Genomic DNA, 57,671 nt, shown 5'->3' on the forward strand with positions numbered 1-57,671 from the left:
GGGCCCTACCACTTTTTTGAAACCAGATCCTTCATCGCAGCCAGATCCAACATCTGCTCGGCCAGCAGCTTTTTGAGCCTGGCGTTCTCATCCTCGAGCGCCTTCAGCCGCTTCGCCTCCGACACCGTCATTCCGCCGAACTTGGCTTTCCAGTTGTAGAAGGTGCCTTCCGACATGCCATGCTTGCGACACAGGTCCGCGCACTTCGCGCCCGCCTCATGCTCGGCCAGGATGCCGATGATCTGCTCGTCCGTGAATCTCGTTCGCTTCATTGTCCGTCCTCAAGTTGGGTCGGGCTCTAATCGATGGTGGAGGAAAAATCCCGTGGCAGGTCATGCCCACACCAGCGTCAAAGTTGTGCCAATTTCTTAGTGATAGATCAGTTCAATAGCGTTGACCGAGCCACCTCTCTGGATCACCATGCTATGTGTTGATCGGAGGTTGAGAATTGCGCCGTATTTTAGTTGCTCTGCTTTTTGGTCTCATGTTTTCCAGTGCCGCCCAGGCTTGGACCCGTGCTGAACTTGCCGATCCCTTTGACGCGAGTGATCTGACCCCGAACGAGATACGGTTCCTGCAGGCCGCACTCGCGCTCAAGGGCGACTATATCGGTATGATTGATGGCAAGTGGGGGGCCGGTAGCACGAGGGGACTAAAGGCTTACATTCGCGAGAGTGGCATCGACCTTGGGTCAGGCGAGTTACCCAACCTCGCACCGGTGGCGCTGGTTTCCGACACAATCGTGACGATCTCGAAACAAGGGTGGTCGCGCTACTATTTCGACTTTGCCGATCTTTCGTTTCTGTCGCCGCAGAAAACGATGACCTCGAAGGTCAGCGACAACGGTCTCAGCCTTGATTTCAACGACAGCGTCTCTTCGCTCGCCATTTCGCTGACATCGGGCAACGCAAGCCAAACCTCAGCCTTTCATCAATATGCGCTCTCTAATGCCGTATCCAAACCCTACACTGTGCGCAAAGACCGCCTTGTTATTACCTCTGCGAAAGTGTTCGGGGGAAAGACGCTTTATATCCGTTCCGATCTGATGAGTGACGGCAACTGGTCCACGATACTGATCTCTTCGCTGGGCCGGGATGCTGGGCGGCTGGCGCTTGTGACTGGCTCGATCCTTCCCCACCGCGGATCGGATTTGGAACTGCCCGAAAACGGAGAACTGGCCACCGGCGTTCTCGCCTTCCTCGCTGCGGCCAATGATGATGAAGGGGTGACAGCCAACGCGCCAAATCCGGGAGAAAGTGAGGGCATGGTTGCAGCCAAGCCACCTTCGGCTCAAGAGGGCGATGAAAGTAGTTCGGGAACAGGCTTTGCGGTTGCCCCTGAAGGCCTGATCCTAACAAACAACCATGTTGCAGGAAGCTGTCACAAGATTTTGGTGGATGGCACCCCCGCCACATTGATCGGCGCTGACGAGGCTTTCGACTTGGCGCTTGTGCGCGTGACAGGCGTGACCAATCTCGTGACCGCCACATTCGCCGATGCACCTGCGCCGCTCAATTCTGACGTTACAGTCGCCGGCTATCCGTTGGCTGGGCTGTTGAGCGGTCTCAACGTGACACGCGGATCAGTCACCAGCATTAAGGGGCTTGGCGGCGATGGTAGCCGTATGCAGATCTCGGCACCGGTCCAACCCGGAAACTCTGGCGGTCCGGTGGTCGATGCATATGGTCATGTGGTGGGAGTTGTGGTCTCCAAGCTCGACGCGAAACTGGTGCAGGATGAGATCGGTGATATCCCGCAAAACGTCAATTTTGCCATCCGAGGCGAGATCGCCAAACTCTTCCTTTACCAGAACGGCGTGACGCCCCGGACTTCGGATGAAAAAGGCCGACTAGCACCTGAAATGCTAGCGAAGCAGCTTCAGGCGGCGACACATTTCATAACCTGCGACTGAATCGTGGGCACCGGATGTGTTTCATCGCTTCGCTGTTCAAGGACTTTCAGAAGGTCAACTGCGAAAACTGTATTGCTGCAGTTGACCTTGGACAGAATAAGGCACTTCCGGGCCATATGGCCTAGGCTCCAAACCCATTAAATTGGTTGAGGACTGGTGGCACGCGTAATTCAATTCCCCTGAACTTGGGGGAATTTATGAGCAATCTTTTCTGGCTGCCAGAATGCGGCGTCGGGTGTCTGGCGATCAAGTGCGCAATGGACCATTTGAAGCCGCGCTTTGTGTTCAGACGACACATGCCGGCCCCATCAGGGCCAGCATGCCTTCACTGGTATAGAGGCGCGATTGGGCCATGCAACGCATCCACGAGTTTCCCGATCTGGCGCAAGCTGATCCCTTCGGGGCGCCTGGACATGCGCTCGATGAAGATGCGGCAGCGGTCGCGCTCGGTCTCCCATCCGCACCCCACCGTCAGCCGGTCAAAATGCGCAATCGCATCTGTCGCCGAAAGGTTGGGCAGGATGAACAGCCGCGCGCGATCACGCAGCGGCGCGGGGATGCCCGCCAGATTATTCGCCGTCATGATCCAGATCACCCGCGACATGTCGACAGGAATGCGCAGATAGGGGCATTCAAAATGGCGTGCCGTGCCGGGCTCCAGCATCTGCAGCAGCGAGGTCGTGAGGCTGGTCGAGGTGCCTCGCGTGCTATGGGCCGTTCCCGCCTTATCGACCTCATCCACGATCATCAGCGGATTGGCGACCCGCGTCGCAAGCATGGTCTCCACAGGCAGACCAGACTGCGCGGTTGCCCACCCCTTTTCCGTGCCAGAGATCCGGAAGCCTGCGCTGCCAGCACCGACATCAATCATGCGCACCGGCAGGCCGGCAAGCTCGGCCAGCTTGCGCGCATAATGCGATTTCCCGATGCCGGGCGGCCCCACAAGAATGACCGGAGGCAATGTAAGGCCGCGCCCACCGGACGCCACATGCTGCAGCATCTGGTGCATGATCCAGGTCGAGACCTCGCGCATCCAGCCGCTCTCGGCATGCAGCGCGGCGACCAAGTGATGAACGTCATCCGGCGTTGTCGGGCCCGACAGCTTGCCCCCCTCCCGCGCAAGCACGATCACGCCCGGGCGCGCTTCGGTTTTGACCGTTGCCAACCCGGACTGGCTCAGGCGGCGCTGAAGGGCCACCTCGGCCAGGTCCTTTGCTTTGCGCTCCATTGCGTAATCAAGCTGCGCCTTGCGGCCGCGCCCGTGCATGGTGCGCCGCATTGCGCGCCAAAATGCCAGAAAGCGGGCTTCCATGTCTTCGACACGCGGCACATCCAGCGTGGGCGACAGCACGGCCATGCGGTCATTTGAGAGGCTAGCCATGACGATACCGCTCCTGATCGAATTGCGCAAAACAGCGTGCGATGGTGCGGCAGGGGGCGAGCGTTTGGGGGGATGTGATGATAGACATGGAGGTCTCCTATGGTTGGAAAACCCTAGGGGACCGCGGGCAAAGGCCCGGCATGATTGCGTCAAAGCTGCTGGATTTAGACAGTCGTGACCGGCCCCCAAGATGGGGTTCAGATGGCGCGTATTGCGCGCTGAATATGCCGGATACTGAGTGTCATAGTGGTCGCTGAATAGTTCGGGCGCGGATTGGAGTCAATTCAGGATTTGCACGGGCAGCCGTCAAGTTGTTGTTCCGCTGCGATAAAAAGCGAATTTTTATGCGGGTGTAATGGCTGGTTGCATAGGAGGTGCCCACCTGAGCAGTAGCGGAATTTCAGATCACAGAATCTTGGCTGAGATGGCTCACGGGGCACCGGAAGACTATGATCTTAGCCATAGATGCTCACTTTTGGCCCAGCGGATTGCTCTGGCTCAATGTTCGCGCTATGTTCTCATCCATGCCAGTCTCACACCCGTCCGCCAATCGCTTTCGCACACAGCGTCTCAGGCAGGCCGCCATGATGGGCATGCTGATCACGGTGCGCTGCCCCGGATGCAACAGGAAGGTCCACTATTGGGCTGCGGATCTCTTGCAGGTTTTGGGCGACCGCAGGCTTGATGAGCCACCCTTTCCCTGCTCACGCTGCTATAGCCGCGAACTGGATGTTCGATGGCGTATCCCCGCCCCATCCGAGCTGAGCGACTTGACCGTCCGTCGTCCAGTCCGGCAGGTTGTGCGCTGGATCTGGCGCAATGAGAAGGCCTGAAGCCATGTGCAACCTCTACAGCAACACCACGACACAGGAAGCGATGCGCGGGCTCTTCAAGGGGCTCTCGGATCGTGTGGGCAACCTCGGGCCGGGCAAGTTTTACCCCGATCAATTGGCCCCCATCATCCGACACGCAGATGACGGATTAGAGTTGGTGACGGCGCGCTGGGGGATGCCTTCGCCGCCCTCAGTGCTCAAGACCCAGCGTGATCCGGGCGTGACAAACGTGCGCAACCTGAAATCGCCGCATTGGCGGCGCTGGCTCGGGCCTGAGCATCGTTGCCTTGTCCCCGTTACGGCTTTTGCCGAGCCAGTCAAAGGCGGCAACCAGTGGTTCGGCCTGGATGATCCGGGTATCACGATGTTCTTTGCCGGGATCGAAATCCGCGCCTGGCGATCCGTGCGCAAGGTGAAACATGGTGAGACCGAAGACGACCTCTTTGCCTTCTTAACCTGCCCACCCAATGCCGAGGTGGCCGCCGTGCATCCCAAAGCGATGCCGGTGATCCTGACAAAGCCCGACGAGTGGCACGCTTGGCTAAGTGCGCCAATCGAGACTGCGCATAGGCTGCAGAGACCTTTGCCCGATGGCGATCTGGTGCTAATCGAGGATCAGTAGTGCATCGGCTTTGTCTGCAAACGGCCGAGGCTGTGTGTAAACGCTCCGCCACGGGTAGTCGGCTGCTGGTTGGCCGCGCTGCTCGCTTTCATCGGGCTCCGACCCTCTTTGCGCGCGTGGCGGCGTGGTGATCCCTTTCAGGCAAGGCGTGGCGTCTGCGCTTGGGCCCGCATCAGGCCCCGAATGCCGATCAACGCGACCACCCGCTTGATGTTGTAGCCGCGCCCTGCGGAACGATCTTTCCGAACTCCCCCAGATGCCCGCGTCACGCCGAATGCGTGCTTTCAGCACGACGCATTGATGGCCTGGGTTCGCTGCCGGATCAGCAACTCGCGGATGCGAAAGACCATCGCAGCACCCTGGGTCTCCTCGCTCTTCACCGGCACGAAGCGCGTTCTGCGCCTTTGAACGATCCCCCGGATCGTTCAATCCGCTGGCGCGGACCAGCTTGAACTCGGGCGCGTCGCCGCCTCGCAGATCGCCTCGGCATCAGCCATATCATTCTTCTGGCGCTTCACGAATGGCTTCACATAGGCGGGCGGGATCAACCGCACGTCATGCCCGATCTTCCCGATCTCGCGCCCCCAGAAATGGGCGCCACCGCAGGCTTCCATCGCGACAACGCAGGCCGGCAGCTGTCCGAAGAATGCCAGGACCTGGTCTCTTCTCAGCTTCTTGCGCAGCACCGCCCGGCCCGTAGCGTCGGCCCCGTGGACCTGAGACACATTCTTCGCCAGATCGAGCCCGACCGTGATAATCTCCGACATGACCGCTCTCCTTTGTGGATCGTTGCAGACCCACCTTGGCACACAGATGCCGTCGGGGGGCGGTCACAGCATCAAAGCCCTATGTGGGACATTCGCTTCGTATCCTGCTCCACTGAGGCCTACCAGCTGGCGCACTCTGCCATCGGTAGCTTGCCTTACGATCTCAACTTCGCTATGGTCTTGGTATTAAAGAAAAACATAGAATGAGCACGTATCATGAACGCGTCGAAGCCGTCCGCTTTCGTAGCCTACACTGGCCGAGACAAAGAACTATCCAAGCTTATTTTTAACGGAATTAGCAAGGCGAATGCGGTTGACGCTTGCCCCACGCGATATGAGCCCTGGGAATACAATGACATTGCGGGAAATAACCTATTGTCGCCCATTCTTGAAGGAATTGATGCATCCCCTTTCGTCGTTGCCGACATTACCTATTTGAACCCGAATGTGGTTTACGAAATTGGCTTTGCGATCGGTCGGAAGAAGAAGGTTCTTCTGATCAGAAATAGCGACTACGAAGGAGACCGAAATCTCTCAAAGACCGTGGGTATCTTCGATACAATAGGGTATTCGAGCTACCGGACGGAGGATGATCTTCGCAATAAATTGACCAGCCATATTTCCATCGATGCTTTGCCATTTGAAATTACAGTTAACAGCAAGGCTCCTGTTTATGTAATGCCGAGCAATGAAAAATCGGTGGCTTCCACACATTTGATTAGCCGCGTAAAGAAAGCGCGGTATCGTTACAGATCATTCTCGTCGACAGAGGACGTGCGACTCTCTGCAACTGACGCTATTGCGCAAGTAGCTCAATCGGCCGGCATAATTTCGATGCTGGATGGCGATAATCGCGAGCAGACAGTGCGCGCATTATTCATAGCCGGTCTAGCCGATGGTATGAACAAACCATCCCTTCTTCTTTCGCCGTATATGGCAGAGACACCTCTGGACGTTAGGGATAGGGCGAGACCATATAAAGATCAGAACGAAATCGCAGATATTGTTGCCGACTTTTGTCCCGAAATTAATGCCAAGCTCCAAGAGTCATCGCCCCCGCCAATCATCGCCCCGAACTTGCTAGGGCGGATTTCCGTCGGCGATCCCACAGCCGAGAATGAGATGACAACTCTGGAGAACTATTATCTGCAAACAGATCAATACCTTAGGGCCTCCAGAGGTGAGGTGAATCTCGTGGTTGGACGAAAAGGTGCTGGAAAAACTGCACTTTTTATTCGTTTGCGTGATACGACCCGGGCAGACAAGAGGAATATTGTCGTTGACTTGAAACCCGAAAGCTACCAGCTCCTCAAGCTTAAAGATGAGATCTTAGAGCATTTAGCCGAAGGGTCAAAACAGCATCTAATAACTGCATTTTGGGAATACCTAATCCTCTTGGAAGTCACCCATAAACTTCTGGAAAAGGATCGAAATACTCATAGATTTAACCACAACATCCATGATCTATACGAGAAGCTAGAGGACATTTATGCGGGTGGCGAGGGGATTGCAGAAGGGGATTTTTCCGAGCGTATTATGCAGCTTTCCCAACGTTTGTCTGAAAATTACTCCACTAAGGTTAACGAGAACGCGACCAAGATTACCGGCCAAAACCTGACCGAGTTGCTATACTCCCATGATCTGAAATCACTCAAGGAAGTCTTGTCGCAGTATTTGGAACACAAACACAACGTTCTGGTTCTATTCGATAACTTGGACAAGAGCTGGTCCACAATCGGGGTAGATAGGACTGATGCGACTACGCTTAGGTGTTTGATTGACGCCAGCCGGAAGGTTGAGCGAGACATGCAAAAGCGGGGCCACACGTTCCGATGCATCGTGTTTGTTAGAAACGATGTTTATCAGCATTTGATGGCAAATTCGCCAGACTATGGGAAGGAAATGCGGGCGACTCTTGATTGGAGTGACGCCGATCTACTAAGAGAGTTGTTGCGACTAAGATTGATTTCAAGCTTGGGCGAAAAATTTGAAGAGGCTAACTTCCAAGATATTTGGGCTGGAATATCGGAATCTCACGTCTTTGGCGAAGAATCCTCTAGTTTTGTCATTGATCGTTCACTTATGCGGCCTCGCAACGTCCTGAAATTGTTTAGTCACGCTCGGGCATTTGCTGTGAATTTACGAAAAGAAAAGATCGATCAAGAAGACTTTTATAAGGGGCTGAAGGCCTATTCGCAGGATTTGCTCGTTGAATTGGATAGAGAGTTGAGTGACGTTTTCCCAGATGCACAGGATCTGCTCTACTACTTTATAGACAGCCCATCCGTCGTCACTTTGGATCAACTTTATAGGGTCATGTCGGAGGCCGCCATTCCAGAAAGCAGACAGGAAACTTTACGGGACTTCTTACTTTACCACGGGGTTATTGGCCTACACATGGACGATAAGGATCAGTATATTTTTGATGTCGGGTATGACTTGAAGCAAATACTTATTAGGGTAAAACGTCTTGGAGCGGAGGCGAATTTCGTATTGAATCCCGCCTTCGCACCTGCCCTTGAAACAAAAGATCAACTGATCGAAAAGCAGTCATCTTTTACTCTAAAATAGCGAACACTGTTACATATTGGCCTCCAAGGGTTATTCGTTGAATTTAGACTCAACTTTTGAGCCGAAACAAACCTACCTTAGAGAGGACACCTTAATTTTTTGTTGTAGCTGTGCTCGCTGATTTGGAACGTCCGGCTCCATCTTTGTTGCTGGTCTTTTCGCGCATGGAGCGAAGGTCGGCTCTCCGCCCTTTTATCTTCGGATCCGAGGCGAACGCTGGGCTGCGAATGACGCACAGCGCACTAGCCCCAGTTTTATGTAGGGGCGTCGGAAAATCATAAGACAAGGAGGAGAGGATTTCGAAGCTTCTCTAGGATACACGCGGTAATTGCCAACAAAAGTTGGGGGCGCCCGCATGTTGCAGACGCCCACTATCATAAACGGCAGTTTTTTCAGCTTTCGTGTCTACGCGTGGGGAGGTTTTTGGTCGTCGGAACGACGGTCACTGTCACAGTGTCAGTCGGCTTTAGATTTGCCCGATGCAGATCCTTGGGGGAATAAACCGTGCTCGCTGGAGCGCTCGCCGTGTCAGTGGCGGTAACGCCATTCGGGAAAGGGGCGTGACGTTCGTGCATCTGAGAGTTGGCGGCGGAAGCGGAACTTGCGAGAAGCGCGAGGACGGCAGATGCAGCGATGATGTGTGTCATGGTAGTCTCACTCTTTAATTTAGGGGCGAGGGTTCTTCCCTCTCGTTACCTCATATGGCGCGCCCTATTGCAGATTAAATGGCATATTGAGGCCCATTATGTGCATTGGCGAACGCTTTATTGGTCCGACATTGATGGTTGAAAATTGCAGCAACCTCCCCATTCACCGATCTCGTGATCCAGATCTGCCTGATGATGAAAGTGCTGTTCGGCCGGCCAATCCGGTAAGCGACAGGCTTAGTGTCTAGCATTTTGCACATGGCCGGACTGAATTGGCCGGTTCACGGCTTTTTCACCCTGAGCCGCAGGAAAAAGAACTTCACCGTCGGGATCCCGAGCTGCCGGTCGCCGGGGGCACGCAACCTGTTGGTGGACAGCACGGAGATCAAGCCCCTAGTGCATAGCTCAATTGACCGATGCACCTTGTCTTGAGTTAAAACCGATAGGTCTGCAGCCCCGACCAAAACCAAGCTAGGCACAAAAGCAAAGACGACAGAACCAAAAGTTCTGCCGTCTTCACAACTCGAGCAAGAAATCTCAGAACTTCTAAGGGCGCTCAGAGTCGAAGAAGTATCTTGACACCCTTTGCGCAGGCTTATGCTTTCTTTTGCGCACTCATCTGCTTTTTCTGACTTCTACTTCGCCCCAGCAACTCACCCGCATTTCGAATGGCCGCAATCGGCGCAGGTCATGCAGCCCTCGACCATGCGAAGGGCATAGGCGCCGCAGGATGGGCAGGCTTTGCCGCGCGGGGCCTCGCCCACGAGCATTTTCTCAGCTTCCGGATCGGCCTTCAGCCCCATGCCCTCGCCTGCGATGAAACCGGTGGCGATCAGGTGGCGCTCGATCACGCCGCCGATGGCCGCCAAGATCGAGGGGACGTATTTGCCCGACATCCACGCGCCGCCGCGCGGGTCAAACACCGCCTTGAGTTCTTCGACCACGAAACTCACATCCCCACCGCGCCGGAACACCGCCGAGATCATCCGCGTCAGTGCCACGGTCCAGGCGAAATGCTCCATGTTCTTGGAGTTTATGAAGACCTCGAAGGGGCGCCGGTGCCCCCCTTGAACGATGTCGTTGATAGTAATGTAGATCGCATGCTCCGAGCCCGGCCACTTGATCTTATAGGTCGAGCCTTCCAGCTCGGCAGGCCGGTCGAGCGGCGTCGTCAGATAGACCACATCGGCGCCTTCATCGACTTCCGGGGCCGCCTCAGAGGTTTCGGAGACCGACAGAACCGAGCCCGTCACGTCATTGGGGCGATAGGTGGTGCAGCCTTTGCAGCCGGAATCCCACGCCTCCATATAGACGGATTTGAAGCTTTCGAAATCAATATCCTCAGGGCAGTTGATGGTTTTTGAGATGCTGGAATCGATCCATTTCTGCGCCGCCGCCTGCATGCGCACGTGATCGAGCGGTGCGAGCGTCTGGGCGTTGACGAAATAGTCGGGCAGAGGCGCGTCGCCCTTGAGATCGCGCCACATTTGAACGGCGTAATCGACCACCTCTTCTTCGGTGCGTGAGCCATCGGGCTGAAGCACCTTGCGCTTATAGGCATAGGCAAAGACCGGCTCGATCCCTGAACTCACATTGCCCGCGTAAAGCGAGATCGTCCCCGTCGGCGCAATCGAGGTCAATAGCGCGTTGCGGATACCATGGGTGCGGATGGCCTCGCGCACATCGTCATCCATCTGCATCATATTGCCCGAGGCGAGGTAGTTCTCGGCCTCAAATAGCGGGAAGGGGCCCTTCTCCTTGGCAAGCTCCACAGAGGCCAGATAGGAGGCCCGCGCGATCTGCTTCATCCACGCTTCGGTCTGCGCGGCAGCTTCGGGCGAGCCATAGCGCAGGCCCAGCATCAGAAGCGCGTCGGCCAGACCGGTCACACCCAGACCGATACGGCGCTTGTTGCGGGCCTCTTCGGCCTGTTGCGGCAGCGGGAAGCGCGAGGCATCGACCACATTATCCATCATACGGACCGCAAGCGCCACGATCTCATCGAGCTTGGCCGGATCGAGCGCCGCACCCGCCTCGAATGGGTCGGTGACCATGCGCGCCAGATTGACCGAGCCCAGAAGACAAGCGCCATAGGGCGGGAGGGGCTGCTCGCCACAGGGGTTCGTGGCCGCGATCTGCTCAACGTAGTTGAGGTTGTTCATCTGATTGATGCGGTCGATGAAGATCACGCCCGGCTCGGCATAATCATAGGTCGCGCGCATGATCGCATTCCACAGATCGCGGGCATTGAGCGTGCGGTAGACCTTGCCGTCAAAGCGCAGATCCCACGGGCCATCGGCCTTCACGGCCTCCATGAACGGGTCGGTGACCAGAACGGAAAGGTTGAACATCCGCAGGCGCGCGGCGTCTTGCTTGGCGGTGATGAACTGCTCGATATCGGGGTGATCGCAGCGCATCGTTGCCATCATCGCGCCGCGCCGCGAGCCCGCCGACATGATCGTGCGGCACATCGCATCCCAGACATCCATGAAGGAGAGCGGCCCCGACGCATCGGCGGCCACCCCTTTCACCACAGCGCCCTTGGGCCGGATGGTCGAGAAATCATAGCCGATTCCCCCGCCCTGTTGCATCGTGAGCGCAGCTTCCTTGAGCATATCGAAAATGCCCGACATCGTATCGGGGATCGTGCCCATGACGAAGCAGTTGAACAGGGTCACCTCGCGCCCGGTCCCTGCCCCTGCGGCGATCCGGCCTGCGGGCAGATATTTGAAATCTTCCAGCGCGTTGTAGAATTTCTCTTCCCACTCGGCCGGGGTGGTCTCGACGCTTGCCAGAGACCGCGCGATCCGGCGCCAGCTCTCTTCGACCGTTGCATCTATCGGGGTGCCGTCCTGCTCTTTGAGACGGTATTTCATGTCCCAGATCTGTTCGGCGATCGGCGCTGCAAAACGGCTCATCGGGGCGTCCTTTTGGGTGGTCTTGATGTATCAGGAAGGGCAATTAAGATACGTCACAGCCCGCCCAGCGTCAACGTTGCGCCCGGCGCTTTGCGCATTATATTGAGGGCACACAGGGGGTGACATGGCCGATATGGTACATCTGATCAAGCTATGCGTGGGCGCCGAGAAGGTCGAGGATCTGATCGACCGGCAAGCCCTGCACGCCAATACCGGACCTGCCGCGCATGTCACGCGCATGTGGCCCAAGCGCGAAGCTGAGCTTTTGAACGGCGGCTCGCTCTATTGGGTGTTCAAGGGGGCCGTGCTGGCGCGTCAGAAGGTGATCGGGCTCGAAGAACGGATCGGGGCGGACGGAATTTCGCGCTGTGCGATCTTGCTGGATCGCGAGGTGATCCGCACCGAGGCGATGATGCGCCGCCCGTTTCAGGGCTGGCGCTATCTTGCCGCGCAGGATGCGCCGCGCGATCTGCCCAAAGGCCGCAGCCGCGAAGAGGCCCTGCCCCGCGCGCTGTCGGTCGCCTTGTCAGAGATCGGCCTGCGCTAAGCGCGCAAGCCCTGCACTTTTGCGACAAGCTGGCGGGTCGAGCCATCTTTGTCGGCCCCATCCTTCTCACCCGAAAGAACCGGCGAGAGCGCAAGCGCCAATTCCTTGCCCAGCTCCACGCCCCATTGATCAAAGCTGTTGATCCCGAGGATCGCACCTTCGACGAAAACCCGGTGCTCATAGAGCGCAATGATGCCGCCAAACACCTCCGGGGTGAGTTTGGGATAAAGCAGCGTGGTCGAGGGGCGCGACCCCGGGAAGACGCGATGGCGCGCCTGCCGATCCAGCTCTGCGCCCTCAAGCCCTTTGTCGCGCATGATCTGCGTGGCCTCGGCCAGCGAGCGACCGCGCATCAAAGCCTCCGACTGGGCCAAACAATTCGCCACAAGCAGCATATGCTGATGCGCCAGATCGGGCTCATGCCCCTGCGCGCCGACCATGAATTCGCAAGGAATCACTCGCGTGCCCTGATGGATCAGCTGATAGAAGGCATGCTGGCCGTTCGTGCCCGGCTCCCCCCAGACCACGGGGCCGGAATGAACGGGCAGATCCTTGCCATCCATCGACACACGCTTGCCGTTGCTCTCCATCTCGAGCTGCTGGAGATAGGCGGGCAGACGCAGCAGGCGCTGCTCGTAGGGCAGCACCGCGCGCGTCGCATAATCGCAAAACTGGTTGTGCCAGAGGCCCACCAGCGCCAAAAGCACGGGAAGGTTTTCGGCCAGCGGCGCTTCGCGGAAATGTGCATCCATCTGCGCCGCCCCTTTGAGGAACTGCGCGAAATCATCGGGTCCGACCGCGATCATCACGGACAGGCCAATCGGCCCCCACATCGAGTAGCGCCCGCCGACCCAATCGGCAAAGCCAAAAACGCGGGCCGGGTCGATCCCGAAATCAGCCGTCTTATCCGCCGCCGTCGAGAGCGCCGCGAACTGAGCGGCCGGCTCGCGGACGCTCTGCCCCATCCAACGCTTGGCGGTCTCGGCATTGGTCATCGTCTCGATCGTTGTGAAGGTCTTGGAGGCCACGATCACCAGCGTCGTCTCAGGATCGAGCCCCGCCAGCGTGTCATGAATATGTGCGCCATCGACATTCGAGACGAAATGACAGCGCGGCCCGTCGTGATAGGGCGCAAGCGCAAGCGTGGCCATCGCGGGCCCAAGATCCGAGCCGCCGATGCCGATATTGACGACATCGGTGATCTTGCCGCCCTGCCCGGCAAAGGCCCCGCTGCGCACCGCGCTCGCGAACTCGACCATCCTTGCATAGGTCGCGCGGACCTCCGGCATCACGTCGCGGCCATCCACCTCGACCGAGGCGTCGAGATTGCGCAACGCCGTATGCAGCACCGCACGGCCTTCGGTCTCATTGATCGGAGCGCCGGTGAACATCGCCTCTGCCTTGCCTGCGACATCGCGCTCCTGAGCCAGTTTCAGCAACAGATCGAGCGTCTCATCGTCGATATTGGTCTTGGAGAAATCGAACGTAAACGGCCCGAATTCACGGGTAAACCCTGCGGCACGCTTGTCATTTTCGAACAAATCCGAGATGTGGCGCGCGGCCACGGCGTCGGATTTCCTGCGCAGATCTTGCCAAGTGCTCATGTCTTATTCAGCCCAATGTACAGTCGCATTTTTCAGCACCGCGCGCACCGGCGCCTGTGCCACGGGAAGGGAGTCCGCCGCCTCGATCGCCGCGCGCTTCTCAGCGCCGGTGATCAGGATATGAGTTTGCATCGCATCTCTCAAAACCCGAGCCGAGAGCGTGATCCGCGGCTCTCCGGCCGCCTCGGCGCGCATCGGCAACAGGATCGGCGCGTCATCCGAGAGCGCTTCTTCGAGGCGATCAGCGCCCGGGAACAGCGAAGCCGTGTGCATATCGCCCCCCATCCCGAGCAACAGCACCGAGATCGGCAGATGCGGCGCAATCCCCTCGGCCAGCGCGTCCATCTTGTCCTCGGGCTGGGGTGCATCGGCATAAAGTGGCACGAGCGTCGCAGCGGCGGCGCGCCCGGTCAGCAGACGCTCGCGAATCAGACGGGTATTCGAGCGCTCCGAACCCTCATCGACCCAGCGCTCGTCATTGAGCAGCACCGCGACCTTATCCCATTCAAGATCAATATCGCTGAGCGCGTCGAAAACCGGCCCCGGCGTAGAGCCGCCGGGGACAGAAAACGTGGCCCGACCGTCGGTGCGGATGGCCGAGCGCAACTGCGTCGCGATCTTGTCGGCCAGCCCCATCATCAACAGGTCCCGATCCGGGTAAGTTAGGAAATTCATTCGCGAATCTCCCTCCAACGCCGACCATCGCGATGCATCAGCATCAACGCGTCATCGGGGCCAGATGTGCCGCTGTCATAGGGTTGGGGCCGCTCTCCACGCGCCTCCCAGCCCTCGATGATCGGGTCGGTCCAGGCCCAGGCTGCCTCAACCTCGTCGCCGCGCATGAACAGCGTCTGGTTGCCCCGGATCACGTCCATGATCAGCCGCTCATAGGCGTCGGTGATATCGGCCTCCTCGCCCAGAGCCTCGGCGAAGGACATATCGAGCGGAACCTGCACAAGGCGCATCCCGCCCGGCCCCGGCTCTTTGATCATCATCTTGAGATTCATGCCCTCATTGGGCTGAAGCCGGATCACTAGCACGTTCTCGCGCCACTCGCCCTCGGCCTCGTCGAAGATCGAATGCGGCGGCTCCTTGAAGGTGATCGCGATCTCTGAGGTCCGGGCGCGCAGCCGCTTGCCGGTGCGCAGATAGAAAGGCGTGTTCGTCCAGCGCCAGTTCGCGACATGCGCCTTGAGCGCGATATAGCTCTCGGTCTTGGAGTTCGGATCTTCCGAGTCCTCTAGATACCCCGCCTCGTCGCCCCGCGCGAGGTATTGACCGCGCACGATATCCTGTGGTGCGACCGGCTGCAGTGCGCGGATCACCTTGAGCTTCTCGTCGCGCACGGCGTCGGGATCAAAGTGATAGGGCGGCTCCATCGCGATCAGGCACAAAAGCTGCATCATGTGGTTTTGAACCATGTCGCGCATAGCGCCCGACTTGTCATAATACGATCCGCGACCGCCCACACCGACAGTTTCGGCCACTGTAATTTGCACATGATCAACAAATTGCGCATTCCAGACCGGCTCGAAAAGGATATTTGCAAACCGCACCGCCATCAGGTTCTGGACGGTTTCTTTGCCGAGGTAATGGTCGATCCGGTAGATCTGCGCCTCGTCGAAATGGGCGGCAAGCTCGCGGTTGAGCGCCTTGGCCGACTTGAGATCGCGCCCGAAGGGCTTTTCCACCACAATCCGCGCATCCGGCCCGGCAATGCCGCGTGAATGCAGACGTTCCGCCAAATCCCCGAAGAGCGCAGGCGCAACTGAGAAATAGAAGGCGTTCACAGCATCGGGGCGCACCTTGGTCTTGAGCTCGTCCCAGCCGCCATCGCCCTTCGCATCGATCGCGACATAGTCCAGCATCGCAAGGAAATCCTTGACGGCAGAGGCCTCGATCTTGGCGGGCTCAACATGCTCGCGTATGGCGGCTTTGACCTGCGCGCGAAACTCCTCAGCGCCCATCTCAGTGCGGGCGGCCCCGATGATTTTCGAGCCATCGGGAATCTGTCCGGCCAACGCCCGGCGATACAGCCCGGGCAAAATCTTGCGATTGGCCAAATCGCCTGTTGCCCCAAAAATCACCAGATCAAAGCGATCGACGGGAATGACGCGCGAAACCATAGTTTGCTCCCTTTTTGAGGACCGTTAGCGCTAACGACCCTCTTCTAGTCGCTATATTTGTTCGAGTCTAGCACTGGCCTAAACCGAGGCAAAGGATTGGCTGCAATCAATCGCCCCAAGAGGTCAGAAAAGCGGTAAGTGCATTGAGATTGGGCGCTATTTCTTGCGCCTCGCCGCCAGAGAACTGCGCGAAGGCCGCGCGGGTTTCGCGCGGCACCGACAGCACCACGGGCATCCCCGCGCCCAGCGCGCTTGCGATCAGCCCACGGCAGCCACGGCCCGCCGCCTCCTGCTTGCCAAACTTGTTGAAGAGCGCAACCGTCCCGGGCTGAGCCGCCGCCAGATCGCGCTCGACCCGCGCCACGACAGCCTCCAGCGCGCCCGCATCGAGCACGCAGGCCCCCGCGCCCCGCCCCAGCCGCTGCGAGATCGCGTGCACCTCGCCGCCGGGCAAAAGGCGCAAATGCATATCGCCCTCGAACCGGCTTACCACATCGGCGCGCACCATACCGATCACGGCCCGCCCTTCGGACAGCATCCGGTCGGCAAAATCGGCGAGCAGCAGGTCCGCCGCGCCACGGGTGTCACAGGTGATATAGCCAAGCATGGAGATCGGTTTGATGCGATGGCGCGGCGAGGTCAAGCGCCCTCAGCCCGCAAGCGCCTTGCCAAGACGCGGCAAGCGCGCCCGCTTCATCAGCGCCCGAAGCGGTTGTGGCACGCCCGAAAGCCGCTCGGCCTCAAGGCGGACAGCCTCGACGATCCGGGTCATGGGCTCAGGCTGCTCGGACAGGAGCTGCCAGAGAAACCCGTCGGGATCGCGGCGCTCGAGCCCTTCCCCGGCCAGCGTTCCGCGCGGAAAATCCTGTGCGTTGAGCGTAACGATCGCATCGGCACTGCCCGCAATCGCCACGGCGAGCACGTGAATGTCGTTCTCATCGGGCAGATGCAGGCGCGCCTCCAACCCCGGTTGAGCGGCGATCTCGGCCTTTGGGAACCGCGCGCGCAGAAGGGCAATTTCGCCGCGCGCGAAAGCCTCGTCGGCGGGGTTGCGGCGGGCTGCCGCCCGCGCCCATTCCTCGAGGATACGCGCCGACCAGAGCGGTTGGTAGAGGCCCTCGCGCGCAGCCCCGATCAGGATCTCGCGCAGAACCGTTGGGTAAAGCACGCAGGCATCGAGGACCGCCTTCATCCGTCGAGCCTGTAGAACAGCGCCTTGAGATAGCCCGATTCGGCCAGTTGCGGCTGCATCGGGTGATCGGGACCGGCATAGCCCGTGTGCAACAACTGGCCCGAGCGCGCCGCTTTGCCGATGCCGCGCGTGCATGCGCTGCGGAAGGCCTGCAGATCGGCGGCGTGCGAGCAGGAGCACAGCACAAGATAGCCACCCGGTGCGACCAGCGGGGCGGCCATCCGCGCGATCCGGTCATAAGCGCGCAGACCGGCCTGAAGCGCAGGCTTTGCGGGCGCAAAGGCAGGCGGATCGCAGATCACCAGATCGAACTGCGCGCCCTCGCCCGACAGCGCCTCGAGCGTGTCGAACGCATCGCCCTGCCGCGTCGTGAACCGCTCGGAGGCGCCCATCGCCGCGGCGCCTTGCTCGGCCAGCGCAAGGGCTGGTGCAGAGCCATCAACCGCCAGCGCGCTCTCAGCCCCCGCCGCCAATGCGGCAAGCCCGAAGCCGCCCACATGCGAGAACACATCGAGCACTCGGGCGCCGTGTGCGAGCCGTGCGGCAAAGGCATGGTTCGGACGCTGATCGTAGAACAACCCGGTTTTCTGACCGCCCAGAAGGTCGGCCATATAGGTTGCACCATTCATCGGCACCTGGATCGGCGCATCGAGCGTGCCGCGCAAAAGCGTGGTCTCCTCGGGCAGCCCCTCAAGCGTACGCGCCCGGCCCGAGCCGTTCTTGAGCACGATGCTCACCCCGGTGACCTCAACCAGCGCCGCTTCGAGATCGGCCAGCATCACATCGGACCATGCCGCATTGGGCTGGATCACGGCGGCATCGCCAAACCGGTCGATGATGACACCGGGCAGCCCGTCGGCCTCGGCATGGACCAAACGGTAGAAGGGCTGCTCGAAGAGCCGTGCGCGCAGGGCCAGCGCCCGCTCAAGCCGCGCCGCGATCCAGGCGCGGTCGATCTGCGCCTCGGGGTCGCGATCCATCATCCGCGCGATGATCTTGGAATTCGGGTTGACCGTCACCGTGCCAAGCGGGCGACGCTCGCCATCTTCCAGCACAGCGATGGTGCCGGGCGCGATGGCCTTGGTGCGGCGGTCGACGACCAGCTCATCGGCATAGACCCACGGAAAGCCGTGACGGATCGCCCGGGCCTCGGCTTTGGGACGCAAACGAACGACGGGGCGCGTATCGGACATGATCTCTCCTTGATTTGCGCCTATCTACGCTCTGCGCGGCGCGCGCGAAAGGCCCTCCTTGCCGCGCCACAGGCCTGCCCCAAATAAGATGTGACCCTACGGGTTGCGCTGTTAGCGCTAACGGAGTACATAGTGGCAAAGGCCAAATGGCCGCAAGCAACCTCTGCCAGCTTGGAAAGGGCCCCCTGAAATGACGCTCAATTCCACCATCGACCGTGTCACAGACCGGATTCGCGCACGCTCCGAGGCGTCGCGCGGCGCGTATCTCGCCCGGATCCGGGAGGCCTCTGACAAGGGGCCCACGCGCGCGCATCTCTCATGCGGCAATCAGGCCCATGCCTATGCCGCGATGGGCGATGACAAGGCCTCGCTAGCCGAAGGCCGCGCGCCCAATGTGGGCATCGTGACCGCCTATAACGACATGCTCTCGGCCCACCAGCCCTATGAGACCTACCCCCAGATCATCAAAGCCGCGCTGCGCGAGGTCGGGGCCACGGCGCAGGTCGCAGGCGGTGTGCCCGCGATGTGCGATGGCGTCACGCAGGGCCAACCCGGCATGGAGCTGTCTCTGTTCTCGCGCGATGTAATCGCGCTGGCCGCCGGGGTTTCGCTGAGCCACAACACCTTTGACGCGGCCCTCTACATGGGCGTGTGCGACAAGATCGTCCCCGGTCTGATCATGGCGGCCGCGACCTTCGGCCACATTCCGGCGGTGTTCCTGCCCGCAGGTCCGATGACCTCCGGCCTGCCCAATGACGAGAAGGCCAAGGTGCGCCAGCAATTCGCCACCGGCGAGGTCGACCGCAAAGCCCTTATGGCCGCCGAGATGGCCTCTTATCATGGGCCGGGCACCTGCACGTTCTACGGCACCGCCAATACCAACCAGATGCTGATGGAATTCATGGGGCTTCACCTGCCGGGCAGCTCTTTCGTGAATCCCAACACGCCCCTGCGCGAAGCGCTGACGGTTGCGGGCGCGAAACGGGCCGCCGCGATCACGGCGCTTGGGAATGATTACCGCCCCGCGGGCGAAGTTCTGGACGAGAAGGCCTTCGTGAACGGGCTCGTCGGACTGATGGCCACGGGCGGCTCGACCAACCACATCCTGCATCTGCCCGCGATGGCGCGGGCCGCCGGGATCATTCTGGATCTCGAGGATTTCGACGAGATCTCCTCGGTCACCCCTCTGATGGCCAAGGTCTATCCCAACGGTCTGGCCGATGTGAACCACTTCCACGCGGCTGGCGGTCTGCAATTTATGATCCGTCACCTGTTGCAAGACGGGCTGCTGCACGAAGACGCCAAGACCGTCTCGGGCGAGAGCATGCGGCATTACATGCAAGAACCCAAACTGACCGAAGAGGGGCTGATCTGGGTCGATGGTCCCGAAGACAGCCAGAACGAGAAAGTCCTGCGCACCAGCGCTGATCCGTTCCAGAAGACTGGCGGGCTCAAGCAGCTGGACGGCAATCTGGGTCGCGGCGTGATCAAGGTCTCGGCGGTTGCCGAAGAGCGCCGTCACATCGAGGCCAAGGCCCGTGTGTTCCACGATCAGGACGATGTGAAAGCCGCCTTCAAACGCGGCGAATTCACCGAAGACATCGTGGTTGTCGTGCGCTTCCAAGGCCCCAAGGCCAATGGCATGCCCGAGCTGCACTCGCTCACCCCCACGCTCTCGGTGCTGCAAGATCGCGGCCTGAAGGTGGCGCTGGTCACTGATGGCCGGATGTCGGGCGCGAGCGGCAAGGTGCCCGCCGCGATCCATGTCAGCCCGGAGGCCGCCGATGGTGGACCGCTGGCGAAACTCCAGGATGGCGATATCGTTCGCCTCGATGCGCTCACCGGCGAGCTGACCTGCCTGACCGAAGGTTTCGAAGACCGCAGCCCGGTCGAGCCCGATCTGAGCGGCAACCAATTCGGCATTGGCCGCGAGCTGTTCGCCGCCTTCCGCACCCATGTCGGCCCCTCGACCAAGGGCGCCTCGGTGGTGGTTTGATCTTTCGCCGGTAACGGCGCTATTCATGCAGGGAGCGTGGCTTGGCGCCCCCTGCGCCCTTATTCTTGCCCCCTGAATCATGCGCCCGGCACAGGCGCTGGAAACTGGAGAACGACATGACCCCTAGCGAACAATCCGCCGCCGCCCGCAAGGTCTGCGCCTTGGCCCCGATCGTGCCGGTGATCGTCGTGCGCGAGGTCGCCCATGCCCGTCCGCTGGCCGAGGCGCTGGTGAAAGGCGGCCTGCCCGCGCTGGAAGTGACGCTGCGCACGCCCTGTGCGCTCGATGCGATCCGCGCGATGGCCGATGTGGATGGCGGCATGGTGGGTGCGGGCACGCTGCTCACGCCGGCCGATGTCAAAGCGGCTAAGGCGGCTGGTGCGAAATTCGGCGTCTCGCCGGGGGCGACCGAGCGTCTCGTGAAAGCCTGCGAAGACGAAGGCCTGCCGCTCTTGCCTGGGGCTGCGACCGCGTCCGAGGTGATGAAGCTCTACGAAATGGGGTTTGACGTGCTCAAGTTCTTCCCCGCCGAAGCCTCGGGCGGTGCCCCTGCGATCAAAGCCATCGGCGCGCCGATCCCGCAGGTCTCGTTCTGCCCAACCGGCGGGGTGAGCCTGAAAAATGCCAATGATTACCTAAGCCTGCCGAACGTGCTATGCGCCGGTGGTTCTTGGGTCGCCCCCGACAAGCTGGTTCAGGCCGGTGATTGGGCGGGCATCGAGGCGCTTGCCGCCGAGGCCGCAGCCCTGCCCCGCTGAACGGCTCAAACGCGCCGCCCGCGCCAGCCTCCTCGGCGCGCGGGCGTGCCGCCCTCACGTGTCAGCCCCTGCGCCAGAACCACACTCATCGGATGATCGGTCGCGCCCTCATAGGCCAGCAAGACCGTTCGGATCGCATCCTGCGCATCCACGCCCACGGGCAGGCTGAGCGCCCAGTCGACGAAAATCGAACGGCATTCGGCCTCGGTGATCGCGTCGATCCGGTAGCTTTCGCGGATCAAGCCCTTCGGGTCGGCCTCACCGACACTCATCACGACACGCCCCATTCAGCCCTCCAATACCTGATCCACGACAGCGCCTGCCGCCTTTGTCACCTCGCTCAGCCGCGCCTCGAGGGCCTTGAGGCTCTCCGCACCGGTCTCGCGCAGGATGAAGGCGCGTCCACCCTCGCCAATGGCCTCCATATCGAGCCGTTTCTCCGACAGCAAGCGCGCCGCTGCCTGCACCTGCCAGAGCAACCGATAGGCCTGCGCCAACGCATCCGCCTGCGGCCCCGTCACAAGCCCCACACGCCGCCCCAGCCGCAACTGCGCCGAGACCTTGCGCACTGGCGCCCCGTCACGCAGCGCAAAGCTCTGGGCCAGCAGTTCGATATCTTGCAGCCGTCCGGGGCCGATCTTGGCCTCCCACGGACCATCGACCGGCTTGGCCGCAAAGATCCGCGCCCGCATCTGCGCCAGATCCGCCAGCACCTCAGCGCCGCGCCCTTTTGCCTCCAGAACCTGCAAGCGGATCGCCTCGACATCCTCGGCCAGCGCCCTTGATCCCGCGACCGGACGCGCCCGCGTCAAAGCCAGATGCTCCCAGGTCCAGGCCTCCTCCATCTGATAGCTTGCAAAGCTCTGCAAGGCCGTCGCAACCGGCCCCTGCCGCCCCGAGGGCCGCAGCCGCATATCGACCTCATAAAGCGTGCCTTCCGGCATCGGCGCACTCAGCGCGGTGATCAATGCCTGCGTGAGCTTCGCGTAATAAGACCTTGCGGGTAAAGGTTTCTTACCCTCGGAATACTCCTGCCCATCGGCATCGTAGATCACGATCAAATCCAGATCCGATTGCGCGTTGAGCCGTTCGGCGCCAAGGCTGCCCATCCCCAGGACAACCGCCCCACGCCCCGGGCACGGCCCGTAGCGGCGCGCAAATTCCGCCGTCACCCGCGGCCAGATCTCCGCCAAGATCGCCCCCGCGATATCGCTATATTGCGCGGCGGCCTCCTCGGCCTCGATCAAGCCGCGCAGGTGATGCACGCCCACGCGGAACTTCCACTCCTTCGCCCAACGCCGCGTCGCATCGAGTGCGGTCTCGTAATCCTCCACCCGCTCAAGCAGCGCGGTCAGATCCGCGCGCAGCCCCTCGCCCCCGGGCCATGCCGAAAAGAAGCTGCCGCCCAAGACCGCATCGAGCACGCCTGCATTGCGCGACAGGTAACTTGCGAGCGCAGGCGATGTCGCGCAGATATCCACGATCAGATCGATCAGGCTGGGATTGGCCTCGAAAAGCGAGAAGAGCTGTACCCCGGCGGGCAAATGCTTGAGAAACCCGTCGAACTGCGCCAGCGCCTCGTCGGGATTGGCCGCGCGCTGAAAGCGCCCCAGCAAATCGGGCTCAAGCCGCGCAAACAGCGTGCGCGCGCGCTCCGAGCGCAGGGCCGGATAGCCCGTCCATCCCTCGACCAGCGCCTGCGCGGCCTCGCTCAGCTCGGGCGCAGCCTCTTCGGCGGCATCGGGGGCAAAGAAGTCATCCGTCAGGCTTTCGACCCGCGCCAGACGCGTGCGAAGCCGCTCGCACCACGCCTTGCCATCACTCTCGCCCATCATCGCGGCGATCCGCGCAAGCCCGTCGGGATCAGACGGCAGGATCTGCGTCTGGGTGTCATTGACCATCTGCAACCGGTGCTCGATTTCGCGATGCGCGCGGTAGTGATCGATCAACTCCTCAGAGACAGGCTCGGGCACCCAGCCCTGTGCCGCCAGCGCGCGCAAACCGCCCACGGTGGTGGATTGGCGCAAGCTCTCGTCGCGCCCGCCCGCGATCAACTGCCGGGTCTGGGTGAAAAACTCGATCTCGCGAATGCCGCCCTGACCCAGTTTGATATTATGCCCAGCCGCTGCAATCGGACCATGCAGCCCTTTATGCGCCCGAATGCGCAGCCGCATGTCATGGGCATCCTGAATCGCCGCGAAATCCAGATGCTTGCGCCAGACAAAGGGGCGCAGGGTCTCCAGGAACCGCGCACCGGCCGCAAGATCGCCCGCACAGGGGCGCGCCTTGATATAGGCGGCCCGCTCCCAAGTGCGCCCCTCGGCCTCGTAATAAAGCTCTGCCGATCCCATTGAGATACAGACCGGCGTGACCGAGGCATCGGGGCGCAGCCGCAGATCGGTGCGAAACACATAGCCCTCCGCCGTGCGATCATTGAGCATCGCGGCCATTTTGCGCGTGGCCCGGATCAGCCCCGCCCGTGCCTCCATCCGGTCCGATGGGGCATAGCGGGTCTCATCAAACAGACAGATCAGGTCGATATCGGAGGAGTAGTTCAGCTCCCCCGCCCCCATCTTGCCCATCGCAAGCGCCACCATCCCCGCAGCCGTTCCGACATCCTCCTCAGTCGCGCCGGGGATCTTGCCACGCCGGATCTCCTCGCCCACCAACCGCTTGAGCGCGAGATCAACCGCGAGATCGGCAAAGCGCGTCAGAGCGCCCGTGACCTCCTCCAAACGCCAAACGCCCCCCAGATCGGCAAGCGCCACCAAAACCGCGATCCGACGCTTGGCGCGGCGCAGCTCCACCGGCAACTCGGACAGGGCAATGGGTTCAAGTCGATCCAGCTCCCCAGCCAGCGCGTCTTCGGGCGAAAGCGCCAGCGCCGCGCGCAGCCACGCCTCCTCGATCTCCATCGCGGATTTTAAAAACGGGCTGCACCCGGCGGTGCCTTCCAGCAAATCGCGCAGCTCCGGGGCGCAGTCGTCAAACCGCGCCCGCGCCTCCGCGCCGCGCTCGGGATCGAAAGGAATGGGACAGCGGGTCAGGCGAGATGCAAAGGACATGTCTGCACGTTGGCCTCGCGCGCGCGTCGGGTCAATGGGGCTGGTCTAACCCTTTCACCGGGTTATAAATACCTCCGCCGGAGGCGGCTTTCTCTTCGGCCAGACCTCAAGACGGAAGGCACAGCATGAGCAAATCCCTCAAACGCGTGCGCGCGGCCCTCGAGGCGGCAGGCGCCGAGCATGAGATCCGCGAAGTGGGTGAGGCGCGCACCGCAGACCTCGCCGCGCAATCGGCAGGTTGCACGCTTGATCAGATCGCCAAGTCGATCATCTTTCAGGGCGCGGAGAGCGGCGATGTGATCTTGTTCATCACGGCAGGCGGCAACCGGGTCTGCGATGCCAAGGCCAGCGCGCTCGCAGCCGAACCGCTGGGCAAGGCCGATGCCGCATTGATCCGGGAACGCACGGGGTTCGCGATCGGAGGCGTGGCACCGCTGGGACATCTGCATCCGACACGCTGCTTTTTCGATCCGCGTCTATGTGATTTCGACGTCATCTGGGCGGCCGCCGGGACACCGCGTCATATTTTCCGCATCGCACCGGCAGAGCTGTTGCGCATCAGCGGCGCGGAAAAGGCCGATTTCACGCTTTAAGCCAGCGGCTGACGGCATCTGAGCCAGTGCTCAGAACGGCACGTCATCGGCACTCTCGGCGGGCACGACAAAGCCTGCCAGCAGGTGCTTCTCCCCGGCCTTGTCGAACTCGACCACCAGCTTGTCCCCCTCCGAGCCCATCACCTCGCCATAGCCGAATTTCTTATGAAACACGCGGTCCCCGATCTCGAAATCGCTCTCGCCACTGGCATCGATGATCATGTTGCGCGCCGCTCGGGGCTGGGCCGCGCCGCGGGTGCTGGCCTGTTGCAGCCGCCGCCAGCCGGGGGAGTTGTAGACATCGGCGCGCGCCGCACGGTCCTCCATCGCGGGGCTCGATGACAGGCCCCCGAACCCGCCACCGCCATAAAGACCCGGCGGGGTGAGCACATCGACATGCGCGGCGGGCAACTCGTCGATGAAGCGCGACGGCATCTGGCTTTGCCACTGACCATAGACCCGGCGGTTGCCCGCAAATGAGATCGTGCATAGCCGCTCGGCCCGGGTGATGCCGACATAGGCCAGACGGCGCTCCTCCTCGACCGATTTCAGCCCGCCCTCATCCATCGCACGCTGGCTTGGGAACAGGCCGTCCTCCCAGCCGGGCAGGAACACCACGGGAAATTCCAACCCCTTGGCGCCGTGCAGAGTCATGATCGAGATCTTCTCTTCGGTCTCTTGCTTGTCATTATCCATGATCAGCGCGACATGTTCGAGAAAACCCTGCAGGTTCTCGAACTGCTCAAGCGCCTTGACCAGTTCCTTGAGGTTCTCAAGCCGCCCCGGAGCCTCGGGCGTCTTGTCGTTTTGCCACATCTGGACATAGCCCGATTCCTCAAGAATCTGCTCTGCAAGACGGACATGGCTCAGGTCATTGGCCGGGGCCACACCGCCCGGCTCGGGCTCGATCAGCAGATCGTCATCCTCGGCGGCTGTTCTGGCCGTGGCGGGCGATGCGTCGCGGATCTCTTGGTGCCAGCGCAGGAGATTTTCCACAAAGAGCCGCAGCTGACCAGCGGCCTTGCCCGATAACGCGCCCTCTTGCAGCACCAGCCGCGCGCCCTCGACAAGGCTCAGCCCGTTCTCGCGCGCCGCAATCTGGATTTTCTGAACGGCCTTGTCGCCCAAGCCGCGTTTGGGCGTATTGACCACGCGCTCAAAAGCCAGATCATCCTCGGGCGAGACGGCAAGGCGGAAATAGGCCATCGCATCGCGGATCTCGAGACGCTCATAAAAGCGCGGCCCGCCGATCACACGGTAGGGCAGACCGATCGTCAGGAACCGGTCCTCGAACGCGCGCATCTGATGCGAGGCGCGCACGAGAATCGCCTGATCGTTCAGGCTGACCGGATCATTGCCACGGGTGCCACGCTGCGCGGCCTCGGCCTCTTCGCCGATCCAGCGCGCTTCTTCCTCGCCGTCCCAATGGCCGATCAGGCGCACCTTGTCGCCGCCCTCGGCGGCGGTCCACAGTTCCTTGCCCAGACGGCCCGAATTCTCGGCAATCAGCCCGGAAGCAGCAGCCAGAATATGCTCGGTCGAGCGGTAATTCTGCTCAAGCCGGATCACAGTCGCGCCCGGAAAATCCTTTTCAAAGCGCAGGATGTTGCCGACCTCGGCACCGCGCCAGCCATAGATCGACTGATCGTCATCGCCCACGCAGCAGATATTGCGATGCCCCTGCGCGAGCAGCCGCAGCCAGAGATATTGCGCGACGTTGGTATCTTGATACTCGTCGACGAGAATATATTTGAACCAGCGCTGATATTGCTCAAGCACATCCGGGTGGGTCTGAAAGATCGTCACCACATGCAATAGCAAATCGCCGAAATCCACCGCGTTGAGCGTCTTGAGCCGGGCCTGATAGCTTGCGTAAAGCTCCGAGCCGCGATGATTGAAATCCGCAGCCTCGCGCCCCGAGACCTTTTCAGGCGTCAGCGCGCGGTTCTTCCAGCCATCAATCAGCCCGGCCAATTGCCGCGCGGGCCAGCGTTTTTCGTCGATATCTGCGGCAAGGATCAATTGCTTGAGCAGGCGGATCTGATCATCCGTGTCGAGAATGGTGAAATTCGACTTGAGCCCCACCAGCTCGGCATGACGGCGCAGCAGCTTGACGCAGACCGAATGGAAGGTGCCCAGCCACGGCATCCCCTCGATCCCGGTGCCCAGAAGCGCACCGACCCGCTCTTTCATCTCGCGCGCTGCCTTGTTGGTGAAGGTCACGGCGAGGATCTCATTGGGACGCGCCCGCCCGGTATTGAGCAGATGCGCGATCCGGCAGGTGAGCGCGCGGGTCTTGCCCGTGCCTGCGCCCGCCAGCATCAGGACCGGACCATCAAGCGCTTCGACCGCCGCGCGTTGCTCGGTGTTGAGGCCCTCAAGATAGGGCGCGCCGCGTGCGGTCATTGCACGTTGCGACAGGCTCATCGCCCCTTCATACGGATCGTCGTCATACATCCCACTCATGGCGGCAATCTAGACGCTGCGGGCGCTAAGGAAAAGCCCGTGTTCAGCATCTGTTCGCATTTTTTATTCCTGCGAATGCGGGCATCCGCTCCGCTATGCGTGATTGCAAGGCGCGCGCGGGCAGGCTAAATGCGTGCCATGACAAATCGCCCCGCCCTTCCCGCCGAAATCGCCCGCCGCCGGACCTTTGCGATCATCTCGCACCCGGATGCCGGCAAGACCACGCTGACTGAGAAGTTCCTGCTGTTCGGGGGCGCCATTCAGATGGCGGGTCAGGTGCGCGCCAAGGGTGAGGCGCGGCGCACGCGCTCGGATTTCATGAAGATGGAGCAAGATCGCGGGATCTCGGTCTCGGCCTCGGCCATGTCCTTCGAGTATCGCGACTATCGATACAACCTCGTCGACACGCCCGGCCACAGCGATTTCTCGGAAGATACCTACCGCACGCTGACGGCGGTGGATGCGGCGATCATGGTGATCGACGGGGCCAAAGGCGTCGAAAGCCAGACCCGCAAACTGTTCGAGGTGTGCCGTCTGCGCGATCTGCCGATCTTGACCTTTTGCAACAAAATGGACCGCGAAAGCCGCGATACGTTCGAGATTATTGACGAAATTCAAGAAAACCTCGCAATCGACGTGGCCCCGGCCAGCTGGCCGATCGGCGTCGGGCGCGACTTTATCGGCGCCTATGATCTGATCCACGACCGGCTCGATATAATGGACCGGGCGGATCGCAACAAAGTCGCGCAAAGCATCTCGATCTCAGGTCTGGAAGATCCGAAGCTGAAAGATCACGTCCCCGCCGAGCTGCTCGCGAAGCTGCGCGAAGAGGTCGAGATGGCGCGCGAGTTGCTCCCCACCTTCGACCGGCAGAGCTTTTTGGAAGGGCATATGACGCCGATCTGGTTTGGCTCGGCGATCAACAGCTTTGGCGTCAAGGAATTGATGGACGGGATCGGCGAATACGGCCCCGAGCCGCAGGTTCAGAAAGCCGCCGAACGCGACGTGCCCCCCGAAGAGGCCAAGGTCGCGGGATTCGTCTTCAAGGTGCAGGCCAATATGGACCCCAAGCACCGCGACCGGGTGGCCTTCGTGCGGCTCGTGTCGGGCCATTTCAATCGCGGCATGAAGCTCACCCATGTGCGCACCAAGAAACCGATGTCGATCTCGAACCCGGTGCTGTTTCTGGCCGCCGACCGCGAATTGGCTGAAGAGGCTTGGGGCGGCGACATCATGGGCATTCCGAACCACGGGCAGCTGCGCATCGGTGATGCGCTGACCGAAGGCGAGGTTTTGCATTTCACCGGCATCCCCAGCTTCGCGCCCGAATTGCTGCAATCGGTGCGCGCGACGGACCCGATGAAGGGCAAGCACTTGGAAAAGGCGCTGATGCAATTCGCCGAAGAGGGTGCGGCCAAAGTCTTCAAGCCCGCGATTGGTTCGGGCTTCATCGTGGGCGTCGTGGGCGCGCTGCAATTCGAGGTTCTGGCCTCGCGGATCGAGCTGGAATACGGCATCCCCGTGCGCTTTGAGGCAAGCCAGTTCACCTCTGCCCGCTGGGTGCAGGGCGACAAGGCGGCGGTCGACAAGCTGGTCAATGCCAATAAGCAGCATATCAGCTACGACCATGACGGCGACATCGTGTTCCTGACCCGTCTGCAATGGGATATCGACCGTGTGGCGCGCGACTATGAGGGGGTCACCCTGTCGGCCACCAAGGAGATGATGCAGTGAGCACGCCCCTGCCCCTCGAACTGACCTCGGTGCTGTGCAACGCGGCCAATGCGCCAGAAGATGTGCGTACGATTGAGGATCTGGTGGCGCTCTGGCTTTCGGACAATCGCGAAGAGCCGGAGGGCGAGGATTTCCCGTGGTCGGTAATGTGCGTCTATGAGCTGCGCGCGCATCCCGACGCGCTTTGGGTGTTCATCCGCAAAGCGCTTGAGGGGTCCGAGACGATCTGGCAGGCGGTGATGCTGGCGGCAGGCCCGCTTGAGGACCTGATCGCTGATCACGGCGCGGAGTATATCGACAAGATCGAGCGCGAGGCGCGTCATTCCAAGCGCTTCGCCTATGCGCTCACCGGGGTCTGGCCCGCCGACGAGGCCGATCCCGATCTCTGGGCACGGATTGAGAAGGCACGGGCGAATGCGATGCCCACCGGGCTCGATATGGGCGGCGCGCTGCCGCCGCGCTAAGCCTCAGCCCCCCGCGCCCGCATCATCCTTGGCGCAGGGCGCGAGCCGCACGGGGGCTTCGCGCTCGGCCCCGATCACCCGGCACTGATGGCCCGAGCAAAAGGACCAGCCCGAGACCGTGGCCCCCGAGGCTGCGAGTTCCAGCGCGGGCACGACCGGGCCGTCTGTGGTCCAGACCCACCAGCCTTTCTCGAAATGACCGCCCGGGCCGGGCTCCATCCCCGCGCCCGAGCCCTTGACCGCCGCCCCTTCCAGCCGCAGCCGATGATCGTCGGTGACCTGCCAATGCTCACGCCAGCCCTCTTTCTCGACCGAATGGGTCCATTCCAGCGTGAACTGCCCCGAAGGCGCGAGCGCGACCATCGCCGCGCCAATCATCAGGCACGCGCTCATGCGGGAACCTGAGACCGGCGCATCCACCACAGCGCCGCGAACAGCGCCACCAGCGCAAAGCCGATCTCATCGGTGAGCGGCAGCGCCGCAACCAGCGTAAAGGCCCCCGCCATCGCCAAGCCACGCTCCCACAGCGCCATCGGGCGCCCGAGCCAGCCAATCACCGCCACACCCCAAAGCGCAATCGCGATCACCGCTTTGAGGATCACATAGGCCACCGCGGGCCAGTAGCCGATCGCGGTGGCAAGCGCACCGCCATCTTGCAGCATCAGCGCCGGTGTATAGACCGCCATGAAGGGCACAACGAAGCCCGCCGCCGCGACCTTGATCGCCTCGAAACTGATCTTGAGCCCGCTTTCCTTGGCGATGGGCGCGGCGGCAAAACAGGCCAGCGCCACCGGTGGTGTCAGATCCGCCAGAATGCCGAAATAGAAGACGAACATATGGCTCACGATCAGCGGCACACCGAGCGCCAGCAGCGCAGGCCCCGCGATCGAGGAGGTGATGATGTAGTTCGGGATCGTCGGAATCCCCATCCCAAGCACGATACAGGTGATCATCGTAAGGACGAGCGAGAGAAACAGCGAGGTCTTACCCACGCCCACGATGAACTGCCCGAAGGTCGTGGCAGCCCCGGTTAGCGTCATCACACCGATGATCGTGCCGACCAGCGCACAGGCGATGCCCACCGGCAGCGCGGTTTTCGCGCCATCGGCCAGACTGTCCCGGCACAGCGCCAGCGTCTCGCGCCCGCCTTTGGAGAAGACGTTGATCGCTATCAAAACCGCAACCGCGCCCAGCACCGCCCAGATGCCGACTTCAAAGAAAGCGCCCGCGATCAGCGCGATAATGATCCAGAAGATGATGCGAAGCACCTGATTGGGCAGACCCAGCGCAACCGAGCCGCCAAGGATCAGCAGACCGGTCAGCGACAGGCCCACTGTGCCCGCAAAGAGCGGCGTGTAGCCGGTAAAGAGCAGGTAAACCAGCACGCCCAGCGGCAGCAGCAGATACCACCCCTCGCGCAGCGCCTTGCGCGGGCTGGTCAGCTCGGACTTCGCCAAGCCGCGCAGATTGCGCTTGCCCGCCTCAAGATGCACCATCCAGAAGGCGCCGAGGAAATACAGAATGGCCGGGATCAACGCGGCCTTGACGACCTCGACATAGTCGACGCCCAGCGTCTCGGCCATGATGAAGGCCACAGCGCCCATCACCGGCGGCATGATCTGCCCGCCCATGGAGGCGGTCGCCTCGACCCCGCCCGCAAAGGCCGAGCGGTAGCCGAAGCTTTTCATCAGCGGGATGGTGAACTGACCGGTGGTAACGACATTCGCCACGCCCGAGCCCGAAATCGTGCCCATCAGCCCCGATGACAGCACCGAGACCTTGGCCGCGCCGCCCATCTTATGGCCGACCATACCCAGCGAGACATCGGTGAACAGCTTGATCATCCCGGCTTTCTCAAGAAACGAACCAAAGAGGATGAACAGGAAAATATAGGTGGCCGACACATAGGTCGGGATGCCGTAGATCCCTTCCGTGCCGTAGCTCATCTGCTCGATCACCTGCTCGAACGCGTAGCCGCGGTGATTGAACGGTGAGGGCAGATATTGCCCGAGAAACGCATAGGCGAGGAAAGCGCCGGAGATGATCGGCAATGCGGGGCCCATCAAGAGCCACGCCGCCGAGAAGACGCAGACGATCAGCACCGAGCCTACGATCAGATCGAGCGTCGTCGGATCGCCCGCGCGCAGCAAGAGCGGTGTGTATTCAATCCATTGATAGGCTGCGACCGCAACGCCACAGGCCGCGAGCGCATAGCACAGGGATTTCGCCGCCGTCCCGTAGCCTTTGGCAATCGACAAGAGCGGAAAGCCCAGCGCCAGAAGGAAGCCCACATGGATCGCGCGGGCGACTTGGCTTGACGGGGTGATCACATGCGCGGCAAAGGCGATCTGCCAAAGCGAGAAAGCGACTGCCAGCCAGAACAGAGCACGCCCCTCCGGGCTCGCCGGAAACCCTTCGGCCAAAGGGTCGTGCTGCGTGTCTTCGGCCGGGTGGCCCTGCGTCGTGTCGCTCATGATGTCTGTCCCCCCAAGAGTGTCGAGGGGCGGCCACGCCATGCGCGCCGCCCCCATTTTTTCAGCTTTGCGCTGTCTTACTTCAGCACGCCTTTTTCTTTATAATAGCGCTCTGCACCCGGATGCAGCGGGATCGGCAGACCCTTGACCGCATTCTCCAGCGAGATGCCTTCGGCTGCGGAATGGGCCGCCTTGAGCGTGTCGAGATGCTCAAAGATCAACTTGGTCATCGCATAGGCTTCGTCATCCGAGACACCTTCGCGGGTGACCAGAATATTGGTGATGGCCACGGTCGGCACATCGGCATCCTGTCCCGGATAGGTGCCGGCCGGAATTACACCCGCCTGATAGGGCGCGCCCAGCTTCTCGGAGATCTCTGCCGGGATCGACACGAAGGTCACGTCCTGCGTGGTCGAAAGATCCTTGAGCGCCGCACTCCCCAGCCCCGAGGACTGGAAGGTCGCGTCAAGCTGGCGGTTCTTCATCAGCTCCACCGATTCTGCGAAGGGCAGATACTCGACCTTGCCGAGATCGTCATAGCTCATGCCCGCCGCTTCAAAGATCTTGCGCGCATTCAGTTCGGTGCCCGATTTCGCCGCACCGACCGAGACGGACTTGCCTTTGAGATCGGTGATCGTCGTGGCGTCCGCACCTTTGAGCGCTGCGATCTGAATGTAGTTCGGATAGATCGCGGCGATGGCGCGCAGCTTGCCCAGCTTGGCCTTGAAGCCCGCATCGACATTGCCTTCCCACGCATCTTTCACCGAATCGCCCAGCGCGAAGGCCAGCTCGCCGCGGCCCTGCTGCAGCAGGTTGAGGTTTTCAACCGATGCTTTGGTGGATTGGACCTGAACGCGGGTATCGGGCATATCCTGGCCGTAGATTTCCGAGATCGCCACACCCAGCGGATAGTACACCCCCGAGGTGCCGCCGGTCAGAATGTTGATAAAGGTTTCGGCCTTTGCAACCGGCGCACTCAGCGCAATCGCACCGGCGACAAGCGCGCCGATCTTGATGCTGTGAAACATCGTTTCCCTCCCATATACCTGCCCCACCTCGCGTGTGAGACCTGCGCCCATGGTGAATATTTTTGCCCTCAGATCAATTCAAATCACGGAGCCGAGACGAAATTTATCAAGCACTGCCCGTGCATTGATCCCGCCGACGTCCACCCAGGGCCCGCTTTCCTTCGCCTCTGATCACGCTTTCAGCAGTTGCATAAAAAGAAAACGATTTCAGCGCACTAAGCGGATGATGTAAAAATCATTCACATCACCTCTTGCAAGCCACCCTTTGGCACCCGATCTTGGGTATGTGAAACGCATTTACATCACCCAAACCGGAGGTCTCCAATGTCGGCTTACGCCACCAACACCAACGCTCCCGCCATGCGGGGCAACTGGTTCACCCGCGCCATCGACTGGATGGACGGCAACGGCCCGGGCGCTTGGATCGCGCTGATGGTCGCAGGCTTTATCTTTGCAGGTCCGCTTGGGCTTGTCTTGCTGGCCTTCATCTTGTTCACGGGCCGCTTCGGTCGGCGCTGGCGCGGCGGCGAAGACCGGATGAGCCGCGTTCGGCACCGCTGCGGCGGGCGCAGCTTCCACATGTCGCGCAGCACCGGCAACGCCGCGTTCGACGCCTACCGTACCGACACGATCGAGCGGCTGGAGCGCGAGCAGCAAGAGTTCGAAGACTTCCTGCGCCGTCTGCGCGAAGCCCGCGACAAGGCCGAGTTCGACCAATATATGGAAGATCGGGCCAAGGCTGCCGCAGAAAGCCATGACGAGGATGCGCGCGCCCAGAACTGAGCTCGCTCTCCAGATCTGACAAAAGTCACGTTGCAGCGCCCCGGTTGAACTCGCCGGGGCGCTGATTATGTCGTAGTGACGAAACACTTGGCCCCGACGCGTTGCTTTGCTAGCCTTCAAGTAATGCCCAGCCCGGATTTGCTCGCACCATGCGCCATTCGCTTCCTCTTGCACCGCAGTTCTATGTGACTGCCCCGCAGACCTGCCCCTATCTCGACGGGCGGTCCGAGCGGAAGTTGTTTACCGCCCTGCAAGGTGAGGGCGCGGAAAAGCTCAACAATTCGCTCTCGCGTCAGGGCTTCCGGCGCTCACAAAACGTGCTCTACCGCCCCTCCTGCGCGGAATGCACGGCGTGTCTTTCTGCGCGCATCCGGGTGGCCGATTTCAGCACCACGAAATCGCAGCGCCGTGTACTCAAGCGCAATGGCGATCTCAAGCGTACCGCGACCAGCCCTTGGGCCACCGAGGAACAATACGCCCTGTTCCGCCGCTATCTCGATCTGCGCCACGCCGATGGTGGTATGGCCGATATGGATATTTTCGAGTTTGCCGCGATGATCGAGGAGACGCCGGTGAAATCGCGGGTCATCGAATATCGCGAAAGCGCCGATACGCCAGGATCGATGCGCGCGCTGATCGCGACCTGCCTGACCGATGTGCTCGATGACGGGCTGTCGATGGTCTATTCCTTCTATGAGCCCGACCGGATCAAGGACAGTTTGGGTACGTACCTGATCCTCGATCATATCGAGATCGCGCGCCGCGTGGGGCTGCCCTATGTCTATCTTGGCTATTGGGTGCCCGGCTCGCGCAAGATGGGCTATAAGGCGAATTTCGCAGCGCTCGAGATCTTCAAGGGCGGTCAGTGGATCGATATCGGCAATCCCGCCGATCACGAGGGCGAAACGCATCCCCTCTCGATTGACCCGATCGCCGATCAGGTGGCCCGCATCCAGCTGCCCGATACCCGCGGCGAATAAGCCCCGCTGCGCAAATATCAGAGCAAAGCGCACGGGCTCAAACGCCCGGATTTGAGGCGTACGCTCATCTTCTGCGCAGCCCTCTCCCATAGGTTTATTTGCCCTCTTTACGGACCTCAACTTTTCGTGATATTTGGCGTTAAGTCTTTGCCTTGTCTGGACAGTTTCGTCATCTGGTGAAACTTTCCATACAGGCCTGTGACGGATTGGAGACCGGCATCAGGCGGCGAGACCCGTGTCCCGCACATAACAATCCATGGGAGGATCCAAATGGACCGTCGTTCCTTTTTGACCAAAGCGGCGCTGGGTGGCGCTGCCGCCAGCACGCTGGCCGCGCCTGCCATCGCGCAATCGAACCCGCAGATCACTTGGCGCCTTGCCTCGTCTTTCCCGAAATCGCTCGACACGATCTATGGCGGTGCCGAGGTCATGTCGAAAATGGTCGAAGAGGGATCTGACGGCAACTTCAAGATCCAAGTCTTCGCCGCGGGCGAGATCGTTCCCGGCCTTCAGGTCGCCGATGCCGTGATGAACGGGACGGTGCAGGCCTGTCACACCGTGGGCTACTATTTCTGGGGCAAAGACCCGACTTGGGCGCTTGGCGCAGCCGTGCCCTTCTCGCTCAACGCACGCGGGATGAACGCCTGGCACTACCATGGCGGCGGGATCGAGCTGTATAACGAGTTCCTCGGCAAGCAAGGCCTCTACGGCCTGCCGGGCGGCAACACGGGCACCCAGATGGGCGGCTGGTTCCGCAAGGAGATCAACACCGTCGACGACCTCAAAGGTCTGAAGATGCGGATCGGTGGCTTTGCAGGCAAGGTCATGGAAAAACTGGGCCTCGTGCCGCAGCAGATCGCAGGCGGCGATATCTACCCGGCGCTTGAGAAGGGCACGATCGATGCGACCGAATGGGTCGGCCCCTATGACGATGAAAAGCTCGGCTTCTACAAAGTCGCGCCCTATTACTACTATCCCGGCTGGTGGGAAGGTGGCCCGACGGTCCACTTCATGTTCTCGAAAGAGCAGATGGAAGGCCTGCCCGAGCAGTATAAAAGCCTGCTGCACACCGCCTGTCAGGCGGCCGATGCGGACATGCTGCAGAAATACGACTACAAGAACCCGGCAGCACTCAAGACCCTTGTGGCCAATGGCACGAAGCTGCGCCCGTTCTCGCCCGAGATCATGGACGCTTGTTTCAACGCGGCCAACGAAGTCTATGCGGAGATGGAAGCCAACAACCCCGAATTCGCGAAGATCTGGGGCTCGATCAAGGACTTCCGCAAGGATTGGTTCACCTGGTCGCAGGTCGCCGAGTTCAACTACTCGTACTTCATGATGAGCCAGAACAACAAAGGTCTGCTCTGAGCGAAGCGTCTCACCAATAGAGAGTTCAGCCCCGGCGCCCATCAGCGCCGGGGTTTTTCGTTGGCCTGTGCTGCGACGACCTGCGGGCGGGGCCACGCCCCGCCTGCCCCGAACCGTTCGGCGCGGGAGACCTTGCCCGCAGTCTTACTTGGTCGTGGCCGCACCCGCCGTTGCACCTGCAACCGCGCCAATCGGACCCGCTACAACCAGCCCGCCCACGCCACCGGTGGCCGCGCGCTGCGTGACTGTATGTCCGCAGGCAGAGAGTGAGACAGTCAGACCCGAAACTACTACTAAAGCCAGTACACGCATGGATTTATCCTTTTCTGAGGTCGACGCGTTTCATCGACATAAAGAACAGACGCGCCATCGCCGCTTTGGTTCCCGCCCCAAAAGAAAACGGCGGCCCCGAGGGACCGCCGCTTGGCATCAGTTGCTTGTCGGAGATGGCAAGGGGGGCAATCCGCCGACCCCGCCAGATCCGCCGGAGCTGCTCCCGCCCGACGCCCCTCCGGGCGCACCGAGACTTGGCAAGCCGCCCAGCCCGCCGCCCATACCGGGCATCGCAGGCAGCTTGATCTCGACAGAAGATGGATCAACCTGCTTGCCCTTGTAATGCATCACCATGGCCGGGAAGGCGATCACGATGGCAATCATCGCGACCTGAATGAACACGAAGGGAATGGCGCCCCAATAGATCTGCGAGGTCTTGACCGGAGCCATCTTAATCCCCGTCACCTTATCGATATAGGGCACTTTGGCCGCAACCGATCGCAGGTAGAAGAGCGCAAATCCGAAGGGTGGGTGCATGAAGGAGGTCTGCATATTCACCCCCAAGATCACCCCGAACCAGATCAGATCGATGCCCAAAGCCTGCGCGGCAGGTGCCAGAAGCGGCACGATGATGAAGGCCAGCTCGAAGAAATCGAGGAAGAAGGCGAGGAAGAACACGAGGAACGACACCACGATCAGGAAGCCCAACTGGCCGCCCGGAAGCGAGGTCAACAGATGCTCGACCCAGATCTGTCCGTTCACCCCGTAGAAGGTCAGCGAGAACACCCGCGCGCCCAGCAGGATGAACAGAACGAAGGCCGAGAGCCGCGTCGTCGCAGCCAGCGCGTCGCGCACGACGGGGAAGTTCAGCCGCCCTTTGATCGCGGCCAGCACCAGCGAGCCGACAGCCCCCATCGCACCGCCCTCGGTGGGAGTCGCCACGCCCAGAAAGATCGTGCCCAGAACGAGGAAGATCAGCGCCAGCGGCGGGATCAGCACGATCACCACCTGCTGGGCCAAGCGGCTCATCAGATTCAGCTTGAGCGCCTTGTCCAGCAGCGCCACCACATAGATCGCGATTACCGCGACTGCGGCGGCCAGGATCTCGGAATTGTTGACGTTCGACCCATGCGCCTCGAAATACTGCATGCCGAAATAGAAGATCACGCCTGCGCCGACCAAGGCCACGATCAGCGACAGGACACCCGAGCCCAGCGTGCGCGCCTCTTTGGGCAGCGCGGGCATCGAGCCGGGCTTGATGATCGACATCACCAGCACATAGCCCAGATAGATGCCGGTCAGCACCATGCCGGGGATCAGCGCGCCTTTATACATGTCGCCCACCGACACGCCCAGCTGGTCGGCCAGCACGATCAACACCAGCGAGGGCGGAATGATCTGCGCCAGCGTGCCCGAGGCCGCAATCACGCCCGTTGCGATCTTGCGGTCATAGCCGTAGCGCAACATGATCGGCAGCGAGATCAGGCCCATTGCGATGACAGAGGCCGCAACGACCCCCGTGGTCGCCGCCAGCAGCGCGCCCACGATGATCACCGCATAGGCCAGACCGCCGCGCACCGGCCCGAACAGCTGGCCGATCGTATCGAGAAGATCCTCGGCCATGCCCGATTTCTCAAGCACGATGCCCATGAAGGTAAAGAATGGAATGGCTAGGAGTGTCTCATTCGATAAGACCCCCCAGAACCGCTGTGGCAGCGCGTTTAGGAGCGGCCAATCAAGGTTGATCGACCCGCCCGAATAGCCCGACAGCTCGACCCCGATGACGAAGAACAGCAAGCCGTTGGCTGCGAGTGCAAATGCCGCCGGATAGCCCAGCAGCAGGAAGATAATAAGCGAGACGAACATGATCGGAGCCATGTTCTGTGCAATGAGTTCGAGCATTTAGAGCGCCTCCTCGTCGACAATCGTCTCGGCCGCGTGATGGCCCGCGCTATCGGCATGGGGATCGTCAATCAAACCGCGCATCACGCCGATTTTCTTGATGATCTCGGAGAGGCCCTGTGCAAAGAGCTGCCAGAACCCGATCAGCAAAAGCATTTTGGCAGGCCACAAGATCAGACCACCGGAATTGGTCGACATCTCGCCCGAACGGAGAGAAATCATCACGAAGGGTGTCAGCTTGAGCAACATCAAGATCACGAAGGGCATCAGGAAGAAGATGTGCCCCAGCAGGTCGATCCAGTGCTGGACCCGGCGCGAGAAGGCACCATAGACGATATCGATGCGGATATGCTCGTTCTGCTTAAGCGTATAGGCCGCCGCACCAAGGAAGGCCGCACCAAAGAGATACCATTGCAACTCAAGCATGGAGTTCGACGACTTGTCGAACAGCTTGCGCACGATCGCATTGCCCGCGCTGACGAGAATAGACACAAGGATCAGCCACGACACGGCCTTTCCGATCTTCTCATTGATGAAATCAATCCAGCGCGACAGGGCCAGCAAACTGCCCATCTCGTCCCCTCCCCCTTTAAGCTGCCCATCCCTGCGGGCCTACAGGTTTCCTCGACTGAGCAGATAAAGATGTCAAGGAATTTAGCCGGTTTCTGGTTCGGCAATCTGACCAAAATCACCCGTTAGCGCAAAAAAATATCGCCCCCACCCGGTTCAAAGAACGCCCCGGCCCGCACTCCGTTTTCATAAAGTTTCCGTGCGGCGGAGAGGTGGCGCAACAAACAGCAATAAAATGCGACATGCGCGACATTTTATTTAGGATTTGGGCATTGACGCCCCTGATCTGCGGCCATAATCTCGCGCCAATCGCAATCGAAAGGAAACGCAATGTCTGCGATTCTTGTACTTGTCGTAGGAGCTTCGCGCATGGGCCGGTAACGGTACGACCATGAAGGTTTCCATGCGCCCCCGCCAAAAGCCGGGGGCTTTTTATTGGCACAAAGGTGCAACAGAGGCGCAGTCCGGGGACAAGGCCGCCCCGCGCGAAGATGGAGAAAGAGACAATGGCACGGCAGATGACCGGCGCGAAGATGGTGTTGCAGGCGTTGAAAGATCACGACGTCGATACGGTATTCGGCTATCCGGGTGGCGCGGTTCTGCCCATCTATGACGAGATTTTCCAGCAAAACGACATCCGCCATATCCTCGTGCGCCACGAGCAGGCCGCGATCCACATGGCCGAGGGCTATGCGCGCTCGACAGGCAAGCCGGGCGTGGCGCTGGTGACGTCGGGTCCGGGGGCCACCAATGCGGTGACCGGGCTGACCGATGCGCTGATGGACTCGATCCCGCTGATCGTGTTCTCGGGACAGGTGGCGACCTTTATGGTGGGCACAGATGGTTTCCAAGAGGCCGACACCGTGGGCATCACCCGCCCCTGCACCAAGCATAACTGGCTGGTGAAGGATACCGAGAAGCTGGCCGAGACGATCCATCAGGCCTTCCATATCGCAACCTCGGGCCGTCCGGGTCCGGTGCTGATCGATCTGCCCAAGGATGTGCAATTCGCCACCGGCACCTATCGCGAGGCTAAGGCTGCGCGGGTCGATCATTACCAGCCGCAGGTCAAAGGCGATATCGAGGCGATCACCCGCTTGGTCGAGCTGATGGAAACCGCCGAGCGCCCGGTCTTCTATACCGGTGGCGGCGTGATCAATTCCGGCCCCGGCGCAAGCCAGCTGCTGCGTGAGCTGGTCGATGGGACGGGCTTCCCGATCACCTCCACGCTGATGGGCTTAGGCGCCTATCCGGCCTCGGGCAAATCTTGGCTCGGGATGCTCGGGATGCACGGGCTCTATGAGGCCAATCTCGCGATGCATGGCTGCGATCTGATGATCAATCTCGGCGCGCGTTTCGATGACCGGATCACCGGGCGGACCTCTGATTTCTCGCCCAAATCGACCAAGGTCCATGTCGATATCGACGCCTCCTCGATCAACAAGATCATCCATGTGGACCTGCCGATCATCGGCGATATCGGTCATGTGCTGGAAGATGCGCTCAAAATCTGGAAAGCCCGCGGGCGCAAGACCAACGCCGCGGCCGTCGCCAAATGGTGGGCCAAGATCGACACGTGGAAAAAGGTGAACTGCCTCGCCTATACCGGTTCGGAAAAGACGATCAAGCCGCAATACGCGCTTGAGCGGCTGGAGGCGCTGACCAAGGATCGTGATCGCTACATCACCACCGAAGTCGGCCAGCACCAGATGTGGGCGGCGCAATATCTGGGCTTTGAAGATCCCAACCGCTGGATGACCTCGGGGGGCTTGGGCACAATGGGGTACGGCTTCCCCGCCTCGATCGGGGTGCAGATCGCGCATCCCGACAGCCTCGTGATCAACGTGGCCGGTGAGGCCAGCTGGCTGATGAACATGCAAGAGATGGGCACCGCGACCCAGTTCCGCACGCCGGTCAAGCAGTTCATCCTCAACAATGAGCGGCTGGGCATGGTGCGCCAGTGGCAAGAGTTGCTGCATGGCGAGCGCTATTCCTCGTCCTGGAGCGAAAGCCTGCCTGATTTCGTCAAACTGGCCGAGAGCTTTGGCTGGAAGGGGATGATCGTGTCAGATCCCGCCGATCTCGACGATGCGATCATGGAGATGATCAACCATGACGGTCCGGTGCTGTTCGATTGCCTCGTTGAAAAGCATGAGAACTGCTTCCCGATGATCCCCTCGGGCAAACCTCATAACGAGATGCTGCTGTCGGCGGATGCCGAGGCGTTCAAGGGCGGCGGCGCTCTGGTGTAGCTCGCGCGCGGGGCCACGCGGCCCTGCCCGCATCTATCGCGACAGTTCGGGTCAGACGGCGATCTGATCCAAAGACGAGAAAGGGAGAGAGGCAATGTCCGCTCTAAAAATCAAGAAAGGCGCGTCGAGCCATTCGGTCTATGACCTACGCGACAGCCACAGCCAGGTCGAAAGCTCGCACACGCTTGCGGTGATCGTGGATAACGAGGCAGGCGCGCTTGCACGCGTGATCGGGTTGTTTTCGGGACGCGGCTACAACATCGACAGCCTCACCGTAGCGGAGGTCGACCACAAAGGCCATCTGAGCCGGATCACCGTGGTCACCCGTGGCACCGAATCTGTGATCGACCAGATCAAGGCGCAGCTGGGCCGGATCGTCCCGGTGCATGAGGTCAAGGATCTCACCGTCGAGGGCACGCCGGTCGAGCGCGAACTGGCGCTGCTGAAAGTCGCAGGCACCGGCGACAAGCGCGTCGAGGCGCTGCGTCTGGCCGATATTTTCCGCGCCAATGTGGTCGACAGCACGCTTGAGAGCTTCGTCTTCGAGATCACCGGCCCCTCGGCCAAGATCGACGCCTTTGCCGATCTGATGCGCCCCTTGGGCCTGATGGAAGTGGCACGCACCGGGGTGGCGGCGCTGTCGCGTGGGGTTTGATCGCCACGCCCGCCCGACAATCGACGCGCGGCGCATAATCGCACTGGCTTTCGCTGCAGGTCTCTGATTTTGTGCCCAAAACTTGCACGGATTTCAAAGACCTATGGCCGCGACTTCTGGACCAATTGATCCCCCGCATCTGGGCGTGGTGATCGTCACCTATAATTCGGCGGATGTCATCGGCACCTGCCTGCGCGCCCTGATGGCGGCGCGCGATGTCGTCTTGCATGTCGTGATCATCGACAACGCCTCGCGCGACCGGACCAATGCAATGGTGCGCGAGACGGTGGGTCCGGCCCTGCTGGCCCCCGCGCAGGCGGGCGAGGCCGGGATCTCGCTGGTCAAGGCGGGCGTCAATGGCGGCTTTGCGGCCGGGATCAACATGGGGCTTGAGCGCCTCGCGCGGCATCCCGAGATCGAGCGCTTCTGGCTTTTGAACCCCGATTGCATCGCCCCGCCCGAGGCCCCGGCCGCCCTCGCGACCTATCTGCGCGAAGATCCGCAGGTCGGGCTGATTGCGCATCGCGTGGTCTATGCCGATGCGCCGGACAAGATCCAGATCGATGGCGGTGTGATCGATCAACGCACTGGAATCACCCACAATCTCAACCAATTCGCCCCGGTGAGCACGGCCCCGCCCGATCCCGCCCGGATCGAGTTTGTGACCGGTGCCAGCCTGATCGCGACCCGCGCTTTCTATGAGGCCGCCGGGCCGATGGCCGAGGACTATTTCCTCTATTACGAAGAGGTTGATTGGGCCTTGCGGCGCGGCCCGCTGCGCATCGCCTTTTGTCCCGATGCGGTGGTCGAGCATATGGCAGGCAGCGCCATCGGCTCGCAGCGGCTGGGCTCGGTCGCCTCGCCGTTTTCGCAATATTTCAAGCACCGGGCGCGTGCGATGTTCCTGCGCCGCCATTTCCCGCCCGGTCTCATGGGCGGCATGTTCTGGTCGCTGGCAAAGGCTGTGCAGCTTTTCGTGCAAGGCCACCGCGCCGAGGCTCATGCGCTGTTGCGCGGCTTTTTCGGCAAGGCCCCGCCGCGCGGCGTGATGGCCGCGCTCTCAACCGAGGCCCGCGCGCGGATCGGGTACTAGGCGCTTCTATCTGGCCTCGAGCGCCCGATGATAGAGTGTGACAAGACCGGCGGCTTTGGCAGGCCATAGCCCCTCAGCCAACACTTTCGCCCGCCCCCCCGCGCCGAGCCGCGCGCGCAAGTCTGCGTCATCGGCCAGCCGCGCGATTGCGCGGGCCACGTCGCGGGCCAGCGCCTCGGGCGTACTGACCGCGCATTTCAGCCCCGTCACGCCCTCCTCGACGATACCGTCAGGTCCGCCCCGCGCCGCCGCGATCACCGGCAGCCCCCAGCGCATCGCCTCGTAAAGCACATTGCCCGCAGGTTCTCGCCAGCTTGGGAAGACGAAGATATCGGCGCTTTGATAGAGCGTCTCGACCTCGGCGCGCGGGATCGCCCCGAGAAAGGTGCAGCGATCCGCGACGCCCAACCGCTCAGCCTCGGCGCGGCAGAGCGCGATTTCCTCGCCCGCCCCCGCGCTCGTCAAATGCAGATCGTCGCGCTCAGCGAGCAGCGCCAAGGCGCGCACCACATCGCGCAGCCCCTTGGTGCGCACCCCGCGCCCGACATGCAACAGGTGGATCTTGCCGTCCTCGCGCGGTTTGCGCGCCTCGGGAGGCGCGGCTTCCGCAATGCCCAGCTCGAGCACATTCTCATAATCGCGCAGCGCAATCGGGGCGAGGTGATCGCGCACATAAGGCGCAACCCCCAGTACCAAAGCAGCCTGCCCGTAGGACGCCCGCAGCGCCGGATCATAGCGCAGCCGCAGGTGATCGAGCGCGCGCAGCCTTGTGTACCATTTCGCCCCGCCGCCCTCAGCGGCAAAGGCCTTGGGCGTGCTCAGCCCGCCCCCCAGCGGCCCGATCACATAGGGCAGCCCCGCCCCGCGCAGCGGCGTGGCATAGCGCATCGCCTGCGGCATGATCTGATGGGCGATGTCGAATTCAGCGCCATGCGCGCGCAGGTAGCGACGGACCTTGCGCATGAAAAGCGGCCATTCGGGCTTGAGCATCGCGCGCAGCCGCGGGTTGCTGTCGAGGATCGTCGGACGCGGCCATGTCACCACGCGTGCCTCGGGCAGTTGCGTGCTTAGCGCGGAATGCCCCGGATCCTGAAAGCTCGCCGTGGTCAGATCCACAAGCGGGGCCAGCGCCTGCGCCCATTGAAAGGCGACATAGGCCTCGCCGGTTGCCTCGCATGAGATATCGGGGGCGATCATCAGCACCTTGAGACGCGCGCTCATGACATCCCCCTGCGATGCACCGGGGCGAAACGCGAATAGCGCAGCCCCACGCCCGCCGCCGTCTCGGGCGTGTCGGCCTCGGCGCTTTGCTCACGCGCATCGATCAGCCACAGCCCCGCGCCGAACATGAAAAACACGAACGCATAGACCGCCCCCCAGACATGGACGGTGCTCAACGTGAAAGACAGCCCCACGAAGGTGAAGACCCAAGCGCGGCGATACATCAAAAGCCGGAAATCGCCCGAAAAATCGCGCCGCATGATCTGCGCAAGCGCGATGACGTAGCCCGTGGCAAGCAACAGGAAGCCCGGAATGCCGTAGCGCACCGCCATCACCAGCCAGAAATTATCCATACTGTCTGACACCATCCAGGCCGGACGCACCCAGTCATTCAGGCCCAGCCCAAAGATCGGGTTGTCCCACACATTCTGTATCCCCCAATCGAAGATGATCGAGCGCCAATAGGCCGTATGGGCCGAGAAGGTCGCATAAGACATGAAGACCTTGATCGGACTGCGGTTCGAGAGGAGATCAATCGCGATATAGGCCGAGGCGAAGATCCCCACCAGCAGCCACCAGCGCCACGCGATCTTACGGAAGGTGATCGACCAGAGGATCAGTCCAATCTGCAAGAACAGCGCCAACAACGCCCCCGATGAGAGCGCAAGAGCGCCCGAGCCCACAACGATCGCGCTCATCAGCACCCGCCAAAGCACCGAGCGCACCCCGCTCAGCGCGACAAAGGCCAGCGGGAAGGCCACCGAGGCATAAAGCCCGAAATGGATCGGATGGTCGAACGGGCCCTGCACGCGCTCAAGTCCCATACGCGGATCGGCAAAGACCGGCGTCACTGAACCGATCCCGGGCAGCTTGGCGATCATCACCGCCAGGATCGGCGTGCCGGTCAGCGTCTCGTAGATCGTGAAGGGCAGCATCAGCACGAGTGAGTAGATCAGCGCGCGCGCAAGCGCTGCAAAATCCGCGCGACTGCGGATATAGGCACGCCCCATCAGATAGCCGCCGAGAAACTCAATGCCCACTGATCCCGCCTGCTGGATCACCCGGTCGGGATTGTTCACCGCCAGCGCCAGCGTGAGCCAGCCGAAATGCGCAAGCACCAGCCAGTCCACAGCCAACATTCGCCCATAAGTCCCCGAAAACAGCCCCATCAGCAGCGGGATGATCATCACGATCAAGACCAACCGCAACCCGGTGAGCGCCAATGGCCCAAGGTGAAACGAGATCGGCACGAGGATCGCGATCAGCATGATCAGCACCGGGCGCGGCAGCTTGGCAGAGGCCAGAGCTGCATCCGCCATCGGGGCGCGCGAAGCGTCCGCAGCGCCGTTTTGAGGACCACGGCGCAGAGGCGCGCGCGGCACACCGCGCGGCAGTGGTTCGGCGCGCATCGTCACAGCACGCCTGCCACTGCGGGGCCAAGCGCATCCAGTTCAAGCGCCTCGATCTCGCCGTGGAAGCTGGCTTGATTGCCAAAGGGGTAGCCCAGCGAAAGCCCCCAGTACTCCATCGGGCGGGTCTCCCCCGAGACAGTGCCCTCTCCGATCACCTTGCCCTCGGCACGCACCTCGAAATGATGCGCGGCGGAATCGTAGGCAAAGCTCAGATCGTGCCATTTCCCGTCATAAAGCGGGATGCGGCGGGTGCGCAAAAACAGCCTCTGACCATTGGCGGGCCAAAACTCGACCGTCAACGTCCCGCGTCCCGTCGCCTTGATGATCAGCGATTGATGAACGCGCGCGATCTCGCCTGCGGATTTGTAATCGCCAAGCGCGCGCAGCCGCATCGTCAGGGTGAATTTCTCGGCCCCGAAGAAGGGCGCGATCATCGCAGGCGGCACTTGGATCGAACCGCCGCCTAGCCCAAACTCCAGCCCGCCGGGCGAGAGCGGAATTGTCGACAACGCGGTAGGCTCTGCGCCTACATGCGAAATCAGCCGTCCGATTTTGGGATCAAAGGTCAGCACCCGCCCGTCGCGCACCGCAATCTGACCTAGCGCGGTGCGGCTTTGACCATCGGACAGCGTCGCGGTCAGGGCAACCCGATAGGTGCCGGGCTGCTGAAATGACATGGTCAGATGCGCACCTTCCTGCGGTACGGCTTTGCCAATTTGCCACGTATAGCGCACCTGCGCGGGATCGACCCCGGCGGGCAGCACCGTCTGCCCGGCATCGAACGCGAACCCCATCCCGCTCTCGGGCGTGGTCTTGACGCGCATCACCGGCTGAAACGCGGTTGCAACACCGCTGAGGCGATCCAGCAGCGGCGCGCCCACACCTGCGCCCGCCAGCGGACCGTTGGGGAGGTAGTCGAAATTGCTCAGATCGTCGGGCAGCCCGGTGCGGGCGGCAACAAACAGCGTGTCGTAGTAATTGGGCCGCTCAGGCGAAAGATCCTGGATCAGCAAATTGCCCTCGACGCTCCATCCGGGTTGGCCCACGGGCCCCACAATCTCGCCCACCACGTTCTTCTCGATGCGCACATCGCGGGCCGAGCGCGCCACCCGGATCGACGGGATCCAGAGCTTGGGATCCGCGCTATCGCCTTGCGAAAAGCGGTTCCGGATCAGCGTGTTATTCGCAATCGTGACGCCATCGGTTTCGCCCACGGTGATGCCATGAAGATGGGCATTGATGATCACATTGTCGCGGATCGTGATGTTGCGGTAAAACATCTCGGGGCCGGCCTTGCCGCGATCGACCAGTTCGTTGCGCATCAGGATCGATTGGGTGAACAGCCCCTCCCCCGAATTGAGGATATTGTTCGAGATCTCGATATCCCGGCTCGGGCGCGTCGTGCCCGCCGTCCAGAACTGGATCATATCGGCATGATCGCCCGCATTGGCCGCGCGCAGAAAATCATGGATCGTATTGTGCGAGATCTTCACGCGCTCGACCTGCGCGAAATTCATCCCATCCATACGCATGTCATGCAGATCATTGCCGCGCACGTCGATATTGACGGTATCGCTGATCACCAGCCCCCGGAAAAACCGCCGGATCTCGTTATTCTCGATGCGCACCCCGTTCGAGGCCCGCACGGCAAGACCGAAGGCCGTAGGGCGCGGACCGCGCTCGATCGCATCGGCCCCGGCGGGCGCCATATCGCCGTCAAACACGCTGTTGCGGATCGTCAGATCGCGGGTGGTGAAGACCTGAAAGGGCCGTAGGCTCGGGTCATCATTGGCGGTGTAGCGATAATCGAAATAGAGGTTCGACAGCACGATATGGCTGGTCTCGCGCAGGTTCATCCGGGCGATCCGGGCGGGGTTGGCCGGGTCCTGCGAGCGCACGGTGATCGGCGCATCGGCACGGCCCGACACTTTGTAGAGCACCAGTTCGGGATAATTGCCGGGCGCGAGATCCAGCACATCGCCCGCGCTGACCCGCGCACTCAGAGCGCTCAGCACGGCAGGCCCCTGCACCACCCAGTCGCGCGCCTGTACCGGCCCCGCAAGGCTCAGCGCCAGAAGACAGCCGCCAAGCGCTCGCCCCAATGCACGGAGCCCGCCCGTGCCGTTCTGCGTCACATCATTCATCGATCTCGCCTGTCGCGACCGCGTTCATCGCGGCTCAGCTTTGCTGCATTATCTCTCTTAGGAATGCAGCCTAAAGGCCGTTGCGACAAGGAAAACAGCGCCGCCGTCCCATCGCTGCGCGCGATCTGTGGCGAAATGGCACTGGCTCAGAGCTTGCCCCAAACCGCCTGCCGGAGCATCCAGCCCATCCGGGCCAGCCGCAACCGCGCCAGCGTACCCAGCGCCGCCCAACGCTCGCCGGGGCTGCGCAAGGCGGGGTGGCGCAGCACTTTGGGGATATGGGCGAGGATCGAGACCGGCATCAACAGCGCCTTGCCCGCCCAGACCAGACGTGCGCGCGGATCTTTGCCGTTCACGCCAAAGCCCTCTTCACTCAAGCGCCGCCATTTGCGCGCCAAAGCCGCCCAGTCCTGTCGCGAGGGATGGCCCACGCGCAGCCCTTCAGCATAGCTGAGACGGTAGCCTTTCGCGGTCGCCCGCCGGCACCAGTCGAGATCCTCCGACAGCCCCGCGATGAACGGCCCTGTCGCCTCATAGACATCGCGGCGGGTCAGCAGATTGCCGGTGCCCGAAAAGCCCTTCTCCTCGATATAGCGGCGAAAATCGAAGGCAAAGACGGTCTCAAACGCCTCAGCACCCGAGCGCGGCGCCGGGGTCTCGTCAAAGACAAACACATGCCCGCCGACCAGATCGCCGCTCTCCATCACCTCAAACGCCGTGACAATCCAGTCGGGATCGGCGACGCAATCGCTGTCGATGAAAAAGAGGCGCTCGGCGGTGGTCTCGGCCACGCCACGATTGCGCGCCTCGGCGGCCCCTTTGCGGGTCTCGGTCACGACGCGCAGATCGGGATAGGCGGCATGGAGCGGGGCTAGATCATCGCTCGAGCCATTGTCGACGACGATCAGCTCACAGCGCGCATCGATCTGTGGGGTCAATGTCTCGAGACAGCGCAAAAGGCGCGCCACATCGTTGTAATGCGGAATGATAACAGCAGCCTCGGCCACAGGGAGCTCCGTCGAATGGAAGGCGCTGATGCGCGGGGCGTCGGTCACTTCGGTCTCGCAAGGCTCTCGCGCAAGGTGCCTGCAAAGCTGCGCAGGTTGTCCAGGATAGGATTTTGCCGCGCGCAGGCCCGCAGATCAAGCCCGTGATAGCGCGGGATTGGGCGGGCCAGCAAGCGCAACGCGGCCAGACGTGCGAAAAGTGCGCGACGACGTGCGCGCAAAACGGGTTGGGCGTCCCGGAGCGCGGCCGGATCAGCGGCAGAGACCTCCAGCACGCCTGCCGCTTCGGCCTGCGCGAGGATCTCGGCCCCAACCGCCGTGCGCGCCAGCACGAAGCTCTCCCCTTGGGCCGCATCCGCCACGCTCAGATCGGCAGTAAGCCCGCTCACATCGGCGCAGACCCCGCAGCGCGGCTGCAATCCCGTCTGGCCAGCTGCGGGCGCAACGCCTTCGCAAAAGAACGACAGCACGACCGGAAAGGCCCGCGCCACCTGCGGATCGCGCCACGCAAGCGCGCGCAGCGCGGCTGCATCGCAGGGCTTGCCGATAAAGGCGTAACGCCGCGAGCGGGCCAGATAATCGGAGAGATCCTGCAGCGGGCTTGAGGGCGCGGGCAAGGCACCGATCCCGCTTGAGACCGCATCGGGGCTCTCGCAAAGCGCGGTCCGCGCGCCCGATGGGGATTGCGGGTCCGCCACGATCTGGATCACCCCGTCGACCCGGCCCGAGGCCAGCAGATGGCGGGCGATCGCGGCCAATGCGCCCCCCGACGGAGCCTCATCGCGCAAGCCCGGATCCGCAGCCCGGGCGCTCTTCATCTCACGATAGGGCCCCCAAAGCGGATCCTGCCCCTCGCCTGCGCGCGCCGCCGCTTGGCCGAGCCCCGGGCAGCACGCCTCGATCCGGGCTTCCTGCGAGCCGCGCAGGTTGCACCCTTGCACGGGGCGTGCAAAGCCCGAGGGCGCGATCTCCATCACGATGGACTTGGGCGCGATCCCCGCGCAAATCCCGCAGCCCGCGCATCGCTCACCCTTTGCGACGCGTGCAAGTGTCGGGCTTGGATCGCTCAGGATGGGGGCGTGGCGTGTCATACGTGGCTGGCCTCTGTCTTTGGACAATTTCAACCCGAACGGGACCGCTCTGACAAGCCCCGCGTCAAAAAGACGTGGCCCGCAGGTCACAGCCGCCCCGGCGGGATCTTGACCCGCAGGGCAAGAGCGCGGACAGTTGCGGACAAAAGAAGATGCCTTTGCACGCGCCCCGGGATCGGGGTGACCCAAGAAGGCCCGAGGGCACCCCATCGATGCTGCGCAGCGCCATCCTGATCCTGAGCGGAAACGCCGCGACCTCCGCGCTGCTGCTTGCGCGCAACCTTGTGCTGGCGCGTCTGATCCCGGTGGCCGATTACGGGGTGGCCGCGACCTTCGCGATGGTCATGGCGGTGCTCGAGATGGCCTCGACGCTGGAGCTGCATCAGCAAATCGTGCAATCCCCGCGGGGCGAAGATCCGAAGTTTCAGGCCGCCCTTCAGGGCTTTCAGGTGCTGCGCGGGGTGGTGACCGCCGCTGCACTCGTGCTGCTCGCGGGTCCGATTGCGCAGTTCATGCAGATCCCGCAAGCCTCCCCCGCCTATCGCTGGCTGGCACTTGTGCCGCTGATGAACGCCTTGCAGCATTTCGACATTCACCGCGCGCAGCGACATGGGCGCTATCTGCCGGTGCTGCTGACAGGCACGATCCCCGCCTTTGGCGCGCTGCTGGCGCTCTGGCCGCTGGCGCGGATTTTTGGCGATTGGCACACCGCGCTTTGGGCGATGCTGATCTATACCGCTCTGGGGCTGATCACGTCGCATCTGATGGCAGAGCGGCGCTACCGGTTGCGGCTCGATCTGGCCGAGATGCGCGGTGCCATGCAATTCGGAGCGCCGCTTTTGATCAATGCGGCGATGATGTTTCTGGTGTTTCAGGGCGACAAGGTCATCGTCGGGCGCCTCTCGGGGATGGAGGCGCTGGCGATCTACGCGATGGGCGTCACGCTAACCCTGACGCCGACGCTGATCGGGGCCAAGACGATCCAGAACTTCTTCCTGCCCAAGCTGTCGGCGGCGCGCGCGACCGCCGAGCCCGCGCTGTTTCGCGACCTTTCGGCGGCCACATTCGAAGCCGCGCTTCTGACCGGGACCGTGCTGATGGTCGGGGTGTTCGTGCTGGGTAGCCCGGTAATCGCGCTGTTGCTGGGCGAGAAATACGCAGCCCTCACCGGGCTTTTCATCCCCTTCGCCATTTTGCAGGCGCTGCGAGTCGCCAAGACCGGCCCGAATGTCGTGGCGCTGGCGGCAGGCCAAAGCAGCAACGGGCTCTGGGGCAACCTGCCGCGCGTTCTGGTGCTGCCGCTGAGCTATCTGGTGCTGCGCGAAACCGGCTCGTTTCTCTATGTGATCTGGCTGGGCACGGCGGCAGAGGCGGTGGGCTTTGCGCTGACCCTGTGGCGGCTACGGCAGGTGATGCAACCGCCGCCGGTCTGGGGCGCGCTTCTCACGGCCCTGATCGCGTTGGCCGTCACGGCAAGCGCCACGCATCTGATCGGTCCGGTTGCCCAAAGCCCCAAAAGCACCGTGCTGATCGCGCTTGTGTTGCTGGCGCTGCAATTCCTCTCGATGCGGGGCCTGCGGCACGTGTTCAGTGGGCGCCTGACCTGAAAGCTTCGCGCGCACCAGATACTGACTTCCTCAGGGTAACTTATGTTCACGATCTCGCTGGACGTCTTCCACAGCGCGATCCCTACGCTAAAAACAAAGCATGCAAGTAAATGTTGTTGATAGTCACACCGAACGAACCCGCGCCCTCGCCACCGAGCTTCGGGCCGTGGTTGCCCTGCTAAACAGGCGGCTGCGTTCTGGAGAGGGCATCGCCAATCTCAGCGCGAGCCAGTCTTTCGCTCTTTTACAGCTTGAGCAGTCAGGCACGCAATCCATCACCGAGCTGTCGCGTTCCGCCGGGGTGCGCCCGCAATCCATGGGCGCCACGATCGCGACGTTGCAGTCCACAGGCTATGTCACAAGCGCGTTCGATCCGAAAGATCGGCGACGCACACTGGTATCGCTGAGTGCGCAGGGCAAGGCGCAATTGGCACAGGCAGGCGGCGATCGGCTCGACGCGTTGGGTCAGGTGCTGGCCGAGTGTTTCGAGCCGCACGAACTCGCCGATCTCGAACTCACGGTAGGTGTCCTCCAGCGCATCGCAAAGCACTGAGGCGCCCCTCCCCCGCTCTTCAGACAAGGACATCCCATGCCCATCACGACACTCGACCCGAAATCCGCCCTGATCATCATCGATCTGCAAAACGGCATCGCCGCCTCCCCCGTCGTGCATCCAGCGCAAGACATCATCGCGCGCAGCAATGCGCTGGCAGCTGCGTTCCGGGCACGCGGTCTTCCCGTCGTGATCGTGCGGGTCACCAAAGCCCCCGGAGGCCGCACGGATTCCGGCGTGATGGATCTAAGCCAAGCGCCCGCCGGGTTCAGCGAGATCGTCCCCGAGCTGGATCAGGCCGCCGATGACATCCATATCTCCAAGCACAGCTTTGGCGCTTTCGGCACGACCGATCTTGAGGATCAACTGCGCGCACGCGGTGTCACTCAGGTGGTGATCACGGGGATCTCGACCAGCATCGGCGTGGAATCGACCGCGCGCCACGCCTTTGACCGGGGCTTCAACGTGACGCTGCCCATCGATGCCATGACCGACCGCAACGCGGCTGCCCATAACGCGAGTATCGCGCATATCTTTCCGCGCTTGGCCGAGACCGGCACTACGGAGGAGCTGCTTGCGCTCCTTGAGGGGCAGCCGGGCTAAGCCCGAAAGCGCCCTCGCAAGCGGATCCGCTCAAGGCACGCTTGTATCGGCCATGAAGGTGGCGCGCCATTTCTGAACGAACAGGGCGCGCCGCTGACGATCCATCGCCACCAGCAAGGTGGGATCAATCGAGATGAACCGCTTGGCGCTTTCGGGCAGCGGGGTGTCCTCGGCATCGACCTGCTGCACCAGATTGCTGCGCGCCAGACTGCGCTGCCCCTGCGCCGAGAGCAGGAAATCCAAAAGCAACGCTGCGGCCTGCTTATGCGCCGCCTGTTTGGGGATCATCAGGGCACGCGACAGGAACAGCGTGTAATCCTCGGGATAGATCACCCCAAGATTGGCATGCGGCACGGATTCGACGTAAGAGCCCAGCACGTTATAGGCGATCAGATATTGGCCGGATTCGACGCGCTTGATGATCTCGGCCGAACAGCAGGTCGCCACCGCATCGACCCGCGAGAACCCCTCCAGCAAGCCGCCGAATGTCGTCGCCTGCTGGCTGTCCATGAAGGCAAAGAGATAGCCCAAGCCCGAGGTCTCGATATCATAGGTCGCGATCTTGCCCTGATAGCGCGCCGAGGCCCGCCGCATCAGATCGAGAAAGGCAAACCGGGTGCGCGGGGCGTCTGCGGCTGGCACCAGCGCCTTGTTATAAATGATTACCGCAGCTTCTTGCGTAATCCCCCAGACCTCGTCGCGCCAGCGCCGATCTTTCGGCAAGGCGGATGTCAGCGGCGAGACATAGGGGCTGGCGCAATCCCGGTTCACAAGGTCCACCATCTGATGCACGCCCGAGGAAAACACCACATCCGCCGCCTGCCCCTCGCCTCTACAGGCCGCGCGGGCGATCGAGTAGAGCGCGTTCGAGCCCCATTGCTCATAGCGCAGCGCAAGCTCGGGATGCGCCTCCACAAACGCGTTGAGCGTCGGGCCAAGGATCCCGATATCCGTCGTGGAGCGCACCAGAAGCTCGGTCGTGGGATGGGCGCCGGGGGCTTTGAAGGTCCGCGCGGCTTCTTGTGCGGCAAGCGGCGGGGCGCAGGCCCAAAGCGCTATGAGACAGGCGCAGATCGCGCGCCAAACGGACCATGTCATTGCGTCCCCTCGCTGTCTGTCTGGCTTGGCAAATCAAGCGTCACACGAAAGCCCTGCGCCGTCGTCTCCATCCGCAGAGTGCCGCCAAATGCCTGCGCCACCGCGCGCACGATCGACAGGCCGAGACCCGCGCTGTCGCCCTTGGAGCTGGCCGAGCGCTCGAACCGCTGGCCGACCCGGTCCAGCAGATCAGCCGCCGGGCCCGGCCCCGCATCCTCGACCCAGATCTCCGACCAGACCTCTCCTGGCGTCACGCCCAGCCGCACCGGCGAGCGCCCGTGGCGCAGCGCATTGGCCAGCATATTCTTGACCGCCTCGCTCAGCGAGATCTCATCGGCCAGCACGATCACCGCGGTCTCGCCGATACAAAGCTCGACCTCCGCTTCCGGCGCCAGAACCTGATAGTCTTGCGATTCCAGCACTTCGAGGGCGATATCGCGCAGATCCACAGGCATGGGCGGGGCGTTGTCGGTGCGATGGATCACCAGCGCGCGCGAGAGCATCTGGTCAAGCAGATTACCCAGTGAGCGCGTGCGCCGCACCAGCCGTTCAAGCCGGGCCTCGCGATGATCGGGCGCATCCTCTATCGCCAGTTCCGCCTGCGCGCGGATCGCGGCCACCGGCGTGCGCAGCTGATGGGCGGTGTCCGAGATCAGATGTTTCATCGCCCCCACCTGTCGGTCGAGCCGCCCCATGAAGCGGTTCATCGCATGTCCCATCACCGCGACCTCCGCAGGCCCATCGGCGCGGATCGGCGTGAGATCATAGGGATCGCGGGTCGACAGTTCCTGCGCCATCCGCTCCAGCGGGCGCATCGCCGAGCGGATCACCACAAACGCGCTCACGATGAGGGCAATCCCGCCGAGCCCGGTGATCAACAGCGCCCCTCGCGTCAGATCAAGCGCCATTGCATCGCGCGCTTGCAGGGTCTGGCCCACGGTGACAAAGACATTGCCGGAATAGCTGCGCTCGGAAAACCGACGCACGACGGTGACGAAACGGGCCGGATCGCTCTGCATCCGACCATCGAAGAACTGCGGCACCGTCACGTCACGCCCGACATGGGAGGCGATTTCGGGATCGTCATAGCCAGTCAGAAGGCTCCCGTTCGTGTCGCGCACCGAGTAGAAAATCCGGTCATCCGTGGCCAGCGCCAGCAGCCCAAAGGCCGAGACCGGGATATCGGCCACCGGTGCGCCATCCGAGATATTGATCGATTCCGCGATGTCATTGGCCGCGCCGACCAGCAGCCGATCAAAGGACTGACGCGCCGCGCTTTTGCCATAGGCAAAGGCCGCCAGCGTGATCAAAACGCCGCCCAAGGCCAGAAGCGACAGCACACCGACAATCACCCGCGTGAGCAGCGAGCGCGGCGCATGCAAGGGAGCGGCGGCCCTCCTAAGCATCGAGCAGGATCCGGTAGCCCAACCCGCGCTGGGTCTCGATTGTAACTGATGAGCCTGCGAGCTTTTTGCGCAGCCGCGCGATATAAAGCTCAATCGCGTTGAGGCCGACATCGGCATCGTCAAAGGCAAAGAGCCCGTCATATAGCCGTTTTTTGTTGAGTACCTTGCCCTGATTGCGCAGCAAAAGCCCCAAAAGCGTGGCCTCGCGCCGGGTCAGATCCAGCGTCACACCATTCAGCGTCGCCCCCAGCGTGGCGGGCGAGAAGACCAGCGGGCCGAGCGTGATCGCGTCGGATTTCTGATCGGCCTCGCGGCGCATGAGCGCGCGCAGCCGCGCCTCCAGCTCGCGCTGATCGAAGGGTTTCACCAGATAGTCGTCAGCGCCAAGATCGAGCGCCGAGACCCGATCATCCACCGAAAAAAGCGCCGTGAGCATCAGCACCGGCGTACGGTCACCCCGCGCGCGCATATCGCGCAGCAGCTCTGTACCATTGCGATCTGGCAGGTTGATATCAAGCACCACCGCGTCATAGCGCTGCACTGCAAGACAGTCCTCAGCCTCGGCACAGCTCTCGGCGAGATCGCAGGCCATACCGGTTTTGCCCAGCCGGATCGCCACGACCTCGGCCACGTCCCCCGCATCCTCGACAATCAAAATTCTCATGCCGCTCCCGGCTCCTCACATCTGCTCCGTTTGCCGTGACAGGTTCATGACAGCTTGAAGCAGTACACCCTTCATAGCCAATCGCGAGGAGACCGCAAAGTGCGGAGCGACGGCGCGGTGACCGGGCGGCCTCACAGCCCGGCCAGATATGACTTTGGAGGAGTTATCTCATGTTTTTTAAGGCAATTCGCCTGTCCGTCGCAGCCGTTGTGCTCGGCGTATCGTCCATTGGCGCCTCGGCGCAGGGCTTCACCCCGGAAAATCCTGAATGTATCGCGCCTGCCAACCCGGGCGGCGGCTGGGACTTCACCTGCCGTCAGGTCGGCAAGTCGCTGCAGGATCTGGGCCTGCTCAAGCAGACCATGCAGGTCGTCAACCTCGCCGGTGGCGGCGGTGGCGTGGCATTCGCGGAAGTCGTGAACAAGCGCAATGACGACAACAACCTGATCGTCGCGGCCTCTTCGGCCACCGCGACCCGTCTGGCGCAGGGGGCCTATCCGGGCAACAACATGAACCAGGTTCGCTGGGTCGCCTCGATCGGCGCGGATTACGGTGTGATCGCGGTCGCAGCCGACAGCAAGATCAAGACGCTGCCCGAGCTGCTGGATATGATCAAGAAAGATCCGAGCTCGATTTCCGTGGCGGGCGGCTCGGCCGTTGGCGGCTGGGATCACCTCAAGGTGCTGATCGCGGCCAATGCCTATGGCATCAAGGACGTGCGCAAGATCAAATACATCGCCTTTGATGGTGGCGGCGAGGCTGTGACCCAGCTTCTGGCAGGCTCGGTTCAGGCGTTCAGTGGCGATCTCTCGGAAGCCAAGGGCTTTGTCGACAGCGGCGATATCCGCGTGCTGGCCGTGCTCGCCCCCGAGCGTCTGACGGGTGCGTTCGCGAAATTCCCCACCGCCAAAGAGCAAGGCGTCGATGCGATCGGTGCGAACTGGCGCGGCTTTTACGCCCCCGGCGGCATGAGCGATGCAGCCTATGACGCTTGGGTGTCGAAGATCACCGATCTCTACAACTCGCCCGAGTGGAAAAAGACGATGGAAGCCAACGGCTTGGCTCCGCTCGATCTGCAGGGCAAGGCGTTCGAGGAATTCGTCGCCAAATCGGTGAACCAGATCCAAGACATCTCGAAGCAGATCGGGATCATCAAGTAAGCGCGCGCTCAGCGCCGCTGACCCAAGAGGCGCCGCATGAAAATGCGGCGCCCACTCATACCAGCCTCCCCCCCGCCCCAAAGCCGTTACTCGTTTTCCAAAAGGAGCTCCCTATGAGCGATCGTATTTTTGGTATCGTCGGCCTCGTTCTCGCCCTTGGCTACGCCTATGCAGCCACGCAGATCGAGGAAAGTTTCCTGTCCGATGCGGTCGGCCCCAAGGCCTTTCCGCTGATCATCGCGGCAATCTTAGGCCTCGCCTCGATTGCCATCATCCTCAAGCCCGATGCCTCGCCGGACTGGCCCAGCGTCGGCCGTCTGGTCGAGGTGCTGGCCGCAACCGTGGTGCTGATCCTCTATGCAGAGCTGTTGCCGGTCACGGGCTTCGTCATCGCGACCGCCTTGGCCTCTGCCTATCTGACATGGCGCCTCGGCTCGAAGCCGCTGGCCACCTTGATCACCGGCATCGGCACCTCGCTCGGCATCTACGTCATTTTCCACCTCGTGCTGGGCCTGTCGCTCGCACGTGGTCCGCTCGGCATCTGAGGAGATTTCCATGGATACCCTCTCTTCCCTCGCAGACGGTTTTGCCATCGCTTTGACGTGGCAAAACATCCTGCTCGCCCTTCTGGGCTGCTTTCTGGGCACCATCATGGGCGCCCTGCCCGGCCTCGGCCCGTCCAACGGGGTGGCCATCCTGATCCCGCTGGCCTTCACGCTGGGGCTGGGCGCCACGCCCTCGCTGATCTTGCTGACCTCGGTCTATTACGGGGCGATGTATGGCGGGCGAATATCGTCGATCCTGCTCAACATTCCCGGAGACGAACCCGCGATGATGACCTGTCTCGACGGGCATCCAATGGCGCTCAAGGGCATGGCCGGTCAGGCGCTCTCGCTCTCGGGCCTCGCCTCGTTCGTGGGCTCGTTCTTCGCGACCTG

The 57,671-nt window shown here is 61.9% G+C and carries 47 protein-coding genes and 2 pseudogenes (1 of these 49 running past the window's edge); 22 read left to right on the forward strand and 27 right to left on the reverse strand.

The genetic code is table 11. The annotated features are described in order from the left end of the window. Positions 1–11 precede the first annotated feature (11 nt). Positions 12–272 (reverse strand): annotated as a pseudogene (locus tag DL1_RS12805) (transposase); the annotation flags it as partial. Between the two features lie 176 nt (positions 273–448). Here DL1_RS12805 and DL1_RS12810 point away from each other — a divergent pair. After that, entirely contained in the window at positions 449–1,912 is a 1,464-nt protein-coding gene (locus DL1_RS12810; RefSeq protein ID WP_038066902.1) for a S1C family serine protease, read from the forward strand. Between the two features lie 325 nt (positions 1,913–2,237). On the opposite strand, the gene DL1_RS20925 is transcribed toward DL1_RS12810, so the two are convergent. Next, positions 2,238–3,293, reverse strand: coding sequence for an AAA family ATPase (locus tag DL1_RS20925; protein ID WP_081856336.1), 1,056 nt, complete (start codon positions 3,291–3,293; stop codon positions 2,238–2,240). Between the two features lie 819 nt (positions 3,294–4,112). On the opposite strand from DL1_RS20925, the gene DL1_RS12825 reads away from it, so the two are divergent. Then, positions 4,113–4,748: an SOS response-associated peptidase gene (locus DL1_RS12825; protein WP_245739535.1), complete on the forward strand. Its 636-nt coding sequence runs from the start codon at positions 4,113–4,115 to the stop codon at positions 4,746–4,748. A 293-nt stretch (positions 4,749–5,041) separates the two neighbouring features. On the opposite strand, the pseudogene DL1_RS21235 reads toward DL1_RS12825, so the two are convergent. Further along, positions 5,042–5,515, reverse strand: a pseudogene (locus DL1_RS21235) (transposase); the annotation flags it as partial. Between the two features lie 216 nt (positions 5,516–5,731). On the opposite strand from DL1_RS21235, the gene DL1_RS12835 reads away from it, so the two are divergent. Continuing rightward, positions 5,732–8,086: a P-loop ATPase, Sll1717 family gene (locus tag DL1_RS12835; RefSeq protein WP_051693539.1), complete on the forward strand. Its 2,355-nt coding sequence runs from the start codon at positions 5,732–5,734 to the stop codon at positions 8,084–8,086. 887 nt (positions 8,087–8,973) lie between these two features. Further along, on the forward strand, positions 8,974–9,165 hold the full coding sequence (locus DL1_RS22090) for a transposase (RefSeq protein ID WP_425441831.1): 192 nt from the start codon (positions 8,974–8,976) through the stop codon (positions 9,163–9,165). A gap of 221 nt (positions 9,166–9,386) precedes the next feature. On the opposite strand, the gene DL1_RS12840 is transcribed toward DL1_RS22090, so the two are convergent. Next, entirely contained in the window at positions 9,387–11,651 is a 2,265-nt protein-coding gene (locus DL1_RS12840) for an adenosylcobalamin-dependent ribonucleoside-diphosphate reductase (protein ID WP_038066908.1), read from the reverse strand. A gap of 124 nt (positions 11,652–11,775) precedes the next feature. On the opposite strand from DL1_RS12840, the gene DL1_RS12845 reads away from it, so the two are divergent. After that, positions 11,776–12,198, forward strand: coding sequence for a DUF1489 family protein (locus DL1_RS12845; protein ID WP_038066911.1), 423 nt, complete (start codon positions 11,776–11,778; stop codon positions 12,196–12,198). Here the strand turns inward: DL1_RS12845 and pgi are convergent. The 6 genes from pgi to DL1_RS12875 form a co-directional block, all read right to left on the reverse strand. Continuing rightward, positions 12,195–13,802 carry a glucose-6-phosphate isomerase gene (pgi, locus tag DL1_RS12850; RefSeq protein ID WP_038066913.1) on the reverse strand — a complete coding sequence of 536 codons (1,608 nt, stop codon included), beginning with the start codon at positions 13,800–13,802 and terminating at the stop codon, positions 12,195–12,197. The genes DL1_RS12845 and pgi overlap by 4 nt on opposite strands. A gap of 3 nt (positions 13,803–13,805) precedes the next feature. Beyond that, positions 13,806–14,477 (reverse strand): 6-phosphogluconolactonase, encoded by a 672-nt coding sequence (gene pgl, locus DL1_RS12855; protein WP_038066916.1) that lies wholly within the window; start codon positions 14,475–14,477, stop codon positions 13,806–13,808. Continuing rightward, positions 14,474–15,928 carry a glucose-6-phosphate dehydrogenase gene (gene zwf / locus DL1_RS12860; RefSeq protein ID WP_038066918.1) on the reverse strand — a complete coding sequence of 485 codons (1,455 nt, stop codon included), beginning with the start codon at positions 15,926–15,928 and terminating at the stop codon, positions 14,474–14,476. The genes pgl and zwf overlap by 4 nt, the downstream gene beginning before the upstream one ends. A 106-nt stretch (positions 15,929–16,034) precedes the next feature. Continuing rightward, on the reverse strand, positions 16,035–16,535 hold the full coding sequence (locus tag DL1_RS12865; protein WP_038067055.1) for a DUF2478 domain-containing protein: 501 nt from the start codon (positions 16,533–16,535) through the stop codon (positions 16,035–16,037). 42 nt (positions 16,536–16,577) lie between these two features. Then, positions 16,578–17,120: an RSP_2648 family PIN domain-containing protein gene (locus tag DL1_RS12870; protein ID WP_038066920.1), complete on the reverse strand. Its 543-nt coding sequence runs from the start codon at positions 17,118–17,120 to the stop codon at positions 16,578–16,580. Continuing rightward, positions 17,117–18,313, reverse strand: coding sequence for an RSP_2647 family RNA methyltransferase (locus tag DL1_RS12875; RefSeq protein WP_038066923.1), 1,197 nt, complete (start codon positions 18,311–18,313; stop codon positions 17,117–17,119). The genes DL1_RS12870 and DL1_RS12875 overlap by 4 nt, the downstream gene beginning before the upstream one ends. 190 nt (positions 18,314–18,503) lie before the next feature. Here DL1_RS12875 and edd point away from each other — a divergent pair, with 190 nt between their 5' ends. Then, entirely contained in the window at positions 18,504–20,309 is a 1,806-nt protein-coding gene (gene edd / locus DL1_RS12880) for a phosphogluconate dehydratase (RefSeq protein ID WP_038066926.1), read from the forward strand. A gap of 116 nt (positions 20,310–20,425) precedes the next feature. Next, positions 20,426–21,067 (forward strand): bifunctional 4-hydroxy-2-oxoglutarate aldolase/2-dehydro-3-deoxy-phosphogluconate aldolase, encoded by a 642-nt coding sequence (gene eda, locus DL1_RS12885; RefSeq protein WP_038066928.1) that lies wholly within the window; start codon positions 20,426–20,428, stop codon positions 21,065–21,067. Positions 21,068–21,072: 5 nt separating this feature from the next. Here the strand turns inward: eda and DL1_RS12890 are convergent, their stop codons facing one another. Continuing rightward, positions 21,073–21,354, reverse strand: a complete 282-nt coding sequence (locus DL1_RS12890; RefSeq protein WP_245739536.1) for a hypothetical protein — start codon at positions 21,352–21,354, stop codon at positions 21,073–21,075. Beyond that, the gene (glnE, locus tag DL1_RS12895) at positions 21,355–24,132 is read right to left on the reverse strand and encodes a bifunctional [glutamate--ammonia ligase]-adenylyl-L-tyrosine phosphorylase/[glutamate--ammonia-ligase] adenylyltransferase (protein WP_038066931.1); all 2,778 of its coding nucleotides are present in this window, start codon (positions 24,130–24,132) and stop codon (positions 21,355–21,357) included. 125 nt (positions 24,133–24,257) lie between these two features. Here glnE and DL1_RS12900 point away from each other — a divergent pair, with 125 nt between their 5' ends. Next, a complete protein-coding gene (locus DL1_RS12900; protein WP_038066934.1) occupies positions 24,258–24,725 on the forward strand; it encodes a YbaK/EbsC family protein in 468 nt (155 codons plus the stop codon). A gap of 30 nt (positions 24,726–24,755) precedes the next feature. Here the strand turns inward: DL1_RS12900 and DL1_RS12905 are convergent, their stop codons facing one another. Then, positions 24,756–27,191, reverse strand: a complete 2,436-nt coding sequence (locus tag DL1_RS12905; RefSeq protein WP_038066937.1) for an ATP-dependent helicase — start codon at positions 27,189–27,191, stop codon at positions 24,756–24,758. Positions 27,192–27,329: 138 nt separating this feature from the next. Between DL1_RS12905 and DL1_RS12910 the strand changes: the two genes are divergently transcribed. Together DL1_RS12910 and DL1_RS12915 are read left to right on the forward strand one after the other, a co-directional pair. Next, the gene (locus DL1_RS12910; RefSeq protein ID WP_038066939.1) at positions 27,330–28,925 is read left to right on the forward strand and encodes a peptide chain release factor 3; all 1,596 of its coding nucleotides are present in this window, start codon (positions 27,330–27,332) and stop codon (positions 28,923–28,925) included. After that, complete coding sequence (locus tag DL1_RS12915; RefSeq protein ID WP_038066941.1) at positions 28,922–29,389, forward strand: DUF6869 domain-containing protein; 468 nt, start codon at positions 28,922–28,924, stop codon at positions 29,387–29,389. The genes DL1_RS12910 and DL1_RS12915 overlap by 4 nt, the downstream gene beginning before the upstream one ends. 3 nt (positions 29,390–29,392) lie before the next feature. Here DL1_RS12915 and DL1_RS12920 read toward each other — a convergent pair whose 3' ends face one another. The 3 genes from DL1_RS12920 to DL1_RS12930 all read right to left on the reverse strand — a co-directional run bounded on the left by DL1_RS12920 (position 29,393) and on the right by DL1_RS12930 (position 32,891). Continuing rightward, a complete protein-coding gene (locus DL1_RS12920) occupies positions 29,393–29,782 on the reverse strand; it encodes a DUF1850 domain-containing protein (protein WP_038066944.1) in 390 nt (129 codons plus the stop codon). Further along, a complete protein-coding gene (locus DL1_RS12925) occupies positions 29,779–31,863 on the reverse strand; it encodes a TRAP transporter permease (RefSeq protein WP_038066947.1) in 2,085 nt (694 codons plus the stop codon). Before DL1_RS12925 ends, DL1_RS12920 begins: the two co-directional genes overlap by 4 nt. A gap of 77 nt (positions 31,864–31,940) precedes the next feature. After that, positions 31,941–32,891 carry a TAXI family TRAP transporter solute-binding subunit gene (locus tag DL1_RS12930; protein WP_038066950.1) on the reverse strand — a complete coding sequence of 317 codons (951 nt, stop codon included), beginning with the start codon at positions 32,889–32,891 and terminating at the stop codon, positions 31,941–31,943. Between the two features lie 324 nt (positions 32,892–33,215). Here DL1_RS12930 and DL1_RS12935 point away from each other — a divergent pair, with 324 nt between their 5' ends. The 3 genes from DL1_RS12935 to DL1_RS12945 all read left to right on the forward strand — a co-directional run bounded on the left by DL1_RS12935 (position 33,216) and on the right by DL1_RS12945 (position 36,022). After that, positions 33,216–33,674: a DUF2852 domain-containing protein gene (locus DL1_RS12935; RefSeq protein WP_038066953.1), complete on the forward strand. Its 459-nt coding sequence runs from the start codon at positions 33,216–33,218 to the stop codon at positions 33,672–33,674. A gap of 149 nt (positions 33,675–33,823) precedes the next feature. Further along, complete coding sequence (locus DL1_RS12940; protein ID WP_038066954.1) at positions 33,824–34,654, forward strand: arginyltransferase; 831 nt, start codon at positions 33,824–33,826, stop codon at positions 34,652–34,654. 270 nt (positions 34,655–34,924) lie between these two features. After that, positions 34,925–36,022 carry a TRAP transporter substrate-binding protein gene (locus DL1_RS12945; protein WP_038066957.1) on the forward strand — a complete coding sequence of 366 codons (1,098 nt, stop codon included), beginning with the start codon at positions 34,925–34,927 and terminating at the stop codon, positions 36,020–36,022. Between the two features lie 144 nt (positions 36,023–36,166). Here the strand turns inward: DL1_RS12945 and DL1_RS21900 are convergent, their stop codons facing one another. From DL1_RS21900 to DL1_RS12955, 3 genes are all read right to left on the reverse strand, one after another. Then, on the reverse strand, positions 36,167–36,334 hold the full coding sequence (locus tag DL1_RS21900) for a hypothetical protein (RefSeq protein ID WP_169740911.1): 168 nt from the start codon (positions 36,332–36,334) through the stop codon (positions 36,167–36,169). 117 nt (positions 36,335–36,451) lie between these two features. Beyond that, positions 36,452–38,197 carry a TRAP transporter large permease gene (locus DL1_RS12950; RefSeq protein ID WP_051693540.1) on the reverse strand — a complete coding sequence of 582 codons (1,746 nt, stop codon included), beginning with the start codon at positions 38,195–38,197 and terminating at the stop codon, positions 36,452–36,454. Next, positions 38,198–38,770 (reverse strand): TRAP transporter small permease subunit, encoded by a 573-nt coding sequence (locus DL1_RS12955; RefSeq protein WP_038066960.1) that lies wholly within the window; start codon positions 38,768–38,770, stop codon positions 38,198–38,200. It lies immediately after the preceding gene. A gap of 503 nt (positions 38,771–39,273) precedes the next feature. On the opposite strand from DL1_RS12955, the gene DL1_RS12960 reads away from it, so the two are divergent. The 3 genes from DL1_RS12960 (at position 39,274) to DL1_RS12970 (ending at position 42,767) form a co-directional block, all read left to right on the forward strand. Beyond that, a complete protein-coding gene (locus DL1_RS12960) occupies positions 39,274–41,019 on the forward strand; it encodes an acetolactate synthase 3 large subunit (protein ID WP_038066963.1) in 1,746 nt (581 codons plus the stop codon). A gap of 94 nt (positions 41,020–41,113) precedes the next feature. Beyond that, positions 41,114–41,674, forward strand: a complete 561-nt coding sequence (gene ilvN / locus DL1_RS12965; protein WP_038066964.1) for an acetolactate synthase small subunit — start codon at positions 41,114–41,116, stop codon at positions 41,672–41,674. 103 nt (positions 41,675–41,777) lie between these two features. Beyond that, positions 41,778–42,767, forward strand: a complete 990-nt coding sequence (locus DL1_RS12970) for a glycosyltransferase family 2 protein (protein ID WP_038066966.1) — start codon at positions 41,778–41,780, stop codon at positions 42,765–42,767. Positions 42,768–42,773: 6 nt separating this feature from the next. On the opposite strand, the gene DL1_RS12975 is transcribed toward DL1_RS12970, so the two are convergent. The 5 genes from DL1_RS12975 to DL1_RS21635 all read right to left on the reverse strand — a co-directional run bounded on the left by DL1_RS12975 (position 42,774) and on the right by DL1_RS21635 (position 49,642). Then, positions 42,774–43,988 carry a glycosyltransferase family 4 protein gene (locus DL1_RS12975; protein ID WP_038066967.1) on the reverse strand — a complete coding sequence of 405 codons (1,215 nt, stop codon included), beginning with the start codon at positions 43,986–43,988 and terminating at the stop codon, positions 42,774–42,776. Then, a complete protein-coding gene (locus DL1_RS12980; RefSeq protein ID WP_051693541.1) occupies positions 43,985–45,397 on the reverse strand; it encodes an O-antigen ligase family protein in 1,413 nt (470 codons plus the stop codon). The genes DL1_RS12975 and DL1_RS12980 overlap by 4 nt, the downstream gene beginning before the upstream one ends. Before the next feature lie 2 nt (positions 45,398–45,399). Continuing rightward, the gene (locus DL1_RS12985; protein WP_038066969.1) at positions 45,400–47,544 is read right to left on the reverse strand and encodes a right-handed parallel beta-helix repeat-containing protein; all 2,145 of its coding nucleotides are present in this window, start codon (positions 47,542–47,544) and stop codon (positions 45,400–45,402) included. A 146-nt stretch (positions 47,545–47,690) separates the two neighbouring features. Continuing rightward, complete coding sequence (locus tag DL1_RS12990; RefSeq protein ID WP_245739537.1) at positions 47,691–48,599, reverse strand: glycosyltransferase family 2 protein; 909 nt, start codon at positions 48,597–48,599, stop codon at positions 47,691–47,693. Then, positions 48,596–49,642, reverse strand: coding sequence for a Coenzyme F420 hydrogenase/dehydrogenase, beta subunit C-terminal domain (locus DL1_RS21635; protein WP_038066972.1), 1,047 nt, complete (start codon positions 49,640–49,642; stop codon positions 48,596–48,598). The genes DL1_RS12990 and DL1_RS21635 overlap by 4 nt, the downstream gene beginning before the upstream one ends. 212 nt (positions 49,643–49,854) lie before the next feature. Here DL1_RS21635 and DL1_RS13000 point away from each other — a divergent pair, with 212 nt between their 5' ends. The 3 genes from DL1_RS13000 (at position 49,855) to DL1_RS13010 (ending at position 52,405) form a co-directional block, all read left to right on the forward strand. Continuing rightward, positions 49,855–51,249 (forward strand): oligosaccharide flippase family protein, encoded by a 1,395-nt coding sequence (locus DL1_RS13000; protein WP_051693542.1) that lies wholly within the window; start codon positions 49,855–49,857, stop codon positions 51,247–51,249. Positions 51,250–51,349: 100 nt separating this feature from the next. Next, a complete protein-coding gene (locus tag DL1_RS13005; RefSeq protein WP_051693543.1) occupies positions 51,350–51,802 on the forward strand; it encodes a MarR family winged helix-turn-helix transcriptional regulator in 453 nt (150 codons plus the stop codon). Between the two features lie 36 nt (positions 51,803–51,838). After that, positions 51,839–52,405 carry a cysteine hydrolase family protein gene (locus tag DL1_RS13010; RefSeq protein ID WP_038066975.1) on the forward strand — a complete coding sequence of 189 codons (567 nt, stop codon included), beginning with the start codon at positions 51,839–51,841 and terminating at the stop codon, positions 52,403–52,405. 30 nt (positions 52,406–52,435) lie between these two features. Here DL1_RS13010 and DL1_RS13015 read toward each other — a convergent pair whose 3' ends face one another. From DL1_RS13015 to DL1_RS13025, 3 genes are read right to left on the reverse strand one after another with little or no spacing between them, the layout of a single operon-like run. Continuing rightward, positions 52,436–53,503, reverse strand: a complete 1,068-nt coding sequence (locus DL1_RS13015; protein ID WP_081856341.1) for an ABC transporter substrate-binding protein — start codon at positions 53,501–53,503, stop codon at positions 52,436–52,438. Continuing rightward, a complete protein-coding gene (locus DL1_RS13020) occupies positions 53,500–54,909 on the reverse strand; it encodes a sensor histidine kinase (RefSeq protein WP_038066978.1) in 1,410 nt (469 codons plus the stop codon). The genes DL1_RS13015 and DL1_RS13020 overlap by 4 nt, the downstream gene beginning before the upstream one ends. After that, a complete protein-coding gene (locus DL1_RS13025; protein ID WP_038066982.1) occupies positions 54,902–55,573 on the reverse strand; it encodes a response regulator transcription factor in 672 nt (223 codons plus the stop codon). Before DL1_RS13025 ends, DL1_RS13020 begins: the two co-directional genes overlap by 8 nt. Positions 55,574–55,743: 170 nt before the next feature. Between DL1_RS13025 and DL1_RS13030 the strand changes: the two genes are divergently transcribed. The 3 genes from DL1_RS13030 to DL1_RS13040 form a co-directional block, all read left to right on the forward strand. Beyond that, complete coding sequence (locus tag DL1_RS13030) at positions 55,744–56,733, forward strand: Bug family tripartite tricarboxylate transporter substrate binding protein (RefSeq protein ID WP_038066985.1); 990 nt, start codon at positions 55,744–55,746, stop codon at positions 56,731–56,733. Positions 56,734–56,846: 113 nt separating this feature from the next. Next, on the forward strand, positions 56,847–57,278 hold the full coding sequence (locus tag DL1_RS13035; RefSeq protein ID WP_038066987.1) for a tripartite tricarboxylate transporter TctB family protein: 432 nt from the start codon (positions 56,847–56,849) through the stop codon (positions 57,276–57,278). 10 nt (positions 57,279–57,288) lie between these two features. Next, positions 57,289–57,671: the 5' portion of a tripartite tricarboxylate transporter permease gene (locus DL1_RS13040; protein WP_038066990.1), read on the forward strand. It continues 1,156 nt past the right edge of the window; the window shows 383 of its 1,539 coding nt (coding positions 1–383); it begins with the start codon at positions 57,289–57,291; its stop codon lies beyond the right edge, outside the window.

The sequence above is a fragment of the Thioclava dalianensis genome (assembly GCF_000715505.1).
Classification (GTDB): domain Bacteria; phylum Pseudomonadota; class Alphaproteobacteria; order Rhodobacterales; family Rhodobacteraceae; genus Thioclava; species Thioclava dalianensis.

Excerpts from the sequence above, each read along its gene's own strand:
- eda (WP_038066928.1), top strand. The coding sequence starts at position 20,426 with ATGACCCCTAGCGAACAATCCGCCGCCGCCCGCAAGGTCTGCGCCTTG.
- DL1_RS12980 (WP_051693541.1), bottom strand. The coding sequence starts at position 45,397 with ATGCGCGCCGAACCACTGCCGCGCGGTGTGCCGCGCGCGCCTCTGCGC.
- DL1_RS12825 (WP_245739535.1), top strand. The coding sequence starts at position 4,113 with ATGAGAAGGCCTGAAGCCATGTGCAACCTCTACAGCAACACCACGACA.
- DL1_RS20925 (WP_081856336.1), bottom strand. The coding sequence starts at position 3,293 with ATGGCTAGCCTCTCAAATGACCGCATGGCCGTGCTGTCGCCCACGCTG.
- DL1_RS12920 (WP_038066944.1), bottom strand. The coding sequence starts at position 29,782 with ATGAGCGCGTGCCTGATGATTGGCGCGGCGATGGTCGCGCTCGCGCCT.
- DL1_RS13020 (WP_038066978.1), bottom strand. The coding sequence starts at position 54,909 with ATGCTTAGGAGGGCCGCCGCTCCCTTGCATGCGCCGCGCTCGCTGCTC.
- DL1_RS12985 (WP_038066969.1), bottom strand. The coding sequence starts at position 47,544 with ATGAATGATGTGACGCAGAACGGCACGGGCGGGCTCCGTGCATTGGGG.
- DL1_RS13015 (WP_081856341.1), bottom strand. The coding sequence starts at position 53,503 with ATGACATGGTCCGTTTGGCGCGCGATCTGCGCCTGTCTCATAGCGCTT.
- DL1_RS12930 (WP_038066950.1), bottom strand. The coding sequence starts at position 32,891 with ATGTTTCACAGCATCAAGATCGGCGCGCTTGTCGCCGGTGCGATTGCG.
- DL1_RS13005 (WP_051693543.1), top strand. The coding sequence starts at position 51,350 with ATGCAAGTAAATGTTGTTGATAGTCACACCGAACGAACCCGCGCCCTC.
- DL1_RS12935 (WP_038066953.1), top strand. The coding sequence starts at position 33,216 with ATGTCGGCTTACGCCACCAACACCAACGCTCCCGCCATGCGGGGCAAC.
- DL1_RS21900 (WP_169740911.1), bottom strand. The coding sequence starts at position 36,334 with ATGCGTGTACTGGCTTTAGTAGTAGTTTCGGGTCTGACTGTCTCACTC.
- DL1_RS12955 (WP_038066960.1), bottom strand. The coding sequence starts at position 38,770 with ATGGGCAGTTTGCTGGCCCTGTCGCGCTGGATTGATTTCATCAATGAG.
- DL1_RS12890 (WP_245739536.1), bottom strand. The coding sequence starts at position 21,354 with ATGGGGCGTGTCGTGATGAGTGTCGGTGAGGCCGACCCGAAGGGCTTG.
- DL1_RS12975 (WP_038066967.1), bottom strand. The coding sequence starts at position 43,988 with ATGAGCGCGCGTCTCAAGGTGCTGATGATCGCCCCCGATATCTCATGC.
- DL1_RS12910 (WP_038066939.1), top strand. The coding sequence starts at position 27,330 with ATGACAAATCGCCCCGCCCTTCCCGCCGAAATCGCCCGCCGCCGGACC.
- DL1_RS12925 (WP_038066947.1), bottom strand. The coding sequence starts at position 31,863 with ATGAGCGACACGACGCAGGGCCACCCGGCCGAAGACACGCAGCACGAC.
- zwf (WP_038066918.1), bottom strand. The coding sequence starts at position 15,928 with ATGGTTTCGCGCGTCATTCCCGTCGATCGCTTTGATCTGGTGATTTTT.
- DL1_RS12845 (WP_038066911.1), top strand. The coding sequence starts at position 11,776 with ATGGCCGATATGGTACATCTGATCAAGCTATGCGTGGGCGCCGAGAAG.
- DL1_RS12970 (WP_038066966.1), top strand. The coding sequence starts at position 41,778 with ATGGCCGCGACTTCTGGACCAATTGATCCCCCGCATCTGGGCGTGGTG.
- DL1_RS12945 (WP_038066957.1), top strand. The coding sequence starts at position 34,925 with ATGGACCGTCGTTCCTTTTTGACCAAAGCGGCGCTGGGTGGCGCTGCC.
- edd (WP_038066926.1), top strand. The coding sequence starts at position 18,504 with ATGACGCTCAATTCCACCATCGACCGTGTCACAGACCGGATTCGCGCA.
- DL1_RS13010 (WP_038066975.1), top strand. The coding sequence starts at position 51,839 with ATGCCCATCACGACACTCGACCCGAAATCCGCCCTGATCATCATCGAT.
- pgl (WP_038066916.1), bottom strand. The coding sequence starts at position 14,477 with ATGAATTTCCTAACTTACCCGGATCGGGACCTGTTGATGATGGGGCTG.
- pgi (WP_038066913.1), bottom strand. The coding sequence starts at position 13,802 with ATGAGCACTTGGCAAGATCTGCGCAGGAAATCCGACGCCGTGGCCGCG.
- ilvN (WP_038066964.1), top strand. The coding sequence starts at position 41,114 with ATGTCCGCTCTAAAAATCAAGAAAGGCGCGTCGAGCCATTCGGTCTAT.
- DL1_RS12840 (WP_038066908.1), bottom strand. The coding sequence starts at position 11,651 with ATGAGCCGTTTTGCAGCGCCGATCGCCGAACAGATCTGGGACATGAAA.
- DL1_RS12940 (WP_038066954.1), top strand. The coding sequence starts at position 33,824 with ATGCGCCATTCGCTTCCTCTTGCACCGCAGTTCTATGTGACTGCCCCG.
- DL1_RS13030 (WP_038066985.1), top strand. The coding sequence starts at position 55,744 with ATGTTTTTTAAGGCAATTCGCCTGTCCGTCGCAGCCGTTGTGCTCGGC.
- DL1_RS12875 (WP_038066923.1), bottom strand. The coding sequence starts at position 18,313 with ATGTCCGATACGCGCCCCGTCGTTCGTTTGCGTCCCAAAGCCGAGGCC.
- DL1_RS12950 (WP_051693540.1), bottom strand. The coding sequence starts at position 38,197 with ATGCTCGAACTCATTGCACAGAACATGGCTCCGATCATGTTCGTCTCG.
- DL1_RS12870 (WP_038066920.1), bottom strand. The coding sequence starts at position 17,120 with ATGAAGGCGGTCCTCGATGCCTGCGTGCTTTACCCAACGGTTCTGCGC.
- DL1_RS12905 (WP_038066937.1), bottom strand. The coding sequence starts at position 27,191 with ATGAGTGGGATGTATGACGACGATCCGTATGAAGGGGCGATGAGCCTG.
- DL1_RS13035 (WP_038066987.1), top strand. The coding sequence starts at position 56,847 with ATGAGCGATCGTATTTTTGGTATCGTCGGCCTCGTTCTCGCCCTTGGC.
- glnE (WP_038066931.1), bottom strand. The coding sequence starts at position 24,132 with ATGTCCTTTGCATCTCGCCTGACCCGCTGTCCCATTCCTTTCGATCCC.
- DL1_RS12900 (WP_038066934.1), top strand. The coding sequence starts at position 24,258 with ATGAGCAAATCCCTCAAACGCGTGCGCGCGGCCCTCGAGGCGGCAGGC.
- DL1_RS13000 (WP_051693542.1), top strand. The coding sequence starts at position 49,855 with ATGCTGCGCAGCGCCATCCTGATCCTGAGCGGAAACGCCGCGACCTCC.
- DL1_RS21635 (WP_038066972.1), bottom strand. The coding sequence starts at position 49,642 with ATGACACGCCACGCCCCCATCCTGAGCGATCCAAGCCCGACACTTGCA.
- DL1_RS12865 (WP_038067055.1), bottom strand. The coding sequence starts at position 16,535 with ATGCTTGGCTATATCACCTGTGACACCCGTGGCGCGGCGGACCTGCTG.
- DL1_RS13025 (WP_038066982.1), bottom strand. The coding sequence starts at position 55,573 with ATGAGAATTTTGATTGTCGAGGATGCGGGGGACGTGGCCGAGGTCGTG.
- DL1_RS12835 (WP_051693539.1), top strand. The coding sequence starts at position 5,732 with ATGAACGCGTCGAAGCCGTCCGCTTTCGTAGCCTACACTGGCCGAGAC.
- DL1_RS12960 (WP_038066963.1), top strand. The coding sequence starts at position 39,274 with ATGGCACGGCAGATGACCGGCGCGAAGATGGTGTTGCAGGCGTTGAAA.